Here is a 42,796-nt window from a genome sequence, read left to right as displayed (position 1 = left end):
CATCGGTGCTGGGTTCGAGCAATACGGCCGCCGCGCCGTCGCCAAACAAGATGCAGTTGGCGCGGTCGGTGTAGTCCACGATGGCCGACATTTTATCAGCGCCCACCACAATCACTTTTTTGTGCGTGCCGGCCTGAATGTATTGCGCGCCCGTGGCCAGCGCAAACAGAAAGGTCGAGCACGCTGCGTTCATATCAAAGCTGAACGCCTTGGTGACGCCCACGCCGTTGGAAATGATATTAGCGGTGGCTGGAAACAGCAAATCGGGGGTGGTCGTGGCGCAAATCAGCAGCTCCACGTCCTCGGGATTGGTGCCGGTTTTCTCCAACAAGCGCTGCACTGCCTTGATGCCCATCACGGAAGTACCCTGGTTCTCGCCCTTCAGAATCCGCCGCTCCCGGATGCCGGTGCGCGACATAATCCACTCGTCGTTGGTATCCACCAGCTTTTCAAGCTCGGCATTGGTTAGCACATAGTCGGGCACATAGGAGCCCACACCAGTGATGGCGGCAGTAATCTTCATACGGGCAAAAGTAGGCGGGGCAAGCGTAAAATGGGAATTCGGGCGGCTGTGCGGCCGAGTTCGGCCACTCAACCCTCCGGCAATGAGCGCCAAGCGTCTAAAAAAAATCCGGCCGAAGCCGGAGGTTTTTCACTGCCGGGAACCGGGGCTAAGACTTAAAAGTAGCCTTTATTTGGTCAACAATCCCGGAGTCGGCCATATTGAAGCCCTGCACCAGCATGTTGCCGATGGCCAGAGGCGTGCTACGCCCGTGCCCGATGATGGCGTTGTCGTTGATGCCCAAGATGGGCGAACCACCCACGGCCTCGTAGTTGAACTTGTCGAAGAACGGGTCGTGGATGTGCTTCTGCTCCATCATTTCGTAGATGGATTCGGCCATCTTTAGCAAAATGTTGCCCGTGAAGCCGTCGCACACAATCACGTCGGCTTTCTCGTTGAACATGTCGCGGCCTTCCACATTGCCCACGAAGTTGATGTGCGGGTTCACCTTCAGCAGCTGGTGCGCGGCCTGGGTGATGGGCGTACCCTTGCCCTCTTCCTCGCCCAGGTTCACGAGGCCCACTTTGGGCTGCTCGATGCCCAGCACATAGCGGGCATACAAAAATCCGAGCTCGCCGAATTGCTCCAGCATCTCGGGTTTGCATTCGGCGTTGGCTCCCACATCAAGCAGGATGCCGAATTCGCCGGTCATTTTGGGAACGAAGTTGGCGATAGCCGGGCGAATAACGCCGGGCACGGCCTTCACCGTGAGCATGGCGCCTACGAGCATGGCACCCGTGTTGCCGGCCGAGCAGAAAGCATCGACTTCGCCCGCGAGGAGCATTTTGTAGCCCACGGCAATACTCGAATCCTGCTTCTGCTGGAAGGCTTTGGCGGGGTGTTCGCCCATGTCGATTACCTGCGACGCGGGAACGAACTCGAGCGCGGCTGCGGCGGGGCCGGCAGCCTGGAGCAGGGGACGCACGGCGTCTTCCTGGCCGATGAGGACAATGGTGGCCCGGCCGGCGAGCTTTTCGGCGGCCAGTAGGGCACCCGCCACGGCGGCTTGGGGGGCGAAATCGCCGCCCATTGCGTCGAGGGCTATTTTCATGAAAGAGGTGTTTGGAGGGAGGTCAGCGGAAAGTCAAAAGTACCAAAAATCCGGCCCCGCTGGCTTAAAAAAGGAGCGAGGCCGGACCATGTGGTGCCGCGAAGTAACAACCAAACGCGCTATTCGTCGTCTTCGGCAACGTCGGCTGCCGGGGCAGCGTTGGTTTTAGCGTAGTTTTTGATGGCCAGCTGGCCGTTGTGGTACAGGTCGCCGTCTACCACGTACGCCTTGTGGCGCAGGTGCAGCTCGCCCGTGTTGGGGCACAAGGTCACGGCCTTAGGGGTCAGCTTGTAGTGGGTACGACGCTTGTCGCGAACGGCGGAAGAGGTGCGGCGCTTAGGATGTGCCATGGTTGAGTTGAAATTAGGGGATTGAAGTTGCGGTTAACGAGTGGGGAGCGACTCGGGGCACTGACGGATTAATTCAAATTGCGCAGCGCGGCCCAACGTGGGTCGGCCGGCTCGTCGTCGTCGGGCGCATCATCGGCAGGACGGGTGCTGAAGATGAGCTTGGTCGGCGCGTCGGGGTTATCGTCGGCCTCGTCCTGGAAGCGCGGGTGCAGCTTCTTCATGGGCAGGGCCAAACCAATGTAATCGTAGAGGTGCTGGGCGAGGGGCAGAGTCTGGGTTTCGGGCGTGATTTGCAGCACGTTGTCGTCCAGCTCCTTGGCCTCGTCGCCGAAGCGCACCAGCAGTTGTTCGTGAATGTCCAGCGGCTGGTCGAACTCATCAAGGCTCCGGTCGCAGGTGAGCTGCACGGTGCCGGTGATATGGAAGTTCAGTGTCATCAGCCGCTCGGTTTTAATGAGTTCCACGTCGGCGTGCAGGTGGCCTTGTTCCACCAGAGGCTGGTCGAATAAGGCGAAGAATTCGGGACCCAACTCGAACTCAAAGTGGTGCGTTTTCAGCGCCAGCTTGGCCAGGTTGAGGTCGTATTTGCTTTCTTTTTTCACGGTCGGCTGGATAGCAGGGGGCAAAAGTAGTGAAAATCCGGCTTTTTGCCAAAAAAACGGCTAAGTTTCTCGGTAGCAAGTTGCCAGAAAAGCCCTTTTACGGCTACCGCGCCGAGCGCGGCTGAGCATCTTCCCAGCGCTGTTTCCAGATGTCGCAGGCCAGATACACGGCGGCGCGGAAAGACGATTCATCGGCTTTGTACTGGCCGGCTAGGCCGTAGGCGGTGCCGTGGTCGGGGGAGGTGCGGACTACCGAAAGCCCGGCGGTGAAGTTTACGCCGCGCTCGAAAGCCATGAGCTTGAAGGGAATCAGGCCCTGGTCGTGGTAGAGGGCCAACGTGGCATCGAACTGCCGGAACTGCTGGGTGCCGAAGTAGCCATCGGCCGGGAAAGGGCCGACGACGAGGTGGCCGTCGTGGGCAAATTGCTGGATGACGGGGGTTACGATATCACCTTCTTCCTTGCCGAGCAGGCCGTTTTCGCCGGCGTGGGGGTTGAGGCCGAGCACGGCAATGCGCGGCTTGAGGATGCCGAAATCGTTTTTAAGCGACTTGAGCAATAGGGTGATTTTGGTGCGTAGGAGCTCCGGTGTGAGGCGGGCGGGCACGTCCTTGAGCGGAATGTGGCCGGTGACGGTGGCAATGCGTAGGCCCGCGTCCTCATCCACCAAGAACATGAGGCTTTCGGGGGCCTCGAAGTAGCTGGTGAGAAATTCGGTGTGGCCGGGGTAGCGGAAGTCGTCGGCTTGGGTATTGTCTTTGCTGATGGGGGCCGTCACGATGCCATCGAGCTTGCCGGCCTTAAGGTCGCGGGCGGCGCAGAGCAGGCTTTCGCGGGCGGCCGCGCCGGTGGCGGGGGAGGGCTGGCCGGGGGCAAGAACGAAATCCTCATCCCAGCAGGTCACGGCGTTGAGGCGGCCGGGGGCGATGTCGGCCGCGTCGCGCAGCTGGCGAAACTGGAGGTGCTCGGTATCGGCGGGGGTGGGGAAATCGTCGAACAGCGCCGTGGCCGTGCCGTAGATGACGGGCGTGCAGATTTTCAGCAGGCGCTCATCGAGCAGGGTTTTGTAAATGACTTCGGGGCCGATGCCGGCGAGGTCGCCCACGGAGAAGCCGAGGCGGGGGAGGTTGTGGGGCATTGTCAGGAGAGGAACGTCATGCAGAGCGCAGCGAAGCATCTCGCGTGCAGCAGTGACTCATTCGATTGGGTAAGTGGTGGCACGCGAGATGCTTCGCTGCGCTCTGCATGACGTTCCTTTAGGCAATGTGCTTGGTCAGAAACTCATACAGCAGGCGCACGCCGGTGCCGGTGCCGCCCTTGCCACGGTAGCTCTCGGGCGCGGTGAGGAAGGCCGGGCCGGCGATGTCGAGGTGAATCCAGGGGTAGCCCACGGCGAAGCGTTCCAGGAACTTGGCGGCGGAAATGTGGCCGGCTTCGCCCTTGCCCAGGTTGCTGAGGTCGGCGATGTCGGACTTGATGTGGTCGGCATACTCATCCCAGAGCGGAAACTCCACGAGGCGCTCGTGCACGGTGTAGCCGGCTTCGGAGAGTTTTTGCAGGGTGGCGGGCTCGGCGGTACCCATGGAGGCCGAGGCTTCGGTGCCGAGGGCGCGCACGGCGGCGCCGGTGAGGGTGGCGAGGTCGATGACCAGCTCGGGCTCGTAGCGCTTGGCGAAGCTGAGGGCATCTGCGAGGAGCAGGCGGCCTTCGGCGTCGGTGTTTTTTACTTCGACGGTGAGGCCGGAGTGCATCGTGATGACATCGCCGGGAGCGTAAGCGAGGCCGCCGGGGCGGTTGTCGGTGGCGGGCACGAGGCCGATGACGTGCAACGGGACCTGGTTTTTGGCCAAGGCGAAGAGGGTGCCGGCCACGGCTGCGCCGCCGGCCATGTCGCACTTCATCATGTCCATGCTGTTGGGCGTGGGCTTGAGGCTGAGGCCGCCGGTATCGAACACCACGCCTTTGCCGACGAGGACGTAGGGCTTCTCGTTTTTGGCGTTGGCGGGCTTGTATTCGAGGATGCTGAAGGTGGGCGGCTCGGGCGAGCCGAGGTTGACGGCGAGCAGACCGCCCATGCGCAGGGCTTCGATTTTGGCCAAGTCGAGAATGTCGGTGGTGTAGCCGGCTTCGTCGCCGGCCTGGGCCATGCGCTCGGCAAACTGCACGGCGTTCAGCTTATTGAGGGGGGCGTTGACAAGGTCGCGGGCCAGGATAACGCCTTGGAGCAGTCCATTCAGCTCGTGGATTTGGGCGGCGGTGGCGGCGTTGCCGACCAGATAAACTTCTTTCAGCGCCGGGGCTTTGCGCGATTTCTCGTCGGTTTTGTAGCCTTCGAACTGGTAGGCGGTCAGGGCCAGGCCTTCGGCCAGCAGCAGGGCCGCGTTGGGCGTGGCGCTGAGGTTCTGGATGAAAACTTCGGCGGTTTTTTCGGTTTTAAGCTGGCCGTGAAGGGTGTGGCCGGCGCGGCGCAGCTGCTCGGCTACCTGGGCGGCGGTGGGCTTATCGGCGAGCACCACGAAGAAGTGGTGATGGCTGAAATGATTGAGATGAACGAGCTTCTGGTCGTCGGCGAGGGCGGCGGATACGTACTGGCGGGCCGCGGCCGAAAGGTCGCCGGCGGCGGCATCGGGCAGGGTAGTGGTGCCAGTGGGCAGAATGAAAACCTGCGTGGACTGGGCGGGCGCGGTGGCCGCGTGAGCGAGGGCTAAGGACATAAGCGGAGTTGAAGGCCGTAGATTTGAGGCCGCAAGGTACTGTTTAGGTAGCAAGGTTTTTCTGACGGTAGTTATAGACCGTCAGGCTGAGCTTACCAAAGCATCTCTGCTGCGCAAATACCCCAGGCTGATGCAACGAAGCAGTAGAGCTGTTTCAGCAAGCTCAGCCTGACGTTCTGCTAATACATTAAAAGACATTCCCGTGAATACCGTTCGCCCCAAAAAGCATCTGGGCCAGCACTTTCTGGCCGACCCGAATATTGCCCGCAACATCGTGGGCGCGCTGCAGCTGCCCGATGGCGTGAAAGAAGTGCTCGAAATTGGGCCGGGTATGGGTGTACTCACGCAGTACCTGCTCCAGAACCCGGCCTACCAGACCAGCGTGGTTGAAATTGATACTGAATCAGTAGCCTATTTGAAAGTGCACTACCCGGCGCTGGCCGACCGCATCTACGCCACTGATTTTCTGAAGCAAAGTCTGGCCACGATGTTTCCGGACCAGCCGCTGGCCATCATCGGCAACTTTCCCTACAATATCAGCAGCCAGATTTTTTTCGCGGTGCTCAACAACCGCCAGCAGGTGCGCGAGGTGGTGGGCATGATTCAGAAGGAAGTGGCCCAGCGCCTGGCCGAGCCGCCCGGCTCGAAAACTTACGGCATCCTGAGCGTGCTCTTGCAGGCCTTCTATAAGATTGAGTATCTGTTCACGGTACCGCCGCACGTTTTCAACCCGCCGCCCAAGGTGGAATCGGCCGTGGTGCGCCTCACGCGCAACGACACGCTGCAGCTGGACTGTGACGAGAAGCTGTTTTTCCGGGTGGTGAAGCAGGCGTTTCAGACGCGTCGCAAGACGTTGCGCAATGCGCTGAAACCGTTCGGAATGCCGGCCGAAGCCACCACCGACCCCATTTTCGAGAAGCGCGCCGAGCAGTTGGGCGTGGCCGATTTCGTGGGGTTGACGCAGCGCGTGGCGCAGCATCAGGCGGCGGGGGCATCACTGCCGGATTTGAATATTGACGACGTGGCTGAATAAATAGTGGCTGAATAAATATCTGAATACCATGAGCGTTTGCCTCGTTGTTGACGAAATGCACCCCTCGCTGCAACCGCTGCTCCAAAGCATCGGTGTCGAAATCGATTACCAACCCAACCTTACCGCTGCGGAAGTGCCCGCTGCCCTCGCCGCCAAGCCTTACGAAGGCTTAGTAGTGCGCAGCAAATTGCGCGTGACCGCCGACTTGCTCGCCCACGGCCCGCAGCTGCGCTACGTGGCCCGCGCTGGGGCCGGCACCGATAATATCGACGAAGCCGCGATGGCGGCGGCCGGCGTGACGCTGCTGAACGCGCCGGAGGGCAACCGCGACGCGGTGGGCGAGTTTGCCGTGGGCCTGCTGCTGGGGCTGCTGCGCAACATTGTGCGGGCCGACCACGAGGTGCGCCAGGGCCAGTGGCGGCGCGAGGCCAGCCGGGGCGAGGAAATCGGGGGCAAAACCATTGGCTTGCTGGGCTATGGGCACATGGGCCGGGCCTTTGCGCGGCGCTTGGGAGCATTTGGCTGCACGGTGCTGGCGCACGATAATGACCCGGCCGTGACCACCGACGGCCACGCCACCTTGGTGCCGCTGAATGAGTTGCAGGCGCGGACCGACGTGCTCAGCCTGCACATTCCGTACTCGACGGCCAATCATCATTTTGTGGATGAAGCCTTCCTGGCCGGTTTCGCCAAGCCGATTTGGGTGATGAACACGGCGCGGGGCGAAGTAGTGGACCAGGCCGCGCTGGTGCAAAGCCTAAAGGCGGGCACGGTGCGCGGCGCGGCGCTCGATGTGCTCGATAATGAGAAGCTCAACAACCTCAGCCCGGCGCAGCAGGCCACGTTCGATTCCCTAAGAACTGCCCCGAATGTGGTGCTCACGCCGCACGTAGGCGGTTGGACATTTGAGAGTTATGCGCGAATTAACGAAGTGCTGGTGGAGAAAATTCGGGCTTTTCGGGCCGGGGCGCTGGGGGCAAACGCGGGGAGCTAATTCGTTTTGCGTATCTTTGCTGGGAACCTAAGAAGGGAGAACGGTTGGCAGTGCCAGCCGTTCTCCTTGCTTTTTAGCCAAACCGTCAAGCATCTACTCCCATGGCCACCACCATCAATTATTACACCCCCGAGGGCCTGCAAAAACTGAAGGATGACCTCCAGGACCTCAAAATCCGGGGCCGGGCCAAGGCCGCTGAAGACCTGCGCGAAGCCCGCGACAAAGGCGACCTGAGCGAAAACGCCGAATACGATGCCGCCAAGGACGCCCAGGGCCTGCTGGAACTCAAAATATCGAAGCTCGAAGAGGTGCTGGGCAACGCCCGCCTCATCGACGAAACCAATATGGATTTCAGCAAGGTGCTCATCATGAGCAAGGTGAAGCTGAAAAATCTGAAGAACAACATGGTGCTCGACTACACCTTGGTGGCCGAGGAAGAGGCCAACCTGGCCGCCGGCAAAATCTCGGTGAAGTCGCCGATTGGCAAAGGCCTGCTGGGCAAATCGGCCGGTGATACGGCCGAAATCACGGTGCCCGCCGGCAAGCTGCAGTTCGAGATTCTGGAGATTTCGCGCTAGTAGGTTAGTTGTCAGTTGCTCGTTGTCAGTTGTTAGGGCAGTGCCGAAAGGTGCTGCCCTAACTGTTTTTGGTCGGTGAGGCAGCCGGAGGTAGTTGCTTCTCGTTTATTTGCATCAGCGACCTGACAACGGACAACGAATAACTAACAACCAACCCGCCCATGCCTTCGATTTTCTCCCGCATCGTTTCCGGCGAACTGCCGGCCTATAAAGTGGCCGAGGATGGCCGCCACCTGGCTTTTCTCGACATAACGCCGCTGGTGGAAGGCCACGCGCTGGTGATTCCGAAAAAGGAAGTCGACTACATTTTCGACATGCCGGCCGATGAGCTGGCGGCGCTGCACGTTTTCGCGCAGCGCGTGGCCAAGGCCGTGCAGGCCGCCGTGCCGTGCAAGCGCATCGGTGTGGCCGTGATTGGGCTGGAAGTGCCGCACGCGCACATTCACCTCATTCCGATGAATAAGGTGTCGGACATGAACTTCGCCAACCCCAAAATCAAGGTGCCCGAAGACCGGATGAAGGAATTGGCCGCCGCCATTGCCGCCAAAGTGGAAGGTGGCAGTGGCTTGGCCGAGGCCAAGCCGTCCGGCGCTACTGCCGCCGCCGCCGTGCCGGCCGAGCTGCAAAAGCAGGTGGCCGGCCTGCACTTTATGAGCGAATCGGACGCGCCGCTGGAAGCGGTGGCCTATACCGCGCCGGGTGGCGAACTCAGCAACGCCGCGCTGCTGAAGCTGCTGGGCGAGCCGGCCGATGCCAAAGTAGAAACCGTGGAGCTGACGCAGTTTCTGCGCAACCACACGGCCGATGATGGCGTGCTCGGCGACGTGGCGCTTTCAAACCGCTACAAAGCCCTGCAAATGTTTATGAAGCAGGACATGGACGGCGTGCAGGTGTACCGCGTGGGCAGCGGCCCGCAAATCCACGCCTACGCCCTGGGGCGGATGGCGGACGGCACCCTAGCCGGCTTCAAAACGGTGCTGACTGAAACGTGATGAAAACCGGCCGGTGCCCATTGGGTACGGCGGGCTGCAACGATGGGGGAGAAAGGCTGTCTGTAGCGACAGTCTTTCTCCCCCATTTTTGTTTCCTGCTTATGTGCCGCGTTCTACTGGTGAGTTTTTTCTTGTTGCTGAGCTCCGGAGCCTGGGCGCTGAAGCCCAGCCGCGAGTGGGTGGCCACGCCCGATTCGCTGGGCCTGCGCTACCAGACCACCGCCCTTGCTACGCCCGACCACGCCCAACTGGCCGGCTGGATAGTGGAGCCCGCCGCCAACGTGCCCGACCAGCACACGACCATGGTAATGGCCTACGGCGACATGAACAACATGTCGTATTTCATCTATCAGGCGCAGGCGCTCAGTAAGGCTGGCTACCGGGTGTATATGTTTGATTACCGGGGTTTCGGGCACAGCAGCGACTTTGCCATTGAGCAGCAACGGCTGTACTACCCCGAGTTCAGCACCGACCTGCGCACCGTGCTGGCCGATGCCCGGCTGCGCTACCCGCGCAACCGCACAGGCATTATTGGCTTCTCGATGGGCACTATTATGGGCTCGGAGGTTGCGGCCACCAGCAAATGCGACTTTCTCATTGCCGAAGGCTACGTGGCCAGCCCGCAACGGCTGGTAGCTGCGGCCTTTCAGCGAAGCCAGAAAGTGGTGACGCTGCCCGCCGAGGCGGCCGACTATGCGCTGGTAGCGCGCCGCGTGAATTGCCCTTGGCTGCTGGTGGGCGGCACCGCCGATAAAAACACGCCATTGGCCGACTCAGTAGTAGTGGCGCGGCAGGCCCGGTGGCGGCAGCGGCGGCAGGTGCTCTGCTTCGAAGGTGGGCACCAGGAAGGTTTTTACCGGTTGAGCGAGGCGGAGTACGGCGACAAGTACGTGCGTGAGGTGACGCGCTTTCTGGCTGCAAAGCGGAGCTAGGGCGGCTACTCCGCCCGGCCGGTGTCCACCAGCTTTTGCAGGCGGGCCTGGGCGGGGCGGGGCAGGGCGCTGAGCAAATCGAGGCCGGTGGCGGCTTCGATTTTATCGACGGAAGTCAAATACTGCCGCCAATCGGGGCTTACGGTGTTATTGTCGTTGGGTGTGTCGACGGCCAGTACGCGCACGGCTGGGTCGGTGGCAATGCGCTGGAGGTCGTTGGTGCCGTCGGGCAGAATGACCATGACTTTCCAGATGCGGGCAGGTACTGTTACGCGGCCCTGGTCGAGGGTTTCGAAGAAGCCGTTGGCGCCGGTGCCGCCGCGGCCGTAGCTGCCCATGATGACGTAGATTTCCTGGCCGCGCTGCACTTGCGAGCGGCCGTATTCTTCGAGGTGGGCCCAGGTTTGCTGGTTGTTGTGCGGGGCCTGGGGCACCATGTTGGTCATCAGGAAGGTGTTGGAATTGGCGTCGAGGTCGGCGGTGCGGTCGCCGCTGGGGCAGTTGTGGCCTTTGTCGAAGCCGGAGCGGGCGTAGCTGGCGGGCGTCACCTGGTAGAACTGGCGGGGCAGGGCGGCATCGGGCCGGAAGTTGTTCTGGCGCGGGGCCTGGCCGAGGTCGGCTTTGTCGATGTGCCAGCTCACCCAGGTGGGGGTGCCGCGCGGGGCGTTGTAGCCGATGGTGAATTCGGGATGGACGAGCAGGTAATTGCTGGCGTTGTTGGGGTCGGAAGTCGCGCCGCTGGGGTTGCCGAGGGCCATATTGGCATCGTTGGGGTCCTGGGCGGTGCCCGTGCCGGTGCCGGCCGGGTACTGCGTGGTGGCCGGCGCGGGCTGCTTGGCCGGAGCCTGCGGATTATTTCGATTTTCAAAGTAGCCGCCCGTGGCCCCGGCGCCCACGGCCACGGCGGGGCCGGCGGCGGTTTCGAGGGTGATGTCGTCGATGTCGAGCCGGTTTTTCGGGCCGCTGGTTTTGCGGATTTCCAGGCGCAGCGGCTCGTTGGCGAGGCCTGCGAAGACGTGGGGCGTGAGCGCGGGGCCGCTCGTGACCACCGGCGCGCCGGTGCGGGCGTAGGTGCGGCCGCCGTCGCGGCTCAGCCACAGCTCCCAGGTGCTGGGGCCGTCCTGGCCGTAGGCGGCGGCCGAAATGGTGATGCGCCGCACCCCGGCGGCGGCATCGAAGCGCATGGAAATGCGGCCCAGGTTGCGCAGGCGGGCGGCCCGCTCGCCGGCCTTGTGGTCCTGCGGGCTGCTGCCGATGAGGGCATCCTGAAAGTGCCAGGCCCCGGTGGCCAGGGGCTCGTCGGCCTCTTCGTAAGCGCCCTTGCTGCCGGCCTCGAAGGTTTCGGGGAAGGGAGCGGGGGCGGGCGTTTGGTGCGCGGAGGCGGGCTGCCGGGTGGCGGAGGCGGAACCGGTTTCGGCGGATTGCGGCGAGCAGGCGAGCAGGGCAAAAGCCGCCGCGAGGGGAAGAAAGCGTAGCATGGGGCGAAGATATGCGCCGGGTTATTGGGGCCGGGGCACGTTGAACTCATTCAGGAGCCCGGGCATTTGCTTAGCTTAGCCGCACTATTCACTTTTCACTCCCTTTCGCTTACCTGTTTTATGGAAGACAATCAATTCAATCCCGAGCCTCGGTCGGTACAAATCTCGGCCGAGGAAGCCGCGGAAATTCAGTCCCGCTTTTTTGCGCAGGTGTACGGCTGGATGGCCGCCGGCCTGGGCCTGACGGGCGGCATTGCCATGTTCGCCTCCACGTCGCCGGAGCTGATAAACTTCGTTTTTGGCACCCGGTTCGTGTTTCTGGGGCTGATTATTCTGGAGCTGGTTATCGTGGGTTTTCTCTCGGCCCGCATCTTCGACTGGAGCCTGGGCAAGGTGCAGGCGGCCTTCGTGGGCTACGCCGTGCTGAATGGCGTGACGCTGAGCTGCGTGTTTCTGGCCTATACCTCCGCGTCCATCGCCTCCACGTTCTTCGTCACGGCGGGCACGTTTGGCGTCATGAGCCTCTTTGGCTACTTCACCAAGGCTGATTTGTCGGGCTGGGGCAAGCTGCTGAGCATGGCCGTTATCGGCCTGGTCATCGCCATGGTGGTCAATATCTTTCTCAATAACTCGGTGCTGGAAATCGTCACGTCCTTCATCGGAGTGCTGATTTTTACGGCCCTCACGGCCTACGACACCCAGAAACTGAAGCAGCTGGCGCTGCTGGGCGTGACGGAAGGCGAGGAGATGAGCCACAAGGCTTCCATCCTGGGTGCGCTCACGCTGTATCTGGATTTTGTGAACCTATTCCTGTTTCTGCTGCGCATTTTCGGGCGGCGGCGGTAGCGCCAGTTTGCTGCTTCTTGATGGTGCTAAAAAGGCCCGCTGGTATTGCCAGCGGGCCTTTTTGCTTGTTCAGTTTGGCGGGGTAGGCGCTGGTAAGGCAGAAGATAATGGGGGCCATTAGCCGCGCTCCGCTCCGGGCAGTCGTCGTGGCCGGGGTTTAAATGAGTGAGACTAGGATTTTTCTGTGTGAACCTTGGATTAGGAAACCTGTGGCGGGTGTTTGGAGAGTCGTGGCGGCCGTTTGGAAGGCTGCGGCGAGGGTTTGGGGACTCGTGGCGGCCGTTTGGAAACCCGTGGTGAGTATTTGGACAGTCGGGGCGGCAGTTTGGATAGGCGTGGCGAGGGTTTGGGTCGCCGTGGCGTAGGTGGGGGTGGTTGGGGCGATGATTTGGAGAACCAGCCGGTATTAACCCAATTTCAACCCCAGTCAGCTATTGCCCCGCCGGCTGGTCGACCTGGCCCTGGGTGCCGCCGTTGCTGATGGCGTTGGCCTCGGCCCCCTTGGGGATGCCTTTGGTGTAGTGGTCGTAGCGGGCGGCGCTGTCGGCGGCGGCTTTGGCGTGGCCGTGGGGGTGTTTGGTGGGGTTCAGGCCGTAGGGGGTGCCGTCGGGCTTGTGGCCGCAGCCGGCGAGGAGGGCCAGCAGCAGCAGGCGCGGGAAAAGGGGGGTGAGCATGAGCAGGCAGGGGGGCTGATGAAATTGCCCATGCTAACGGCCAGCTGGCTACGGGAGGTGCATTTTAAGCCCGATTTAATGTGGCACCGTCGTGCCGTTGGCCTGCAATACATTGGTCAGAAACAGCACCTGGTAGGGCAGGGCCGTTTGCCAGTATTCCCAGGTGTGGGCCCCGGGGCGCTCGGTGTAGTCGTGCGGAATGTGGCTGTACACGAGGCGGCGGTGCAGCTCGCGGTTGATGTCGATGAGGCCGTCGTCCACGCCGCAGTCGAAGATGAGGGGCAGGGCGTTGCGGTGCATCTGGTCGACCAGACTGATGACGGAATTGGCGGCGAAGCGCTCGGGATTATCGGTTTCGGAGCCCAGAATCGGGGTCCATAGCTTGGCCCGCTGGGCGGCATCGGCGGGGGAGAGCTTGCGGTTGAGGCTGGTCAAATCGAGGGCCCCGCTCATGCTGCCGGCGGCGCAGTACAGGTCCGGGTGGCGGGCCGAGAGGTAGAGCGCGCCGTGCCCGCCCATACTCAGGCCGGCGATGACGCGGCCCTTGCGGTCGGCCACGGTGCGGTAGGTCTGGTCGATTTTCTGGATGATTTCCTGGGTGAGGTAGGTTTCAAACTGGCTGTCGGGGCTCACGGGGCTGTTGAGGTAGAAGCTGAAGGTTTCGCCCTCGGGGTTCACGATAATCAGGTTGTACTGGTCGGCCAGGCGGTGGAGGAGCTGCTTGTCGGGCGTCTTGTTCAGCCAGTCGGAAAAGTGGCCCCAGGCCCCGTGCAGCAGGTACAGCACCGGGTAATTGGCCTTTTTATTCTTCGCATAAGAAGCCGGGAGCACCACGGCGGCGCGGTAGGTTTTGTGCATGGCCGCGCTCGGAATGGCCAGGGTATCGACGCGGGCGGCGCGGGCCGCGGTGGCGGTGAGGAGCAGGCAGGCGAGGAGCAGGAGGCGGAAGGGGAGCATGGTTGGGGGCAGGGTAATGATGGTGGTCATGCAGAGCGTAGCGAAGCATCTTTACCGCAATAGTAAATCCTTTCGATTGGATTACTACTGCGGTAAAGATGCTTCGCTGCGCTCTGCATGACGGTCTGGCGGTCCGGCGGCGTACCTTTAAGCTTTGATTCTATTAAATATTAATCAATGAAATTTCGCTTACTTATTATTTCGCTGCTGGCCGGTTGGGGCAGCGCGCAAGCCAATCAGCTCACGTTTCGGGTTGATATGGGCACCACGGCCGTGCCCGCCGGAGGGGTGCACGTAGCGGGTAATTTCCAAGCCGCCGCCGGCTTTCCGGCCGACTGGAACCCCGCCACCACGGCCCTGACCGATGCCGACGGCGACCATGTGTGGGAGGCCACCGTGAACGTGCCGGCCGGCACCTACCTCTACAAATTCGTGAACGGTAACGGGTGGAATACATCCGAGCTGGTGCCCGCCACCTGCGGCATCACCGATGGCGGCGGCAACGTGAACCGGCAGGTAATCGTGGGCGGCTCGGCCGTGCGGCTGCCCATCGTGGCGTTTGCCGGCTGCGCCCCGCAGCTGCGCTTTGCCGTGGACATGACCGGCCAGACCGTGGCCCGCACCGGCGTGCACGTGGTAGGTAATTTCCAGGCCCTGGCCGGCTACGGCTCAAACAACGACGCCACCGCGCTGCCCCTGACCGACGACAACAGCGACGGTATATATGAGGTGACGATTTCGCTGCCGGCCCCCGGCATGTTCCAGTACCGCTTCGTGAACGGCAACACCCTGGCCGGGGCCGAAACCATCCCAGCCGCCTGCGGCACCGCTGATGCCACAGGCACCCTCACCCGCGTGGTGAACGCCACCGCCGCCGTGAACACCACGCCGAGCTACTGCTTCGGTACCTGCACCGCCTGCAACGGGGCTACGCTCACCAGCTACCCGACTTATTGGTGGAATGATGCGGTGTTTTACGAAGTATTCGTGCGCAGCTTCTACGACAGCAACGGCGACGGCAAAGGCGACTTCGTGGGCCTGACCCAGAAGCTGGACTACCTGAACGACGGCAACCCCGCCACCACCACTGACCTGGGCGTGACCGGCCTCTGGCTGATGCCCATCATGGACTCGCCCAGCTACCACGGCTACGATATCAACGACTACAAGGCCGTGGAGCCGGATTATGGCACGATGGCCCAGTTTGATGCCTTCCTTGCCGCCGCCCACCAGCGGGGCATCAAGGTGATTTTGGACATGGTGCTCAACCATTCGTCGAGCCAGAATACGTGGTTCACGCAGTCGGCCGCCAGCACCACCAGCCCTTATCGCAACTGGTATTTGTGGTCGCCTACTGATTTGGGCTTTGGGCCATTTGGCAATGGCTGGCACCTGCGCAACGGCCAGTATTACTACGGTGCTTTCTATGACGGTATGCCCGATTTGAACTGGCGCAACCCCCAGCTCAAGGCCGCGATGTGGGATGTGGACCGGTTCTGGCTGCGCAAAGGCGTGGACGGCTTCCGGCTCGATGCCGTGCGCTACCTGGTAGAAACCGGCACTACCACCGCCGACACCCCCGAAACCCTCGGCATTCTGGAAGAATTTCACGACTCGCTGAAGGCCGTGAACCCGGCCGCGCTGTCGGTAGGTGAGGCCTGGACCAATACCACTGCCGTGGTTCCCTACGTGCGCAACAGCCGGCTGGACCTGTGCTTTGAGTTTGACCTGGCCAGCAGCATTATCAGTGCCGTGAGCACGGGCAGCCCCACCGCGCTGCGCACCCAGCTCAACCTGGTGACGAGCCTTTACCCGCGCCTGCAATACGCCACCTTCCTCACCAACCACGACCAGAACCGCGTGTTCGACGGCCTGGGCAGCAATGTGGCCCGCATGAAGCAGGCGGCGGCGCTCTACCTCACCATGCCCGGCGTGCCGTTCATTTACTACGGCGAGGAAGTGGGCATGGCCGGCACCGGGGCCGACGAAGACAAGCGCAAGCCCATGCAGTGGACGGCCGGCACGCAGTCGGGCTTCACCACCGGCACGCCCTGGCGCGGCATTAACTCCAACTTCGGTACCTACAATGTGGCTTCCGAGCAGGCCGACCAGAACTCGCTGCTCAGCCACTACAAGAAGCTCATCGGCCTGCGCACCGCCAACGAAACCCTGCGCAAGGGCTACTACCTGCCCGCCACGTCATCGGCTGCTTCGGTAATGGCCTACGCCCGTGTTTTCAATCAGGAAGCCACGCTGATTGCCGCCAACCTGGGCAGCACGGCGGTTAGCGGCTCCACGCTCTCGCTCGCTATGTCGACGCTGGCTGCCGGTACCTATCAGGTAACTGAGCTGTACAGCGGCCAGGCCGCCGGTACCGTCACGGTAAACGCGCAGGGCGGTTTCAGCAGCTTCGCGACGACGCTGCCGGCTTTGGCTGCCAACGAAACCTGGGTGCTGCGTCTGCGCTCTACCACGGCCACCAGCACGGCCAGCGCGCAGCCTGCCTTCGCCGTGGCCCTCTACCCGAACCCCACGGCCGGCGCGGTTCGCCTGGCCCTGGCCGCCGCCCCGGCCGCCCAAAGCCAACTCCAAGTATTCGACCTCACCGGTCGCCTGCTGCAAACCCGCAGCTTCAATGGCAACAGCTACGCGCTGGAAACCAGTGGTTGGGCAGCTGGCACGTACTTCGTACGGGTGCAGTCGGGCGCGGCCTTGGCTATGCAGCGGCTGGTGGTGGAGCGGTAAGGCTGTTGGCCTGAACTGAGACAAACCAGCAAAAAAGAACGTCATGCTGAGCGAAGTCGAAGCATCTCGCGTGTGGTAGTAAATCAATCGTTAGACGAAAGAATTACTAATGCACGCGAGATGCTTCGACTTCGCTCAGCATGACGTTCTGCTTTATTGACGTTCAATGACGAGACGCAAGTATGCGACTCTACTTCATAAACACCGGCCGAATCAGATTTTCAAACGTGAAAATCTCATCCCATTTCTCCTGCGTCAGCAAGCCGCGCTCGGTCACGGCAATGTCGTGGACGGACTTGCCGGTTTTCAGGGCTTCCTTAGCAATATCGGCCGAGGCTTCGTAGCCGATAACCGGGTTGAGCTGCGTGACAATGCCAATGCTGTTGCGCACGAGGCTTTCGGCGTGCTCCTTGTTGGCCGTGATGCCCACCACGCACTTTTCGCGCAGGGTGCGGCAGGCGTTGGTCATGTAGGAAATCGAAGTGAACAGCGCGAAGCTGATAACCGGCTCCATCACATTAAGCTGCAGCTGGCCGGCTTCGGCCGCCATCGTCACCGTGAGGTCAGCCCCGATGACGTAGAATGCCGTCTGGTTCACTACTTCGGGCACAACGGGGTTCACCTTGCCGGGCATGATGCTGGAGCCCGGCTGCAAGGGCGGCAGGTTAATTTCGTTAATGCCCGTGCGCGGACCGCTGGAGAGCAGGCGCAAGTCGTTGCAGATTTTGGAGAGTTTCACGGCCGTGCGTTTCAGCACGCCGGAGAGCTGCACGTAAGCGCCCGTGTCGTAAGTGGCTTCGAACAAGTCGCCGGCCAGGCTTAGGTTGAGGCCGGTGATGGTGCGCAGGTGCTCGGTCACGAGTTCGGGGTAGCCGGTAGGCGCGTTGATGCGCGAGCCGATGGCCGTGGCACCCATGTTGATTTCATCAATCAGCCGGCGCGAGTCGTCGATGCGCAGCAGTTCCTCGCGCAGGTTGGTGGCGAAGGCGCGGAACTCGTCGCCCATGCTCATCGGCACGGCATCCTGGAGCTGTGTACGGCCCATTTTGAGGATGTCGCGGAATTCCTCGCCCTTCTGGGCGAAGGCATCGGCCAGCGCGCCAAGGGTTTCGCGATAGCCTACTAGCTTATTGTTGAGCGCGATGCGGAAGGCGGTGGGGTAGGCGTCGTTGGTGCTTTGCGAGCAGTTGACGTGGTTGTTGGGGTGGCAATACTGGTAGTCGCCCTTGGCGTGTCCCATGATTTCGAGGGCTACGTTGGCGATGACTTCGTTGGCGTTCATATTCACCGACGTGCCCGCGCCGCCTTGTATCATGTCGGTGAGAAACTGGTTATCAAACTCGCCGGCGGCCACGCGGTCGCAGGCGGCGGCAATAGCGTCGGCGATGTTGGCGGGCAGCACGCCGAGCTCTTTGTTGGCCAGGGCCGCGCCTTTTTTCACGTAGGCGAGGGCCTGCACGAAGAGCGGCTCATTCTTGATGGGAATGCCGGTGATATCAAAATTTTCGAGCGCACGCAGGGTTTGGATGCCGTAGTAGGCGGTGTCGGGCAGGCTGCGTTCGCCGAGGAAATCGTGTTCGATGCGGGAAGTGGGCATGGGGAATTTTTGGGTGGGAAGATGGGGCTTGTACGGAATGGCCGAATGGTGGGACAAACCTACGGCGGCGCTTTGCAACGTGGCGGGTTTTTGCGTGTGTGTAGGTTTGTCGCACGTCATGCCGAGCGTAGCGAAGCATCTTTACTGCTTCGTTGCAGCGGTATTAATTACTATTGAGGTAAAGATGCTTCGCTGCGCTCTGCATGACGGAGGTTTTCAACCGCCAAATACAACCCATGAAATTCCGTTACCTGCCCTTGCTGGCCCTGGCCCTCGCCAGTTGCTCTCACGCCGACAAAACCGCCACCACCACCGGCCCTGATGCCCGTTTCGATGCCTTCAAAACCAAGTTCATTGAAGCCCTGTGGCGGCAAAACCCGGACTACGCCTCCAGCATGGGCTACCACAAATACGACTCGCTGCTGCTGATTCCCAACGCCGCCCAACGCCAGGCCGATGACGCGTTCGCCCAAAATAATCTGGCCGCGCTCGGCAAATTCGCCCTCGACAGTCTCTCGCCCAATAACCAGATTGACCTGCGCCTGCTGCGCAACGAACTGCGGGCCGAGCGCTGGTACGCCGACACCCTCAAAACCTGGCAGTGGAACCCGGCCAGCTACAACCTTGGGGCCTCGGTGGGTGATTTGCTCAACGGCCGCCACTTCCGGCTCGACCGCCGCCTGCGCAACATCTCCGACAAAATCAGCCACGCCGCCGAGTTCTACGCCGCCGCCCGGGCCAACATCAGTAACCCGACGAAGGAGCACACGGAACTGGGCATCAAACAGAACGCGGGCGGACTGGAGGTCTTTGGCTCCGCACTGGCCGATTCGGTGCGCAAATCGGGCCTGAGTGAAGCGGAGAAAAAGACCCTGACTGACCGCGTGGCCGCCGCCCGCACGGCCGTGCAGGGCTACATGGATTTCCTCAAAAACGACGTGCTGACGAAAGGCCAGTTCCGCTCGTTCCGCATCGGCAAGGAGCTGTTCGACCAGAAATTTGCCTACGATATTCAGTCGCGCTTCACAGCCGCCGAAATCTACCAGCAGGCCCTCAAGCACAAGGCCGAGCTGCTGCACGACATGGGCCACCGCGCCGCGCGGCTCTATCCCAAATACTTCCCCGGCCAGAAAGCCCCGGCCGATACCCTGGCCCTGATTACGGCCGTCATCAACCAGTTGACGTTGAAGCACGCCCCGCGCGACAGTTTTGTGGACGCCGTGAAGCGCCAGATTCCGACGCTGGTGGCCTTCGTCAACGAGCACAAACTATTAACCCAGGACCCCAGCAAGCCGCTGGTAGTGCGCGAAACTCCGCTCTACATGCGCGGCAGTGGGGCAGGAGCCAGCGTATCGGCCCCCGGCCCCTACGATAAAGGTGCGAACACCTACTACAACGTGGAGCCGCTGCCCGCCGAGTGGACGCCCGCCCAAGCCGAAAGCTACCTGCGCGAATACAACGACTACACCCTCCAGATTCTCAACATCCACGAAGCCATTCCGGGCCACTACACGCAGCTCGTGTACGCCAACCGCTCACCTTCGCTGGTGAAAAGCATTTTTGGCAATGGGGCCATGGTAGAGGGCTGGGCCGTGTATTCGGAGCGCATGATGCTGGAAAGCGGCTATGGCAACAACTCCGACGAAATGTGGCTAATGTGGGACAAGTGGAACATGCGCTCGACCCTAAACGCTGTCATTGACCACGCCATTCAGGCCGAAAACATGAGCGAGGCCGATGTAGTGGCCATGCTGCGCCGCGAGGGCTTCCAGGAAGAAGCCGAGGCGCGGGGCAAGTGGCTGCGCGCCACCCTAAGTCAGGTGCAGCTCAGCAGCTACTTCACCGGCTACACCGAGATTTATGCCCTGCGCGAGGAGCTGAAGCAGAAGGAAGGCAAAGCCTTCGACCTGAAAGCTTTTCACGAAAACTTCCTCAGCTACGGCAGCGCCCCGGTGAAATACATTCGGGAGTTGATGCTGCGCAAATAAGCCGAACCTGAAAGCCGAAGTGCGCGCTGAGTTTAATCGCCTGCGCGGCTTCGTGTCCGCCCAAGGGTAGCCGGCGCTACCTTTGGGCGTGTTTTTTCTGCTCTCGAAGGTTCTCGACTTTGTGCTGCTGCCCACCGTGTGGCTGGTAGTTTTTCTGATTGTGGCGCTCGTAGCCCGGCCGCCGCGCCAGCGCCGCTGGCTGCTGGCCGCGCTGGCGCTCACGCTGCTTAGTACCAACCCGTTTCTGGTAAACGAGCTGCTGCTGGCCTGGGAGCAGCCGCCCGTAGCCCTGGCCACCCTGCCCCGCCACGCCGATGCCGCCGTGCTGCTCACGGGCATCACCAACGTCAATAAATCGCCGCACGACCGGGTGTACCTCGGCCCCGGGGCCGACCGCCTCACGAGTGCGCTGTGGCTGTACCGGGCCGGGCGGGTGCGCCGTATTATCGTGTCGGGCGGCTCAGGCGCGGTGCAGGCCAAGGCCCACACCGAAGCCGACGACCTGACGACACTGCTGCGCTTGGCGGGTGTGCCCAACTCAGCCATCATCCGCGAAGAAAAAAGCCGCAACACCCGCGAAAACGCGCTTTTCACCAAGCAGTTGCTCACACCCGAGCAGGACACGCTCATCCTCGTCACCTCGGCCTTCCATCAGCGGCGGGCCATGGGCTGCTTCGCCAAAGTTGGACTGCACCCCATCAGCTTTCCAGCTGGCTACCGCAGCGCCGACCGCCGCCTCTCGCCTGATTCTTGGCTGGTGCCTAGTGCGGAGGCAATGGTCAATTTCAGCCTGCTGGTACACGAGGTGACAGGCTGGTTGACGTACAAAGTGTTAGGTTATTTGTAGGGTGCGGGGCTTGCCCCCGCCCGCCGTTGAACTACCATTGCTCAACGGCGGGCGGGGGCAAGCCCCGCACCCTACTCCGTTTTCGCCACCGTCGCCACTTCCTTACCAATCCAAATCGACTTCTGATTGACGAACTCGCGGATGCCCAGATAAGAAAGCTCGCGCCCGTAGCCTGACTTCTTTACCCCGCCAAAGGGCATTTCGGACATCGATTTCACCAACCCATTCACGAACACGGCACCGCTTTCAATCTGGCGGGCCATGGCTTCGCCTTTTTTCGGGTCCGAGGTCCACACGGCCGCACCTAGGCCGAAGCGCGAATCGTTGGCGAGGCGCACGGCATCATCGGCGTTTTTAGCTTCGAGCACCAACGCTACCGGGCCAAATAATTCTTCGGAGTAAGCGCGCTGGCCGGGCTTGATATTCGACAGAATCATGGGGCGGAAGAGGGCGGTGCCGGGCTTGGCCTGCCCGCCGAAGAGTTCCACTTTCGCGCCCTGGGCCACCGAATCATTCACTTGTTGGCTGAGCTCGTCGGCCAGGTCGGGGCGGGCGAGGGGGCCGTATTGGGTGGCCGGGTCGAGCGGGTCGCCGGGGCGCAGGGCTAGGAGGTGGGTTTTTAGGTGGCCGATGAATTCCTTCAGCACCGGCTTTTCCACTATGAAGCGCTTGGCGGCGATGCAGCTCTGGCCGCTGTTTATCATGCGACTTTGGGCGGCGGTTTTGGCGGCCAGCGCCACGTCGGCATCGGCCAATACAATGAATGGGTCGGAACCGCCCAGCTCCAGCACGGTTTTCTTGATGTGCTGCCCGGCGGCGGCGGCCACGGCCGCGCCCGCGCCTTCGCTGCCCGTGAGCGTCACGGCCCGCAGCCGGTCATCGGCAATGAGCTTTTCCACCAAGTCGGACCCGATGAGCAGCGTGCGGAAGCAGGCCGGCGGCAGGCCCGCATCGTGAAAAATCTGTTCCAGCGCCAGGGCGCACTGCGGCACGTTGGAGGCGTGCTTAAGCAGGCCCACATTGCCGGCCATGAGGGCCGGCGCGGCAAAGCGCACTACCTGCCAGAAGGGGAAATTCCACGGCATCACGGCCAGCACCACGCCCAAAGGCTGGTAGCTGATGAAGCTGCGGCCGGCATCGGTTTTGATGAGTTCATCGCTGAGAAATTCCTCGGCGTGGTCGGCGTAGTAGTCGCAGCAGGTGGCACATTTCACGGCCTCGGCGCGACCGTCGGTAATGGGCTTGCCCATTTCCAGGGCCATGAGGCGGGCCAATTCGTCCTGCCGCTCGCGCAGCAGGGCGGCGGCCCGGCGCAGCACCCCGGCGCGGTGGGCAAACGTGGTGGTGGGCCAGGTGGCCGCCGCCCGGTGCGCCTGGCCCAGAATACGCTCGGTTTTGGCCCAGCTGAAAGGGGAGAAGCGGCGCAGCACGCGGCCGGTGTAGGGGTTGTAGGACTCGATGGGCATTGCGAAAAAGTAAATCGAGAGGAAGAAAAATTAAGGGGAAAGCAGGGCGCAGAGCAGCGGCAAAAATCGGCCACTTGGTACAGTCGGTAAGTAGCTGGTCAACATCATAGCCCCGCCGGGTGTTGTGGCGACAGCCGGGCCGCAAGGTGCAGCTTCCGGCTTCGGTTGCGGCCCGCAAAAGACCGTATACGGGCAATTGCGCGGCACACCGTATTTTCGTGCGCTTCGCAAGGCCCCGCCTTTCCGCTTTATTACTCACTTTCAGTCACTCCCGTGTCCGATAATCCGTTAATTTCCCTACCACCCGCCGCCGAGGAGGACCTGGTCCGGCGCCTCCAGGCCCGCGACGAATCGGCCATGACGCTGTTTTACGACCGGTATTCGGCCGCGCTCTACGGCGTCATCTTTCGCATCGTGAAAGCCGAGGACGAGGCCGAGGACGTGTTGCAGGAGGCACTGGTGAAAATCTGGAATGCTTTCGCCAGCTACGACCCCACCAAGGGCCGGCTATTCACCTGGGTGCTGAACATTTGCCGCAATCTGAGCATCGATAAAATCCGCTCACGGCAGCACCGCGTAGGTAGCAAAACAACGGGGTTGGACGACAGTCTGACGGCGCAGCGCCAAGCCGCGCCTACGTCATTCCGCCCCGAGCACATTGGCTTGCAGGAAATTACCCAGAAACTTATTCCCGAGCAGCGCCAGATTATCGACATGCTCTATTTCGAGGGCTTCACCCAAAGTGAGGTGGCCGAGGAGCTCAACATCCCTTTGGGGACGGTGAAAACCCGCGCCCGCACCGCTATCAAAGTCCTAAGCAAACTTATTCGCTGAACCAACCGTGGAAAACTTCCAAGACTATATAGAATCGGGCATCCTGGAGCAATATGCTCTCGGCGAGCTCTCGGCCGCTGAGCAGGCGGCCGTGGAAGCCCAGGCCGCCAGCCACCCCGAAATCCGGGCCGAGCTGGAGCAGGTTCAGGCAGCGTTGGGTTTCTACGCCGAAGCCCACGCCATCACGCCCCCCGCCGCCATGCGCGAGCGGGTGTTGAACAACGTACTAGCCCAAATCTCGGGCTCCTCCGCCAACACCAGCCTCCGCGCCGACGTGGATGCCGTAGCCCAGACCACCAGCCGCCCCGCCGCCAGCGCCCCGCAGCCCGTTGCCACCCCCACTGAAGCCGTAGTACGCCCCATGTCGTCCGCGCCCGTGGAGGTGCCGGCCAGCCGCTCGGGCTGGGCCATTGCCGCCTCGGTAGCCTTGCTGCTGAGTTTGGGCGGCAATATGCTGCTGTATTCGAACTGGAAAAGCGCCAGCTCGGAGCTGGTGGCTTTGCAAAACGAGCAGTCCCGCTTCGCCACCACCTCGCAGGTAGTGGAGAAGAAACTCGGCGCGCTGCAACAGGAAAACGAAGTGCTGCGCAACGATGAGTTCCGCGCCGTGGCTTTGGCCGGTACAAAAACCGCCCCCACGGCCCACGCCCGTGTGCTGTTCAACCCCGCCACCCACAAGGTGTACGTGGACGTGCGCAGCCTGCCGCCTCTGCCCGCCGACAAGCAGTACCAGCTCTGGGCTCTCGATAAAGGCAAGCCGATTGATGCCGGTGTGCTCACCGTGGCCACGGCCACCGGCGAAGGCCTCCAGCACATGAAGGACATTGCCAGCGCTCAAACTTTTGCCATGACCGTGGAACCCGCCGGTGGCAGCGTAGGTCCCACGCTGAGCACAATGACGGTGGTAGGCAATATTTAGCCCCTCCACAATTAATGGTTTAGCCCGTGAAAATCAGTTGTATTTGGTTTGACCGAAAATAAACATTGCCGCCTGTTGGCCGTTTGGGCTGGCAGGCGGTATTGTTTATCAAACGAAAAATCTTCTTTAAATCATGCACGGCACCATTCTGACACTCCTAAAACGCTACGTGCAAACCCAGTACGACCACAGCACCTGGGTGAAGCTAATGGAACTGTCGGGCCTCGACAAAGTAGAATTCGACCACAAAACCGTGTACCCCGACGAGCACATTTATGCCCTCGTGGGCCATGCGGCCGAGATGACCGGCCTGTCGGCCGGCGAGCTGCACGAGAAGTTTGGTGAATACCTGGTGCCTGACCTTATGTACATGTATCAGCGCCTGCTCAAGCCCGAGTGGAAAACGCTGGATATGCTGGAAAACACCGAACTAACCATGCACAAGCAGGTGCGGCAGGAGCACAGCGAGAACTCGCCGCCCGTGCTCGAAGTCAGCCGCCTCGGTCCCAATGAGCTGATGATTGACTACGTGTCGCCGCGCCGTATGGGTGGGCTGGCGGTGGGCATCGTGCGCGGCGTGGCCGCTTACTACGACGAAGCCGACCGCATCGACGTGATGCCCACCACCACCGAAGACGGCGAACGGGTGCGGATTCACGTGCGTCGGCGCTAGCTTATCTTTTCCTGATTTATCTGTTTCAATTCATTTTTTCAACCATGAGCGACGCTTCTTATTACAACCCCGCCGACCTGGCCAAATTTGGAAAAATCTCGGAATGGCAGCCCGAAATGGGCCGCAAGTTTTTTGATTATTACGGCGAGGTCTTCAAGGAAGGTGCCCTGACAGAGCGCGAGAAGTCGCTGATTGCCTTAGCTGTAGCTCACGTAGTGCAGTGCCCGTACTGCATCGATGCCTACACCGCCGACTCGCTCCAGAAAGGTGCCGACGAGGCCCAGATGATGGAAGCCGTGCACGTTGGCGCTGCCATTAAGGGCGGGGCCACGCTGGTGCATGCCACCATGATGATGAACAAGGCCAAAGAGCTGTCGATGTAAGTCGGAGATTACTGTAAATCAAGTTCATGAAATCTCTCCACGCCCAGCACCACGCGCTGGCTGATTCCAACTATCAACTCGATGTCCTCAACCCGGCGCAGACGGCGGGGGCGCGCTTTCCCGCCTTCGGGGCCAAACTGCGCGAAACCGGCCTGCTGCCGCTGCGCCCCACCGAAATGAAGGTGCTGCAGGTGAACGTGGGCAAAATGTGCAACCAGGTGTGCAAGCATTGCCACGTGGATGCCGGCCCCGACCGCACCGAAATCATGACCCGCGAAACTATGCAGCAGTGCCTGGATGCGCTGGCGCAAACCGACATCCAGGTGGTGGACCTCACCGGTGGCGCGCCCGAGATGAACCCCGATTTCCGCTGGTTCGTGGAGGGTATTTCGGCCCTTGGCCGGCAGGTTATCGTGCGCTGCAACCTCACTATCATCGTAGCCAATAAGAAGTATAACGACCTGCCGGAATTCTTCGCCAAGCATGGTGTGCAGGTGGTGTCGTCGCTGCCGCACTTCGCGGCTGGCCGCACCGATGCCCAGCGCGGCGAAGGCGTGTTCGACCGTTCGATGCGCGCCCTGCACATGCTAAACGCCGTGGGCTACGGGGTGGAAGGCTCGGGCCTGAACCTGGATTTGGTGTACAATCCGTCGGGCGCGTTTCTGCCTGGCAACCAGGCCAGCCTGGAGCGCGAGTTCAAGCAGCGCCTCACCCGCGACCACGGCGTTAGCTTCAATAACCTGTTGGCTATTACCAATTTGCCGGTCAGTCGCTTCCTCGATTATTTAATTGAAAGCGGTAACTACGACGGCTACATGGACAAGCTGGTGCAGGCCTACAACCCCGTGGCCGCCGCCAATGTGATGTGCCGCAGCACCATCTCGGTGGGTTGGGACGGCCTGCTCTACGACTGCGATTTCAACCAGATGCTGGACCTGCCGGTAGCCGCCAGTAGCACTCGCCACATCCGCGATTTCAACCTTGATGCCCTGCAAAACCGCAGCATCGTTATCAACCAGCACTGCTACGGCTGCACTGCCGGCGCGGGCTCTAGCTGCGGCGGGGCCACGGCTTAGCGGTAAGCCGGATTTAAAAAATTCTCCATGAATTGGTTTCGTCTTGTTCTCATCAGCCTGATTGCCGGATTATTGGCCTTGAGCGCGTGTGGGAGCGGGGCAACCGACGAAGCCGCTTCTTCCAGTATGCTCTATAAGCAACTGCTGCGCACCCTGTACCGCAATACCGTGCCCACGGTACCGGCGGCCGCATTGGCGCAGGAACTGGCCGCGCCCGCCCCGCCGCTGTTGCTCGACGTGCGCACACCCGCCGAATACCGCGTGAGCCACCTGCGCGGAGCCCAATTTGTGCCCTTCGATTCCATCGCCACCGCGCCGTTTGCCGGCCTCGACCGCAGCCAGCCCGTGGTGGTGTACTGCTCGGTGGGCGTGCGGAGCGAGCGGCTGGGCGAGCGACTCCACGCGCTGGGTTTCCGCAACGTGCGCAACCTGTATGGCGGGCTGTTTGAGTGGGTGAATGAGGGCCACCCCGTGGTAGATTCCACCGGTCCCACCACCAACGTGCACCCATATTCCCCGTTCTGGAGTCCTTGGCTGAAGCGGGGACGAAAAGTTTATGAATGAAGACCTTGCGGCCCGCGCCGCTCAATCGAAGAGTGATGCTCATCTGCTGGTATTTGCCCGCGTGCCAGCCTTGGGCCGGGTAAAAAGCCGGCTGGCAGCCGGGGTGGGAGAGCCCGCCGCCTTGGCGGTTTATCACGAGTTGCTGGCCATTACCAATGCCGCCGTGGTGGCTGCGGGCGTACCGGCTACTATCTGGCTGGCCGATGCCGCCGGCGCGGAGCCTACCGCTGCCGAAGCCCACGAATGGGCCACCCACCACGCCAAATGCCAGACCGAAGGCGACCTCGGCGCGCGCATGGCAACGGCCTTTGCAGTAGCATTTGAAACGGGAGCGGGCCGGGTAGCCATCATCGGGACCGACTGCCCGGGGCTGAACGACACGCATCTTAACCAGGCCTTTGCGCTGCTCGAAACCAACGACTTGGTGCTGGGGCCGGCCACCGATGGCGGCTACTATCTCCTCGGCCTACGCCAGCCCCAGCCCGAGTTGTTCCAGAACAAAACCTGGAGCACCGATTCGGTTCTGTCTGATACCCTTGCTGATGCCGCTGGTCTGGGCCTGCGCGTAGCCTTACTGCCCACGTTGCGCGATGTGGACGATGCCGCCGACCTGGCCGCGTGGCGGGCTGAGCGCGTGAATTAGCGCGGTTTTTGCCCTGCGGTTTTTGCTTGTGCTGCTTTTAGGCTCATCCGTAGCATGCGACTCCTATATTCGCTCTTCCAAATCCCGCCCGTTGTTATGAGTTGCTTTCCGCTGCGCCTGTTGATGCCTACGCTGCTGGTAGGCCTGCTCGTGGGCAGCTGCCATCCCGCCGAGGACAAACCGGTAAAAGCCCGCACGCCGGTTTCGGCCCAGGCCTTGCAAGCCGTTATGCCTTATTTCGACCAGAACTGGGCCATGCGCAAGCTCTGGGAAGATGGCTTGGCCGAAGTGGCGACCTACGACGCCGAGCGGGTGATTTATAAGAAGAAGCGCACGTTTGAATACACGCAGATTACGGTGAAGGAAGAGTTCAACCAGCAGTTCAACGTGAAAACGGACGATTACAAGCGGGATGACCTGTTTCCAGTGATGAAAATCAACCAGTTCTGCAGCATTCCGGCCGATGAGTACCCGTATCACTACCTCACGTCGCTGTTTTTCCGGCGCGACCAGCCGGTATCGCTGTTCAAGATGTCGTCCTCGTCGCAGGAATGGTGCGGCAATACCTTCAAATCCATCATCGATGATGGGGTGAACTTCGAAATGTGGTATCATTCCTACTGGGACGGCCAGGGCGATAACAGCCGCGACCTGCGCCGCGACATCTTCCTCGAAGATGCGCTACCGTACACGCTCCGCGCCCTAAAATTCGACCAGAAGCCCAGCTTCCAACTGGTGGTACTGGACTTGCAGCAGACCAACAAAGTCACGCCGCCGGTCTACTACCAAGCCCACCTCACCACCGCCGAAGCCCCGGCCGCCGATGCCCCCGAGCCCGCCTGGCGCGTGGCCGTGACGCTGGCCCCCGGCAAGGAAAACGTGTATTGGTTCGCCAAAAATTACCCCAACATCCTGCTCCGCCAAACTACCTGGGACGGCCGCACCCTGCGCCTGAAATCGACGCGCCGCTACGCGTATTGGCCTAAGTAGAGTGTATTTAAGTAGAATGTATTAGGGCATGCGACAGAAACGGTCATGCAGAGCGTAGTCGAAGCATCTCTATCGCACAACTAACCCCAAATGGAGGAAATGGTACTGCGGTAGAGATGCTTCGACTACGCTCTGCATGACCGTTCTCTATTATTCAGTTGCCACTTCACTGCTGCGCGAATACAGCGTCAGTTCCCAAGCCAAAACCCCAAAAACAACCCCATACTCCAGCGCCACCAGCCACAGATTCTCAGTGTAGGCACTGGTCTGGTAAGTGGCGTAGGAAAGCACCGCCAGCCCGCCCCACACCAGCGGAAAGCGGAACCGCGACAGCACCCCCAGCCCAATGAGCAGCGTGAGATACCACGGGTGCACGGTGGTGGCCAGGGCATAATACGCGGTGAGCATCAGCAGCAGCGTCTGGGCTAGGGATGCCGTAGTGAGGCGGCGCTCGCGCCACGCCAGTCCCAGCCCAAGCAGACCACTGGTGAGCGCCAGCGCCGGCCCGATGCGGGCAATTTCATTGTAGGTGGTGAGCCGATAGCCGATGGCCCGAAGCACGTAGTAAATGCTGGCATTGAACTCGAAGCTGCGGAAATAAAGGTTCAAACTACGGCTGATGTTGACGAACAGCGCCACCGACAAAAACGGACTGAACAGCACCAGCAGCGTGCCCGCCACCACGCCCGCATACGCCAGAAACCGTCGCCAGCCCAGCCGCCGCACCAGCAGCGGCAGCACCAGCAGCGGCAGTATTTTGGCCGCCACGCCCAGCGCCAGCGCCCCCGCTGATTTGGCCCATTGCTGCCTACTCAGCAGCCAGATGGCTAGTAGCAGGAAGCACAGGGCCAAGGCTTCAAAATGCAGGTTGCCGGTGAGTTCGACGATAACAAGCGGGTGCAATAGGTAGCGCAGCGCCCGCGCCCGGGGCCAGTTCATTTCGGCCAGCAACGCCAGCAGGAGCCAGGTCGTGCCGGCTTCGGCCGCCAGAATTACTAGGCGCAGGCAGGTAATGAAGCCACGCTCAGAAGTGGGAAATAGGCGGGCCGCGCCGCCGAATACCGCCTGGCACACCGGCGGATACACCGAGTAGTAATGCGGCGAATTGAGCTGTCGGTACAGCTGCTGAAACTCGGGCAGCACGGCGTTGCGTACGGCGGCATCGGGCAGGGCGGTGCGGGCGCCGTCGGCAATGATTTCATCGGGCCGAAGCTGGAAGGGGTTGACACCGTGCGCCACCAGCAGACCATCCCAGCGGAAGCGGAAAATATCGTCGGAAAAAGCCGGGGTAGCCGGCAGCCACAGCAGCCGGAACGCCAGCGCCGCGCCAAGGCCCCAGCGCAGCGGCAAGCGGCTGTGCAGCAGCCACACATATGCTCCCAGCGCCACCGCAAACAGGCCGGCTAACTGGCCAAAATCAGCCCTCGGCGTGGCAAATGCCAGCCCCGCATACGCCGCGCCGGACAGCAGCAGCGCCACAACCTGAGAAATGGAAGGCAGCTTGAGAGACAAGGGGTTCAGATATTGTTTAGCTGTTGTCGCGGATGGAAAAGTAGCAAATGGCCGCGAAGCCAATGGTCAGCAGTGAGTGGAACGGCAGCAGTCCGAAATCGTCTAAGTAAATGCCGGCCACGAGGCCAAATGCAAAGTAAGCCGCGAGTACGCCCTCCAAAATGACCAGCCAGCCCACGCCGCCGGTGCGGTAGCGCCGCTTGCGGGCAGGGCTGCCGGTGCCGGCCTTGGGCGTGCGCACAAACGGCGTGCGCCGCCCCAGCCAGCCGAGAATCACGGCCCGCGCATTGTGCAGGGTCAGGCCCATCGAAACCGACAAAAACAGCAGGAAAAAGCCCGGGTAGCGCCACAGCGGCTTGTCCGGATGGGCCAGCCGCCAGGCGGTGTAGTAGTAGTAAATCAGCGGCGTAAACCCAATCAGAAACACTGACGCCAGCTGAAACACCGCCTTGTACTCGTGGTAGTGCGCCCGCACAAATACCAGCGGCACGCTCAGCAAAGCCATAAGCATGATGACGATGTACACCGAGCTATTCAGCAGATGGAAGGTGGCTTGGAGCTTCACGGGGAGCGGCTGCTCGGAGCGCCACATGTTGCCCAGGTGCTTGTGGGCGGTTTCGGCCGCGCCCTTGGTCCAGCGGAACTGCTGCGATTTGAGGGCATCCATCACGGCGGGCAGTTCGGCGGGGGCCACTATTTCAGGACGGTAGACGAAGCGCCAGCCGCGCAGCTGGGCGCGGTAGCTCAGGTCGAGGTCTTCGGTGAGGGTGTCGGTGTGCCAGCCGCCGGCATCGTCGATGCAGGCACGCCGCCACAAGCCGCCCGTGCCGTTGAAATTGATGAAAAAGCCCGCCGACGTGCGCCCCACTTGCTCTATAAGAAAGTGTGCGTTCAGCCCGAATGCCTGTAGGCGCGTGAGCAGCGACTCGTCCTCATTAAGATGCCCCCAGCGGGTTTGCACCACGCCCACCTGCTTATCCTGCAAAAAGTAGGGGATAGTGCGCCGCAGGAAATCCGGGTCGGGCACAAAATCCGCATCAAAAATGGCGACGAACTCATCGGCGTTTTCTTCGAGCCCGTAGCGGAGTGCACCGGCTTTGTAGCCCTCGCGGTTGGGCCGGCACACGTGGCTGATGCGCAGGCCCCGGGCGGCGTGGTAGGCCACGCGGGCCTCCGCCAGCGCCACGGTGGCATCGGTCGAGTCGTCGAGGACTTGGATATGAAGTAAGTCAGTGGGGTAGTCGAGGGCGGCGGCGGCATCGATGATGCGCTCCACCACGTTTTGCTCATTGTAAAGCGGCAGCTGCACCAGCACGCGGGGCCATTTGGCGGGTGCGGGTGGGGGCGGGGGCAGCCCCTTGGCGTAGGCGCGCAGCGCCAGCCGCGTAAGCTGCCATTGCCCCGCACTGAACCCCAGGATAAACAGCAGGCACAGGCCGTACAGCACCACCAGCAAAATGGGCAGTACCGCCATTAGATATGGAAAATCAATTTTTGTAACAATGCGAAAAAACGGCCTGTTGTGGCCTCCTGTCATCCTGAGCTTGCGAAGGACCTTATCGTTGATGAAGAGTTTGCGGTACGCTCAAACAAGGCAGCCGTGATAAGGTCCTTCGCAAGCTCAGGATGACAGTGAAAGATGACGGGAAATATTACCAGTACTTAAAAATCGTCCACAGAATCTTGTAGCCCGCCCCGAGGGTGCCGCGCACCGTGCCCGACACCTTGCTCGTGCCGATGCGCTTGCGGTAGCGCACGGGCACTTCCACGGTACGCAGGCCTAGGCGGGCGGCTTTCACCTGCATTTCCACGGTCCAGCCGTAGGTTTTGTCTTCCATGCCGATGCGCAGCAGGGCCGGAGTCGTGACGGCCCGAAAGGGCCCCAAATCGGTGACGGTGCCACCGTAGCGGATGTTTAGTAGACGGGCAGCCAGCCAGTTGCCAAACCGCTGCTGGGGCAGGAGGGAGCCTTTTTCGCGCACGCCCAGGGCGCGGGAGCCGATGACCAGGTCGGCCTCCCCGCGCAGAAGCGGGGCCAGTAGTTCGGGCATTTGTTCGGGGAAATCGGAGTGGTCGCCGTCGAGAAATACGACGAGGTCGGGCCATTCGGATTGCGGCCGGCCGAAGGCGTAGGCCATGCCCGCCAGGCAGGCGTAGCCGTAGCCGGGGCGCGGCTCGCGCAGCACGGTGGCCCCGCTGGCCCGGGCGATTTCGGCCGTGTTGTCGGTCGAGTTGTTATCGACCACGATGATTTCCTGGGCCAGTCCGGCCGGAATTTCGGCCAGCACCAGGGCAATGGCCCCGGCCTCGTTGTGGGCGGGAATGATGACGCTGACGCGGGGCTGGGGCATGAAGCAGAATAACTAACGAAACACAAAGATGCCGCCGCCGCCGTAAAGCCGCACCGTGCCGCTACCTTGCGGCCCTATTTCAATCTTCAGTTATATGCTCCAGGTAGGCCAGCCCGCTCCCGATTTCACCCTCACCACCACTACCGGCGAAACCTTCCGCCTGGCCGACCAGCGCGGCCGGCACTTGGTGCTGTATTTCTACCCCAAAGACGACACCCCCGGCTGCACCGCCGAAGCCTGCTCGTTCCGCGACCAGTACGAGGATTTCAAGGACCTCGGGGCCGAAGTAATTGGCATCAGCTCCGACAGCGAAGCCTCGCACCAGAAATTCACCCAGAAGCACCGCCTGCCCTTCGAGCTGTTGGCCGACACCGACGGGAAAGTCCGCAAGCTCTATGAAGTACCCCGCGCCCTACTGGGCCTGCTGCCCGGCCGCGTCACGTTCGTGATTGATAAAAACGGAATTATTCAGTACATCTTCAACTCGTTGAGCGGGGCCACGGACCATGTGAGCAACGCCAAAAAAGTGCTGGAAGGACTGCCCGCGTAAGCAGCCAATGGCACGCATTGAGTTGGAAATGATAGTGCAAGCGCCGCCTGAAGCTTGCTATGCGCTGGCTCTGAACGTGGAGGCGCATCTTGCCTCTACCCACCAAACGGGGGAGCGAGTGATAGCCGGCCCCGCCGATGGGCAGCTGAAACTCGGTGACGTAGTGACCTGGGAAGCGCGCCACCTAGGCATCCGCCAGCGCCTGACCGTGCGGATTACGGCGGCCTCGCCGCCGCACTATTTTCGGGATGAGCTGGTGCGAGGAGCTTTTCGAACCTTGCGGCACGACCATTATTTCGATGCCGTGCCGGGCGGCACTCGTGTGCGCGACGTTTTTGAATTCAGCAGCCCGTTGGGGTTCGTTGGGCAGTGGTTTGATAAGCTATTCCTGAAACGTTATCTGACTCAGTTTTTGCAGGCGCGCAATGCGATGTTGAAACAGCAGCTTGAGCAAAGGCGCTAAGTTCTTCGTAGAAGCAAACTCACCAATTGCTTCCCAGATGCCCCGTTTCCTGCTGCTGCTGTTGCTGCCCCTGCTACTTGCCGCCACTGCCGCGCCGGCCCAGACCTCGCCGCTCAACGCCACGCTCGATGGCTACGAGTACCCGTTTCCGGTCCATTACTTGCCGCTGAAGCTGGAAGGCCAGGCCCTGCGCATGGCCTACATGGATGTGCCGCCGACTGCCAAATCCAACGGCCGCACCGTGGTGCTGCTGCACGGCAAAAACTTCTTCGGGGCCTACTGGCGCGAGACGATTAAGACGCTGGCCGGCGCGGGTTTCCGGGTGGTGGTGCCTGACCAAATTGGTTTTGGCAAGTCAGATAAGGCCGATATCCACTACTCGTTTCATCAGCTGGCGCGCAATACCAGGCGTTTGCTCGATACGCTGGGCGTGAAGCAGGCCGTCATCGTGGGCCACAGCATGGGCGGGATGCTGGCCACCCGCTTCGCTCTGCTTTACCCCGAAACCACCGAAAAGCTGGTGCTCGAAAACCCCATCGGCCTGGAAGATTACCGCGTGGGCGTGCCCTTCCAGACCGTGGACCAGGCCGAAGCCACCGAGCTGAAAAGCACCGAAGCCAGCATCCGCAAGTACCACGCGACCTATTATCCCAACGGCTATCCGGCGGCCCACGACCAATGGCTGCTGCCCCTGGCCGCCCAAACCAAAAGCCCCGATTTCGCCAAAGTAGCCCGCGCCAACGCCCTCACCTTCGACATGATTTACCAGCAGCCGGTGAGCTACGAATTCAACCGAATTAAGGTGCCCACGCTCCTCATCATCGGTCAGGCCGACCGCACGGTGGTGGGCAAAGGCCTCATAAAAGACCCCAAAACCCTGGCCCAAATGGGCCAGTACCCGGCGCTGGGCCGCCGCACCGCCGCCCAAATCAAAGGGGCGAAACTGGTAGAGATTCCGAACGTGGGCCACATCCCGCATCTGGAGGCTCCGGCGCAGTTTTACAAGGCGCTGCTGGGGTTTTTGGGGTAGGGCTAAGTACTGTGAAGTTTCATTAGCAGTACTTGACTTATGCTTAAACGACCCTTTTCGTGGTCCACCAGCACCTTTTACTGCTGCCATTCTGCCTTTAGGACAGACATCACGATTTTATCATGGAACAGGCCGTTGCGACAGCAGGCCGCTCTCAGGCGCCCCTCAACCACAAAGCCGGCTTTGGTATAGGCTTTTATGCCGCCCAGATTCGATTCGGAAACCGTGAGCATAATGCGATTGAACCGATGCACGGTAAAGCCCAGTGTTAGTACCTGTTTCGTCACCGCCGTGCCCACCCCTTTCCCCCAGTAGGCTTTCTCCCCAATCAGGATGAAATATTCGCCCGACTGGTTGGTGGTCGAAAGGTTCGAGAGGCCCGCGTAGCCAATCAACGCATTGGTCTCTTGCAGGTAAATGCCGAGGTTGATGCTCTTCTCATCCTGTAAGGTCGCCGCGAACCAGTGGTCAATCTGCGCCGGCGTCTTCAGGCCTTGGAAAGCGGACAGCGAATAGTGAATGACTTCGGGGTCGCTAATCCAGGGGTAAAAACAGGCGCCTTCTTCCGGCTGCATGCGTGCTAGCTTAATCATTGCAGTATTTTGAGCGAAGGTAATATCCTCCTTTTGCTAGTCAGGCAGTTTTTCTGGATACCAATTGCCGCCGCGGTGTCAGGGAGTGACGCGTTCAGTTGTTCGGCGAACAAATCCCCAGCAAACGTCCTCCTGTTTTAAGGGCGTGTCGCGGAGCCAGTAATTGGTGGACCAAAAACAAGAGCAGCGTTGATAGGGACGCTAGAGGGAGTCAGAAAGTGGGGCTACAAGTACCTCGCAGGTAGTCCCACTTTCTGACTCCCTCTAGCGCCAATTAGGCCCTTTCCTCTGACCGGGGCCAGCAAGGGGGGGCTTTCTGAGCCAATCATGCGCAGCAGTGGGTGTGTATCAGACAACCCCCTGGCGACCGGTAACCAACGGTCCGCGTCCTCGTGCTAGTATTGTAAATATATTTATAATATATTTAATATAAATGCCATCAACTGCTGTTGCCACCTAGACTCATATGGTCCAGCTCCGTGCCCCCGCCGTTTGGTCATCACCGCTCGCAGGGCCTTTCCGCTGGTCGGCGTTCCCGCTGGTGCTGCTGGGCCTGGCGCTGCTGAGCGCCTGCGTGAACACCCGCAAAACCAGCACTGTGTACCTGCCCCGGGGCCAGACGCTGTACCGCGCCGCGCCCACCCCGACGGGACAACCAACCGCCCTCGTGCTGCCCCGCCGCACGCTGGCCCAGATGAGCCTGACCGAGCAAACCGTTGCCATTACGCTGCTGCCGACCGGGGTCGGGGCCGATACGGCCGTCCGGCAATGCTTCTTCGCGTCGCCGGGCAGGGGGGCGCGGGGGGGAGGCCCGCGGTACTACGCCGGGCAGAAGCTCCACTTCTTCGAATCCTACCCCATCTTTCAGGCCATTACCGTTCCGGTCAAGCTGCGCCCGGGCGTGGGCGATACGCTCGGCTCGCGCGCTGGTGGCGGCTTCGACGTGGGCATTTCCTGGGGGTGGAAAAACTCCTTCCACACCTACCAAAACCTCTACTACCGGCCCACAGGGCAGTTTCTCAGCCGGAAGATTTCGCAGTTTTCCCTGGTGCCGGGCGCCTTTCTCACCGTCGGCACCGAGGAATTGAACAACGACAAAAACAATGTCAAGCACCGCATCCACTACATCCGCGAAGTGCCCATTCTCTCGCCCGGCGGCTACCTGGTCATCGGCGTGAACCGCGCCAACGTGGGCTTTGCCTTAGGTGCCGATTTTGCCATTGGCCCGGAAGCCAGTAACTGGATTTACCACGGCCGGCTCTGGCTGGGCCTGGTGCTCAGCGTAGACCTGCTCGCCAGCCACGACCCATTCGACTTCTGAGGCCGCCCCGTCCGACCGGCAGCCGTCAGGGGGCGCATTGACGGAGCCTTCAGTGGGTGAGCAATGCCAGTGGTGGAGAGATGCACTGCCACTCGGTTGGGGGCCAGGGAATGGCTGGAGGATAGAAAAAAATCCCTCCTTTTGTTATTCGGACCCTCTCCGAAGGCCTATTTTATCCCTGCGCGCCTAGCTGCGGTCCCCGATTCGATGATTCCGGCCAAAACATCGGAATAAGCACCTCGGCTGGAGTGGGCCAGCACGATAGGCTGGTTCAGTTGCACGCATATTTTGCAATGGGCGCGCAGGTGGTCCTGGCCCGGATGGCGGTCCTCCAAGGCAATGCTATGACCCAGCTGGCAGGCCTCGTTGTCGTGCCAAACGGCCACGCTACCCAGGTGGGGCGTCAACCGATTATAAAAGGGGAGCGTTTGCATGAGCTGTTTTGTAAGGTGTAAAGATTAAATATAACTATAATTTAATTAATTGGTGGCAAGTATACCTGGCAGGTCTGTGTTTTCCCTCTATCGACGTGATGATTTCGCCCCCGTTGGGACTGCACCGCGAGCGCAACGAACACCGTAACGCAGCCCCACTTTTATGTGAATACATGCCTGATGCCAGGCGGTTCGCAGGTCAATCTAATGCGCGTGCGCGGAGAGTTTAAGAAACTCGTTCACCAATCAAAATTCAGGAAACCTCGCTAAGTCACGAGTTTCGTGCACACCACGCCTTCAGGCTTGGCAAGCTCTATTCTTTCCTATTCTGAATCAGCTAACTCAATATTCGAAGCGAATCTGCGTGAATCAGTGGCGACGCTTGGTACCGACCCTCGCGCGGGCCATTCTCCAGGTTGAGCACGCCGCGGGGGCAGGCGGTGCTGCACATGCCGCAGCCCACGCACGAGGCCCGGACGATGGGCGCACCGCGCTGGGCGTACTGCTGCACGTCGATGCCCATTTCGCACACGTTGGAGCAGTTGCCGCACGAGATGCACTGCGCCCCATTGGTGCTGATGCGGAAGCGGGAGAAGTGCTTTTGCAGCAGGCCCAGGTAGGCCGCCATGGGGCAGCCGAAGCGGCACCACACCCGCGAGCCCATGATGGGGTAGAACCCCACCCCAATCACCCCGGAAAACACTGAGCCGATGGCAAAGCCGTACCACTTGGCGGCCACGTTGCCAGCTTCGCCCAATAGGTTGCTGCCGGTGGCAAAATGCACCCACAGCAGGGCCGTGATGGCAATTATCAGCCCCAGCACAGGGTAGATGATGCGGACTTCCCAGCGCCAGGCAGCGCGGCTTTTGTCGGAGAGGTGGCGGTAGGGGTCGCCGGCGGTTTCGGCCAGGCCGCCGCAGCCGCACACCCACGAGCAGTACCAGCGCTTGCCGTAGAAGTAGGTGAGCACCGGCGTGGCCACCAGCGACATCACCGCGCCCCAGAACACCATGAACACGCCCAGGCCGCCCTTTTGCAGCAGCGAGGTAACCGTGCCGGGAAACAGGTAGTCGTACTTCAACGGCCAGAAGTAGCTGAAATAAAACTCCGGCTGCTGAAAAAACTGGAGCAGCCCTGGAATCAAAAACGAGAAACCCAGTTGGAAAAACATCACCGAAACGGTGCGGATAACCTGGTAACGCGAGTGCCGGTATTTCCACAGCGCCCGGCTGCCCATCAGCAGCACGGCCAGCGTGTAGAAGGTGCCGTAGAGAAACCATTGGTCGGCCGGCCGGGCGCGCAGCGCCTGGCTGAGGCCGTCGAGCGGGTGAATCAGGTTGTTGAGCAGGCCGAAATTGCCCTGGCCATCGTCGTTGCTAAACCAGTACAGCACCACATAGAAACCCGTGAGCACCAGGCCCGTGACCCAAGCCACGGCCCCGCGCCCGGTGCTGGCCCGCAGCCAGAGGTTGTCCTGCTGCACGCCAGATGGGTGCCGGCCAAATTTCAGCCAGCTCCAGGCCAGCGTGCCGGCACTCACCAGCCCTACGGCCAGCCAAAACCAAGTGTTGCGGCGGCTGGGGTCAGCATCGGCCAAGGCCAGGAGCAGCGCTAGCAGGCCGCCGGCCACCACGGCCAGCGTGAGCTTTTCGGCGGGAGAAGTCGCGGGCAGGGGCGGGGTGAGGGTGGGCGTCATGCAGTGTAACAGGATGATACGATAGAGAGACGGACATGCTGAGCGGAGTCGAAGCATCTCTACCGCAGTACTATATCATCTACGATTGGGATTAGTTGCGCGGTAGAGATGCTTCGACTCCGCTCAGCATGACGGGCGACTTAAAAAACGACTATCAATTGCCATCAATCCTTCCTAATGGTGGTGATGATGGTGCGGTTCATCGGGTTTACCGAAGAGGTTGATGAGCGTGCCCACGATGTAGAATCCTGACCAGCATACATAAAGCCAATTGAAGCCCGCCGGCAGACGGCCCACGAAGAAGTGCAGAATCAGGTGTGCGCCGGCGCTCATCAGCAGGCCCGTGAGGGCGATGAACTGGAAGCTGTTGAGGGCCGAGGGACGGTATAGCTTGGAGAAATCCACAGAAAAAAAGTTGAGTGACGAAGGCTACAGACGTGCAAAAAGTCCCTTGCGCTGCTTCAGCGCTACGGATTGCCCGGGAAACTGTCGGTTGAAGTCGGCCACGATGGCTTTTTCGTGCTGCGGAAAAAACTCTGGGTCGAAATTGGCCGCACCTAAATGGCTCATGACCGTGGCTACGGGCGTGCGCTGCGCAATCCACTGCTCGCACACGGCGTGGCGCAGGCGCAGGCCCAGCGCGTTGAAACCCACCACGGCGTGCGGGGCTTCGCTTTGGAAATACACCCGCACCGCCGTTCGACTATTCGGGTGCTCCCAGTAAAAGCTGGTGAGGCCGGGCGTGGGGCCAGCCGGGGCCTGGCCGTAGGTCTGGTATTCAAGGTTGAAGAACTTGGCCGAGTTGAACCAGATGCCGCGTCGGTAGTGCATGGGCTGCCCGCAGATGGTGTGGGCCACGGTTTCGCCCTGCATCCGGCCGGTGTACCAGAGCTGCTCGATGGGCACTTCGCCCGTGCCGGGCTGGCGGTGCTGGGCACAGTCGCCGGCCGCGAAGACGTTGGGTACGTTGGTCCGCAAGAATTCATCAACCAGAATGCCCTGGGCAGTTTCCACGTTCGAGGTGTTGGCCAGCGTGAGGTTGGGCGTGACGCCGGTGGCCAGGCCCACCCACTGGCAGGCAATTTCCTCGCCGGCTGTGGTCACCACGGCGCGCACGCGGCCGTCCGCATCGCCCAGAATCTCGCGCAGCTCGGTGCCGTAGCGCACCGCAACGTGGTTTTCCTGGAACTGGCGGTCCACCAGGTTAGCCTCCTCGGGCGGCAGCACCGAGGCCCAGTAGCGGGCCTCGCGCACGAGCACTAAGGGCTCGATGCCGCGGGTGTGCAGCATCTCGGCCAGCTCTACGCCGATGAGGCCGCCGCCCACCACCACGCCCCGGCCGATGCCGTGGGTGTCGCGGGTCATGGCTTCCAAATCGGGCAGACCGTAGAGGCCCTGCACGCCGGCCAGGTGCTGGCCGGGCCAGCCAAAGAGTTTGCTTTCGGAACCAGTGGCCAGCAGCAGCTGGTCGTAGGCGAGGGTGGTGCCGTTGTCGAGGACGAGCAGGTTTTCGGCGGTGTTGAGGGCGGTGGCGGTGGCGTGCACCAAGGCCAGCCGGTTTTCTGCCCAGAACCAGTCGGCGTAGGGCTTGATGTCCTGCGCCCGCAAGTGGCCCATGTACACGTACATCAGCGCGGTGCGGGAGTAGTGGTGGGCGCTTTCGCTCGATACCAGCGTGATGCGGGCCTCGGGGCGCAGCCGGCGCACGGTCAGGGCGCACGTCACGCCGGTAATGCCGTTGCCGAGGATGACGAGGTGCATGGGCCGGGAGGAAAATATTCTGGCCTCAAATGTAGCGACAAGGTGGGCCGGGTGGGCGGCGGCCCCGCCGCTTCCGCCGCGCCAGGCCGCCGCGGGCTACGCACCATCACCGGCAGCCGCAGAATAATTCTAATGCCGTCTCGTATTCCACCGGCGAAAAATGCGGATGACAGTCGAGGAACCGCATTAATCGAACCGCTGAATACGGAAATGACAGACTATTTTTTGGAATAGAAAGGTCCTCAACCCACAATTCGTTACGGAATGCTGGAAACTGGAATGCCAGGTTTTCTCAAAATGGGAAAATCGAAAAAGTGTAAATCTGATGCTCCGGTCCGGTAGTAAGTTTCGAGTCTTCGAACACTTGCTAAACTACTTACTTTATGAAATTCTGCTACGCCTTCGGAAAGTTTTGGGCTTTACTGTTGCTGAGCCTGATGTTGGGTGGCACCGCTATGGCCGGTGAAGTTGCGCCGCTCACGGCCGCGTCCATCACCGCGCAGACCACGGCTTTCCTGCAAAAATTTGTGAACAAGGAAGGCAAGGTGAGCTACGAAACCCTGCAACGCAACCCCGAAATGCTGGACGCGCTACTGAGCAACATCGGCGATTTCGACCTGGCGAAGGCCGGAGCAGTCGACCAATATGCTTTTTATCTGAATGCGTACAACGTACTGGTTATCGGCGAAATAATTAAAAATTATCCGCTCACGTCGTTGCAGGACATGCCCGGCTTTTTCAACCGGGTGCGGATGCGCGTGGGCCGTGAGTTGCTCACCCTCGACCAGATTGAAACCGACAAGCTCCGCAAAATTTACGACGACCCGCGCCTGCATTTTGCCCTGGTGTGCGGCACCAACAGCTGCCCCCGCCTGAACCGCGTCGCCTACGTGGGCAAGGACCTGTTTGCGCAGCTGAACAACCAGGCCCGGTTTGCTTTGCTCGACCCGAGCTATGTAAAGGTTGACGACGCGAAGAAAATTGTGCGGCTGCCCGAAATCTTTCAGTGGTACGAGAGTGATTTCAGCACCAGCGGCAAAACGGGCGTGATGTACGTCAACCAGTTCCGCAAAAATGACCGCATTCCCACCTGGTACACGGTTGAATATTACCCCTACAACTGGAGCCTGAACGACCAGAAGCGCACCGATTCCGAAATCATGGCCAGCAAATAAGCGTCGGCCGGGCGTCATGCAACGCATTGCCGGGGCCTGCGTAAGCCGGGAGACACTTCATCCTCAGACTTCCCACGCGTATGATTCCCGATAATAGCAACGGCAACAGTACCGACCCCAACGAAGGCGAAAACGCCGATACCACCGAAAATCAGCAGTTTCCGAAAAACGAAAAGCTGGAAAAGGAAAAAGAATACCAGCAGGACCAGAGCAACGGCAAAGCCAGCAACGACCCCACCGCCGCCCGCAACGTGGGTGCCAATGGCTACACCCAGCGCAATAACCAGAAGGACCAGCTCGAAAACCTGCACATCGGCGGTTCCGAAACCAGCCCCCAGGGCGGCAACGACCACACTAACGCTGGCGAGCAGGCCCAAGGTCCCGGTTTCGAGGCCGAAGGCAGCTTCGAGCTGGACCACAACCTGCGCACGCGGGAGCAGGAGTTTGGCGAAAAAGCTCCCAGCGGCCCCGCCAAGCCCTCCAACGACGGCGAAGCGCCGGGCAGCGAATAAGGCGCTACCGGCATTCTGAATGCGATAATTGACCGGCCGGGCCGGAGCCTGCTGCGACTATGGTCCGGCGGCTCCGGCCCGGTTTTATTATGCGCTAGCCACCAATGTGCTAGGGCCAAGCTGAACGGTAGATAAGGGCATTGGGGCAACGACTTCAATTTATCTAATCAAAAAAAGGTTAGCTGCGGCAGATAACGCTGCAAACGCTTAACTTGCGCAGCCTATTTGGATAGGTGGCTTTTGGCCAATAAATAAATCCCGCGCAAGCATTAACCCACCCATTACTTTTTTAACGATGAATTCAGAAAATCTACCCAAGGTTGAAAACGAGCCTTACAATCCGAACCTGGATGCTCAGGATGAGGATGTTGTATCGGGGGGCAACAACAAGCTGACCTACATTCTGGTGGGCGTGATTCTGGCGCTGGTGCTGGCCTACGTGGCCCTGCCCAAAGGCGGCGGTACCGGCCTGGCATCGGTGACGCCCAGCTTTATGCTTGACGATGCGGCCGTGACGGCCACCGCGCCCACCTCGGCCGATAGCATTGCCGCCGGCCTCAAAGCCGCCCCGGCTGCTGCCGAAGAAGAAACCACCACCAAAACCACCACCAAAACGGTAGCAAAACCCACCGCTACTGTCCCCACTGCCACGCCTGCAGCTGCCCCGGTCGTAGCAGCGGCGGCAGCCCCGGTAGAGGCCGCTCCGGCGCCCGCACCCGTGGCTGCTCCCGAGCCCGCCGCCCCGACTACCGTTACCATGTCGGGCAAGATTGAAGACGAGAACGGCCGGCCGCTGGTAGGTGCCACCGTGCTGCTAAAAGGCAGCAGCAAAGGCACCAGCACCGACGCCAATGGCAACTACACCATGGAAGTACCCAGCGGCGACAACACCCTCATCTACGGCTACGGC

The 42,796-nt window shown here is 61.0% G+C and carries 42 protein-coding genes; 24 read left to right on the top strand and 18 right to left on the bottom strand.

Annotation, left to right across the window (positions count from 1 at the left end; genetic code table 11):
* The 6 genes from AAFH49_RS16005 to AAFH49_RS15980 form a co-directional block, all read right to left on the bottom strand.
* On the bottom strand, positions 1–523 hold a 523-nt coding region (locus AAFH49_RS16005), incomplete at its 3' end, for a thiolase family protein (protein WP_483225412.1).
* 148 nt (positions 524–671) lie between these two features.
* The gene (plsX, locus tag AAFH49_RS16000; protein ID WP_342299746.1) at positions 672–1,613 is read right to left on the bottom strand and encodes a phosphate acyltransferase PlsX; all 942 of its coding nucleotides are present in this window, start codon (positions 1,611–1,613) and stop codon (positions 672–674) included.
* A 119-nt stretch (positions 1,614–1,732) separates the two neighbouring features.
* On the bottom strand, positions 1,733–1,963 hold the full coding sequence (rpmF, locus tag AAFH49_RS15995; protein ID WP_241934098.1) for a 50S ribosomal protein L32: 231 nt from the start codon (positions 1,961–1,963) through the stop codon (positions 1,733–1,735).
* A gap of 68 nt (positions 1,964–2,031) precedes the next feature.
* Positions 2,032–2,565, bottom strand: coding sequence for a YceD family protein (locus AAFH49_RS15990; protein ID WP_305031445.1), 534 nt, complete (start codon positions 2,563–2,565; stop codon positions 2,032–2,034).
* Positions 2,566–2,668: 103 nt separating this feature from the next.
* A complete protein-coding gene (gene pdxA / locus AAFH49_RS15985) occupies positions 2,669–3,703 on the bottom strand; it encodes a 4-hydroxythreonine-4-phosphate dehydrogenase PdxA (protein ID WP_342299744.1) in 1,035 nt (344 codons plus the stop codon).
* Between the two features lie 118 nt (positions 3,704–3,821).
* Positions 3,822–5,279 carry a leucyl aminopeptidase family protein gene (locus tag AAFH49_RS15980; RefSeq protein ID WP_342299743.1) on the bottom strand — a complete coding sequence of 486 codons (1,458 nt, stop codon included), beginning with the start codon at positions 5,277–5,279 and terminating at the stop codon, positions 3,822–3,824.
* 202 nt (positions 5,280–5,481) lie between these two features.
* Here AAFH49_RS15980 and rsmA point away from each other — a divergent pair, with 202 nt between their 5' ends.
* The 5 genes from rsmA to AAFH49_RS15955 all read left to right on the top strand — a co-directional run bounded on the left by rsmA (position 5,482) and on the right by AAFH49_RS15955 (position 9,808).
* Positions 5,482–6,312 (top strand): 16S rRNA (adenine(1518)-N(6)/adenine(1519)-N(6))-dimethyltransferase RsmA, encoded by an 831-nt coding sequence (gene rsmA / locus AAFH49_RS15975; RefSeq protein WP_342299741.1) that lies wholly within the window; start codon positions 5,482–5,484, stop codon positions 6,310–6,312.
* Positions 6,313–6,340: 28 nt separating this feature from the next.
* Positions 6,341–7,306 carry an NAD(P)-dependent oxidoreductase gene (locus AAFH49_RS15970; protein ID WP_342299739.1) on the top strand — a complete coding sequence of 322 codons (966 nt, stop codon included), beginning with the start codon at positions 6,341–6,343 and terminating at the stop codon, positions 7,304–7,306.
* Between the two features lie 101 nt (positions 7,307–7,407).
* Complete coding sequence (greA, locus tag AAFH49_RS15965) at positions 7,408–7,884, top strand: transcription elongation factor GreA (RefSeq protein ID WP_342299737.1); 477 nt, start codon at positions 7,408–7,410, stop codon at positions 7,882–7,884.
* Positions 7,885–8,045: 161 nt separating this feature from the next.
* The gene (locus tag AAFH49_RS15960) at positions 8,046–8,876 is read left to right on the top strand and encodes a nuclease A inhibitor family protein (protein ID WP_342299735.1); all 831 of its coding nucleotides are present in this window, start codon (positions 8,046–8,048) and stop codon (positions 8,874–8,876) included.
* Positions 8,877–8,977: 101 nt separating this feature from the next.
* On the top strand, positions 8,978–9,808 hold the full coding sequence (locus AAFH49_RS15955) for an alpha/beta hydrolase family protein (protein WP_342299734.1): 831 nt from the start codon (positions 8,978–8,980) through the stop codon (positions 9,806–9,808).
* Positions 9,809–9,813: 5 nt separating this feature from the next.
* On the opposite strand, the gene AAFH49_RS15950 is transcribed toward AAFH49_RS15955, so the two are convergent.
* A complete protein-coding gene (locus AAFH49_RS15950; RefSeq protein WP_342299732.1) occupies positions 9,814–11,286 on the bottom strand; it encodes a DNA/RNA non-specific endonuclease in 1,473 nt (490 codons plus the stop codon).
* Positions 11,287–11,406: 120 nt separating this feature from the next.
* On the opposite strand from AAFH49_RS15950, the gene AAFH49_RS15945 reads away from it, so the two are divergent.
* A complete protein-coding gene (locus AAFH49_RS15945; protein WP_342299731.1) occupies positions 11,407–12,132 on the top strand; it encodes a Bax inhibitor-1/YccA family protein in 726 nt (241 codons plus the stop codon).
* Positions 12,133–12,563: 431 nt separating this feature from the next.
* Here AAFH49_RS15945 and AAFH49_RS15940 read toward each other — a convergent pair whose 3' ends face one another.
* Both AAFH49_RS15940 and AAFH49_RS15935 read right to left on the bottom strand, forming a co-directional pair.
* The gene (locus tag AAFH49_RS15940; RefSeq protein ID WP_342299729.1) at positions 12,564–12,806 is read right to left on the bottom strand and encodes a hypothetical protein; all 243 of its coding nucleotides are present in this window, start codon (positions 12,804–12,806) and stop codon (positions 12,564–12,566) included.
* A 75-nt stretch (positions 12,807–12,881) separates the two neighbouring features.
* On the bottom strand, positions 12,882–13,793 hold the full coding sequence (locus AAFH49_RS15935) for an alpha/beta hydrolase (protein ID WP_342299728.1): 912 nt from the start codon (positions 13,791–13,793) through the stop codon (positions 12,882–12,884).
* A gap of 147 nt (positions 13,794–13,940) precedes the next feature.
* Between AAFH49_RS15935 and AAFH49_RS15930 the strand changes: the two genes are divergently transcribed.
* The gene (locus tag AAFH49_RS15930; protein ID WP_342299726.1) at positions 13,941–16,508 is read left to right on the top strand and encodes an alpha-amylase family glycosyl hydrolase; all 2,568 of its coding nucleotides are present in this window, start codon (positions 13,941–13,943) and stop codon (positions 16,506–16,508) included.
* A gap of 190 nt (positions 16,509–16,698) precedes the next feature.
* Here the strand turns inward: AAFH49_RS15930 and aspA are convergent, their stop codons facing one another.
* The gene (aspA, locus tag AAFH49_RS15925) at positions 16,699–18,105 is read right to left on the bottom strand and encodes an aspartate ammonia-lyase (protein WP_342299724.1); all 1,407 of its coding nucleotides are present in this window, start codon (positions 18,103–18,105) and stop codon (positions 16,699–16,701) included.
* A 236-nt stretch (positions 18,106–18,341) separates the two neighbouring features.
* Here aspA and AAFH49_RS15920 point away from each other — a divergent pair, with 236 nt between their 5' ends.
* Positions 18,342–20,093: a DUF885 domain-containing protein gene (locus tag AAFH49_RS15920; RefSeq protein ID WP_342299722.1), complete on the top strand. Its 1,752-nt coding sequence runs from the start codon at positions 18,342–18,344 to the stop codon at positions 20,091–20,093.
* A gap of 88 nt (positions 20,094–20,181) precedes the next feature.
* Positions 20,182–20,940 carry a YdcF family protein gene (locus AAFH49_RS15915; protein ID WP_342299720.1) on the top strand — a complete coding sequence of 253 codons (759 nt, stop codon included), beginning with the start codon at positions 20,182–20,184 and terminating at the stop codon, positions 20,938–20,940.
* 71 nt (positions 20,941–21,011) lie between these two features.
* Here the strand turns inward: AAFH49_RS15915 and AAFH49_RS15910 are convergent, their stop codons facing one another.
* On the bottom strand, positions 21,012–22,406 hold the full coding sequence (locus tag AAFH49_RS15910; protein WP_342299718.1) for an NAD-dependent succinate-semialdehyde dehydrogenase: 1,395 nt from the start codon (positions 22,404–22,406) through the stop codon (positions 21,012–21,014).
* A 273-nt stretch (positions 22,407–22,679) separates the two neighbouring features.
* Here AAFH49_RS15910 and AAFH49_RS15905 point away from each other — a divergent pair, with 273 nt between their 5' ends.
* The 8 genes from AAFH49_RS15905 to AAFH49_RS15870 all read left to right on the top strand — a co-directional run bounded on the left by AAFH49_RS15905 (position 22,680) and on the right by AAFH49_RS15870 (position 28,488).
* Positions 22,680–23,240 carry an RNA polymerase sigma factor gene (locus AAFH49_RS15905; RefSeq protein ID WP_342299716.1) on the top strand — a complete coding sequence of 187 codons (561 nt, stop codon included), beginning with the start codon at positions 22,680–22,682 and terminating at the stop codon, positions 23,238–23,240.
* A gap of 7 nt (positions 23,241–23,247) precedes the next feature.
* A complete protein-coding gene (locus AAFH49_RS15900; RefSeq protein ID WP_342299714.1) occupies positions 23,248–24,159 on the top strand; it encodes an anti-sigma factor in 912 nt (303 codons plus the stop codon).
* Between the two features lie 133 nt (positions 24,160–24,292).
* Complete coding sequence (locus AAFH49_RS15895) at positions 24,293–24,832, top strand: heme NO-binding domain-containing protein (RefSeq protein WP_342299713.1); 540 nt, start codon at positions 24,293–24,295, stop codon at positions 24,830–24,832.
* Between the two features lie 44 nt (positions 24,833–24,876).
* Entirely contained in the window at positions 24,877–25,215 is a 339-nt protein-coding gene (locus AAFH49_RS15890) for an arsenosugar biosynthesis-associated peroxidase-like protein (protein ID WP_342299711.1), read from the top strand.
* Positions 25,216–25,241: 26 nt separating this feature from the next.
* On the top strand, positions 25,242–26,291 hold the full coding sequence (arsS, locus tag AAFH49_RS15885; protein ID WP_342299710.1) for an arsenosugar biosynthesis radical SAM (seleno)protein ArsS: 1,050 nt from the start codon (positions 25,242–25,244) through the stop codon (positions 26,289–26,291).
* 126 nt (positions 26,292–26,417) lie between these two features.
* The gene (locus AAFH49_RS15880) at positions 26,418–26,855 is read left to right on the top strand and encodes a rhodanese-like domain-containing protein (RefSeq protein WP_342299709.1); all 438 of its coding nucleotides are present in this window, start codon (positions 26,418–26,420) and stop codon (positions 26,853–26,855) included.
* Positions 26,848–27,498 carry a TIGR04282 family arsenosugar biosynthesis glycosyltransferase gene (locus tag AAFH49_RS15875; protein WP_342299708.1) on the top strand — a complete coding sequence of 217 codons (651 nt, stop codon included), beginning with the start codon at positions 26,848–26,850 and terminating at the stop codon, positions 27,496–27,498. Before AAFH49_RS15880 ends, AAFH49_RS15875 begins: the two co-directional genes overlap by 8 nt.
* 96 nt (positions 27,499–27,594) lie before the next feature.
* Complete coding sequence (locus AAFH49_RS15870; protein ID WP_342299706.1) at positions 27,595–28,488, top strand: hypothetical protein; 894 nt, start codon at positions 27,595–27,597, stop codon at positions 28,486–28,488.
* A gap of 150 nt (positions 28,489–28,638) precedes the next feature.
* Here the strand turns inward: AAFH49_RS15870 and AAFH49_RS15865 are convergent, their stop codons facing one another.
* The 3 genes from AAFH49_RS15865 to AAFH49_RS15855 all read right to left on the bottom strand — a co-directional run bounded on the left by AAFH49_RS15865 (position 28,639) and on the right by AAFH49_RS15855 (position 32,351).
* Positions 28,639–30,000 carry an MptA/MptB family glycosyltransferase gene (locus AAFH49_RS15865; protein ID WP_342299705.1) on the bottom strand — a complete coding sequence of 454 codons (1,362 nt, stop codon included), beginning with the start codon at positions 29,998–30,000 and terminating at the stop codon, positions 28,639–28,641.
* Between the two features lie 16 nt (positions 30,001–30,016).
* Positions 30,017–31,474, bottom strand: a complete 1,458-nt coding sequence (locus AAFH49_RS15860) for a cellulose synthase family protein (RefSeq protein WP_342299704.1) — start codon at positions 31,472–31,474, stop codon at positions 30,017–30,019.
* A gap of 178 nt (positions 31,475–31,652) precedes the next feature.
* On the bottom strand, positions 31,653–32,351 hold the full coding sequence (locus tag AAFH49_RS15855) for a glycosyltransferase family 2 protein (RefSeq protein WP_342299703.1): 699 nt from the start codon (positions 32,349–32,351) through the stop codon (positions 31,653–31,655).
* A gap of 94 nt (positions 32,352–32,445) precedes the next feature.
* Here AAFH49_RS15855 and AAFH49_RS15850 point away from each other — a divergent pair, with 94 nt between their 5' ends.
* Genes AAFH49_RS15850 through AAFH49_RS15840 form a run of 3 tightly spaced genes read left to right on the top strand, consistent with a single transcriptional unit; the run spans position 32,446 to position 34,394 of the window.
* Entirely contained in the window at positions 32,446–32,901 is a 456-nt protein-coding gene (locus tag AAFH49_RS15850; protein ID WP_342299702.1) for a peroxiredoxin, read from the top strand.
* 7 nt (positions 32,902–32,908) lie between these two features.
* Positions 32,909–33,364 (top strand): SRPBCC family protein, encoded by a 456-nt coding sequence (locus AAFH49_RS15845; RefSeq protein ID WP_342299700.1) that lies wholly within the window; start codon positions 32,909–32,911, stop codon positions 33,362–33,364.
* A gap of 37 nt (positions 33,365–33,401) precedes the next feature.
* The gene (locus AAFH49_RS15840; RefSeq protein ID WP_342299698.1) at positions 33,402–34,394 is read left to right on the top strand and encodes an alpha/beta fold hydrolase; all 993 of its coding nucleotides are present in this window, start codon (positions 33,402–33,404) and stop codon (positions 34,392–34,394) included.
* 77 nt (positions 34,395–34,471) lie between these two features.
* On the opposite strand, the gene AAFH49_RS15835 is transcribed toward AAFH49_RS15840, so the two are convergent.
* On the bottom strand, positions 34,472–34,987 hold the full coding sequence (locus AAFH49_RS15835; RefSeq protein WP_342299696.1) for a GNAT family N-acetyltransferase: 516 nt from the start codon (positions 34,985–34,987) through the stop codon (positions 34,472–34,474).
* 466 nt (positions 34,988–35,453) lie between these two features.
* Between AAFH49_RS15835 and AAFH49_RS15830 the strand changes: the two genes are divergently transcribed.
* Positions 35,454–36,308 carry a hypothetical protein gene (locus AAFH49_RS15830; RefSeq protein ID WP_342299694.1) on the top strand — a complete coding sequence of 285 codons (855 nt, stop codon included), beginning with the start codon at positions 35,454–35,456 and terminating at the stop codon, positions 36,306–36,308.
* A gap of 771 nt (positions 36,309–37,079) precedes the next feature.
* Here AAFH49_RS15830 and AAFH49_RS15825 read toward each other — a convergent pair.
* The 3 genes from AAFH49_RS15825 to AAFH49_RS15815 all read right to left on the bottom strand — a co-directional run bounded on the left by AAFH49_RS15825 (position 37,080) and on the right by AAFH49_RS15815 (position 40,199).
* Complete coding sequence (locus AAFH49_RS15825; RefSeq protein WP_342299692.1) at positions 37,080–38,438, bottom strand: 4Fe-4S binding protein; 1,359 nt, start codon at positions 38,436–38,438, stop codon at positions 37,080–37,082.
* A 174-nt stretch (positions 38,439–38,612) separates the two neighbouring features.
* Complete coding sequence (locus AAFH49_RS15820; protein ID WP_342299691.1) at positions 38,613–38,843, bottom strand: hypothetical protein; 231 nt, start codon at positions 38,841–38,843, stop codon at positions 38,613–38,615.
* Between the two features lie 24 nt (positions 38,844–38,867).
* On the bottom strand, positions 38,868–40,199 hold the full coding sequence (locus AAFH49_RS15815) for an NAD(P)/FAD-dependent oxidoreductase (protein WP_342299689.1): 1,332 nt from the start codon (positions 40,197–40,199) through the stop codon (positions 38,868–38,870).
* Between the two features lie 383 nt (positions 40,200–40,582).
* Here AAFH49_RS15815 and AAFH49_RS15810 point away from each other — a divergent pair, with 383 nt between their 5' ends.
* The 3 genes from AAFH49_RS15810 to AAFH49_RS15800 all read left to right on the top strand — a co-directional run.
* The gene (locus AAFH49_RS15810; protein WP_342299687.1) at positions 40,583–41,374 is read left to right on the top strand and encodes a DUF547 domain-containing protein; all 792 of its coding nucleotides are present in this window, start codon (positions 40,583–40,585) and stop codon (positions 41,372–41,374) included.
* A gap of 80 nt (positions 41,375–41,454) precedes the next feature.
* The gene (locus AAFH49_RS15805) at positions 41,455–41,886 is read left to right on the top strand and encodes a hypothetical protein (RefSeq protein ID WP_342299686.1); all 432 of its coding nucleotides are present in this window, start codon (positions 41,455–41,457) and stop codon (positions 41,884–41,886) included.
* Positions 41,887–42,181: 295 nt separating this feature from the next.
* A partial coding sequence (locus tag AAFH49_RS15800; protein WP_342299685.1) for a carboxypeptidase-like regulatory domain-containing protein occupies positions 42,182–42,796 on the top strand: 615 nt, incomplete at its 3' end.

Origin of the sequence: Hymenobacter segetis (genome assembly GCF_038448715.1) — a bacterium.
GTDB lineage: Bacteria > Bacteroidota > Bacteroidia > Cytophagales > Hymenobacteraceae > Hymenobacter > Hymenobacter segetis.
The sequence above is the reverse complement of the archived record's forward strand: the minus strand, read 5'-3'. Positions and strand labels throughout refer to the sequence as shown.

Excerpts from the sequence above, each read along its gene's own strand:
- AAFH49_RS15980 (WP_342299743.1), bottom strand. The coding sequence starts at position 5,279 with ATGTCCTTAGCCCTCGCTCACGCGGCCACCGCGCCCGCCCAGTCCACG.
- AAFH49_RS15955 (WP_342299734.1), top strand. The coding sequence starts at position 8,978 with ATGTGCCGCGTTCTACTGGTGAGTTTTTTCTTGTTGCTGAGCTCCGGA.
- rpmF (WP_241934098.1), bottom strand. The coding sequence starts at position 1,963 with ATGGCACATCCTAAGCGCCGCACCTCTTCCGCCGTTCGCGACAAGCGT.
- AAFH49_RS15825 (WP_342299692.1), bottom strand. The coding sequence starts at position 38,438 with ATGACGCCCACCCTCACCCCGCCCCTGCCCGCGACTTCTCCCGCCGAA.
- AAFH49_RS15970 (WP_342299739.1), top strand. The coding sequence starts at position 6,341 with ATGAGCGTTTGCCTCGTTGTTGACGAAATGCACCCCTCGCTGCAACCG.
- arsS (WP_342299710.1), top strand. The coding sequence starts at position 25,242 with ATGAAATCTCTCCACGCCCAGCACCACGCGCTGGCTGATTCCAACTAT.
- AAFH49_RS15855 (WP_342299703.1), bottom strand. The coding sequence starts at position 32,351 with ATGCCCCAGCCCCGCGTCAGCGTCATCATTCCCGCCCACAACGAGGCC.
- AAFH49_RS15950 (WP_342299732.1), bottom strand. The coding sequence starts at position 11,286 with ATGCTACGCTTTCTTCCCCTCGCGGCGGCTTTTGCCCTGCTCGCCTGC.
- AAFH49_RS15830 (WP_342299694.1), top strand. The coding sequence starts at position 35,454 with ATGGTCCAGCTCCGTGCCCCCGCCGTTTGGTCATCACCGCTCGCAGGG.
- greA (WP_342299737.1), top strand. The coding sequence starts at position 7,408 with ATGGCCACCACCATCAATTATTACACCCCCGAGGGCCTGCAAAAACTG.
- AAFH49_RS15880 (WP_342299709.1), top strand. The coding sequence starts at position 26,418 with ATGCTCTATAAGCAACTGCTGCGCACCCTGTACCGCAATACCGTGCCC.
- AAFH49_RS15870 (WP_342299706.1), top strand. The coding sequence starts at position 27,595 with ATGAGTTGCTTTCCGCTGCGCCTGTTGATGCCTACGCTGCTGGTAGGC.
- AAFH49_RS15920 (WP_342299722.1), top strand. The coding sequence starts at position 18,342 with ATGAAATTCCGTTACCTGCCCTTGCTGGCCCTGGCCCTCGCCAGTTGC.
- pdxA (WP_342299744.1), bottom strand. The coding sequence starts at position 3,703 with ATGCCCCACAACCTCCCCCGCCTCGGCTTCTCCGTGGGCGACCTCGCC.
- AAFH49_RS15910 (WP_342299718.1), bottom strand. The coding sequence starts at position 22,406 with ATGCCCATCGAGTCCTACAACCCCTACACCGGCCGCGTGCTGCGCCGC.
- AAFH49_RS15940 (WP_342299729.1), bottom strand. The coding sequence starts at position 12,806 with ATGCTCACCCCCCTTTTCCCGCGCCTGCTGCTGCTGGCCCTCCTCGCC.
- AAFH49_RS15930 (WP_342299726.1), top strand. The coding sequence starts at position 13,941 with ATGAAATTTCGCTTACTTATTATTTCGCTGCTGGCCGGTTGGGGCAGC.
- AAFH49_RS15935 (WP_342299728.1), bottom strand. The coding sequence starts at position 13,793 with ATGACCACCATCATTACCCTGCCCCCAACCATGCTCCCCTTCCGCCTC.
- plsX (WP_342299746.1), bottom strand. The coding sequence starts at position 1,613 with ATGAAAATAGCCCTCGACGCAATGGGCGGCGATTTCGCCCCCCAAGCC.
- AAFH49_RS15960 (WP_342299735.1), top strand. The coding sequence starts at position 8,046 with ATGCCTTCGATTTTCTCCCGCATCGTTTCCGGCGAACTGCCGGCCTAT.
- AAFH49_RS15895 (WP_342299713.1), top strand. The coding sequence starts at position 24,293 with ATGCACGGCACCATTCTGACACTCCTAAAACGCTACGTGCAAACCCAG.
- AAFH49_RS15815 (WP_342299689.1), bottom strand. The coding sequence starts at position 40,199 with ATGCACCTCGTCATCCTCGGCAACGGCATTACCGGCGTGACGTGCGCC.
- AAFH49_RS15835 (WP_342299696.1), bottom strand. The coding sequence starts at position 34,987 with ATGATTAAGCTAGCACGCATGCAGCCGGAAGAAGGCGCCTGTTTTTAC.
- AAFH49_RS15860 (WP_342299704.1), bottom strand. The coding sequence starts at position 31,474 with ATGGCGGTACTGCCCATTTTGCTGGTGGTGCTGTACGGCCTGTGCCTG.
- AAFH49_RS15845 (WP_342299700.1), top strand. The coding sequence starts at position 32,909 with ATGGCACGCATTGAGTTGGAAATGATAGTGCAAGCGCCGCCTGAAGCT.
- aspA (WP_342299724.1), bottom strand. The coding sequence starts at position 18,105 with ATGCCCACTTCCCGCATCGAACACGATTTCCTCGGCGAACGCAGCCTG.
- AAFH49_RS15805 (WP_342299686.1), top strand. The coding sequence starts at position 41,455 with ATGATTCCCGATAATAGCAACGGCAACAGTACCGACCCCAACGAAGGC.
- AAFH49_RS15945 (WP_342299731.1), top strand. The coding sequence starts at position 11,407 with ATGGAAGACAATCAATTCAATCCCGAGCCTCGGTCGGTACAAATCTCG.
- AAFH49_RS15850 (WP_342299702.1), top strand. The coding sequence starts at position 32,446 with ATGCTCCAGGTAGGCCAGCCCGCTCCCGATTTCACCCTCACCACCACT.
- AAFH49_RS15810 (WP_342299687.1), top strand. The coding sequence starts at position 40,583 with ATGAAATTCTGCTACGCCTTCGGAAAGTTTTGGGCTTTACTGTTGCTG.
- AAFH49_RS15840 (WP_342299698.1), top strand. The coding sequence starts at position 33,402 with ATGCCCCGTTTCCTGCTGCTGCTGTTGCTGCCCCTGCTACTTGCCGCC.
- AAFH49_RS15890 (WP_342299711.1), top strand. The coding sequence starts at position 24,877 with ATGAGCGACGCTTCTTATTACAACCCCGCCGACCTGGCCAAATTTGGA.
- AAFH49_RS15875 (WP_342299708.1), top strand. The coding sequence starts at position 26,848 with ATGAATGAAGACCTTGCGGCCCGCGCCGCTCAATCGAAGAGTGATGCT.